The sequence below is a fragment of the Glutamicibacter sp. HZAU genome, from assembly GCF_004100365.1.
Lineage (GTDB): Bacteria > Actinomycetota > Actinomycetes > Actinomycetales > Micrococcaceae > Glutamicibacter > Glutamicibacter nicotianae.
On record NZ_SCKZ01000010.1, the window covers coordinates 1 to 56,720 of the forward strand.

Here is a 56,720-nt window from a genome sequence, read left to right on the forward strand (position 1 = left end):
GCGGGCTGTGTACTTCGGGGCGTTAAATCCCGGGGAGAAGTGTCACCACTTTAAATGTTGAAGTGTTACCGATGTCCTGAGGCAGAACTGTTACCGATGTCCTGAGAGAAAACATTCTAAAATACGTGAATCGGTCACTGATGCACTTACCCTAGAAACACCGCACCCCGTGCCGGAGCAAACCGGCACGGGGTGTGGAGAAGTCCAACGGCGCTAATCGCCGGTATCGTCGACTTCCGGGGCCTTCGGTTCAGGAAGCGGCACGTAGGGCATCGAGATGGACATCGTTGCGCCTCCGCCGGGGGTATCGGCCAACGCCACCGAACCACCGTGCTGCTGGACGATGGCCGCGACGATTGCCAAGCCCAGTCCGGAACCGCCGGTCTCGCGATGGCGCGAGCTGTCGGAGCGGTAGAAGCGTTCGAAGATCCGCTTGGAGTCTTCGGCAGGGATGCCCGGGCCGTGGTCGCGGACCTCGACGACGGCGTCCATCGTTCCGGCCACCAGTGAACGCACGCCCACGGCAATTTCCAGCGGGGAGCCTTCCGGGGTGTAGCGCAGGGCATTGGTGAGCAGGTTGGCAATGATCTGCCGGATCCTGGCATCATCGCCGACGGTGCTGGCCGGGCTTGGCCGGTCGGAGGTCAGCCCGACGAGCTTGACGGTACGGCCAGGTGCGCGGACCTTGGTGTCTTCCACCGCGTCCTGGCCCAGGACCAGCAGGTCCACCGGCTGCCGTTCCATGGGGCGTTGCTCGTCCAGGCGGGCGAGCATCAGCAGGTCCTCAACGAGGCGCGCCATGCGCTTGGATTCGCCTTCGATGCGGCTCATCGCCGAATCCATGGCTTCCGGATCCGCCAGCCCGCCGTAGCGGTAGAACTCAGAGTAGCCCTGGATGGTCACCAACGGGGTGCGCAGCTCATGCGAGGCGTCCTGGATGAAGCGGCGCATCTTCTGCTCGGAAGCTTCGCGGTCGTTGAACGCCTTTTCGATCTGGGCCAGCATCGCGTTCAGCGAGCGGGAAAGCCTGCCCACTTCGGTCTCTGCCGGGTAGTCCTTCACGCGTTGGGACAGGTCGCCGTCGGCAATCATCGACGCGGTGCGCTCCACATTGATCAGCGGCTTGAGCGAACGCCCGGTGAGCCCATAGGCGATCATCGACATCAGCAGCGCGGCGAGGGTGCCGGTGGAGAGCACCAGCACCGCGGTCTGGTTCACGGTGCGGTTCACATTGTCCAGCGGCAGGGACAGGAACAGGTTCAGTTCGCTGCTCTTCAGCGGGATCATGACCGTGCGCCAGCCCGCGGAGGTGGGGAAAGCACCGGGAACCGTGGCAGGGGAATTCGGGTGGGCCGCCAGCTGCTGGATCTGCTCCATGTTCAGCAACGGCAAATCCGTGCCGTTGGAGGGGCCCACCCGCGAACGCGGCATCACGTAGACGATCTCGCCATCCTGGTCGCGGATGTCGGCGTAGGCGCTGCTCAGGCCCAGCAGCGTGGCATCGACGTCCAGCGCGTCATGGCTGCCGTTGTCCTCATTCAGGGAGTAGAGGTAGGCCTTGTTGAGCCCGTAAGCCATCGTCGACTTGGACACGTTCAGCTGCTTGTCGATCTGGCTGGTCATCGCGATCCTCAGCGTGTGCGCTGAGCCGATGGCGGTAGCGAAGATCGCGACGATCATCAGTCCAAGCATGACCGCGACCAGCTTGGTCCGCAGCGAGGTGCGGCGCCACTGGGCTCGAAATGACTTCATATGCTGACTTTACAAGGCCTTCAACTATTGGCGCGGACCGTTACGCGTGCCGCTAGCGGCGGTCGGGAGTGCGCATCAGGTAGCCGACACCGCGCTTGGTCTGGATCAGTGCTGGCCATTCCGGGCGGTCCACCTTGCGGCGCAGGTAGGAGATGTAGGACTCGACGATCGAGGCATCGCCGTTGAAGTCGTATTCCCACACGTGGTCCAGGATCTGCGACTTGGACAGCACGCGGTTCGGATTCATCATCAGGTAGCGCAGCAGCTTGAATTCGGTGGGGGAGAGATCGATGATCTCGCCGGCGCGGCGGACCTCATGCGCGTCATCATCAAGTTCAAGGTCGGCAACGACAATCGTCGCGTTCTCGTCCTCGCCGCTGGCGGTGCGGCGCAGCACGGCACGGATGCGGGCCACGACCTCATCCAGGCTGAATGGCTTGGTGACGTAGTCGTCGCCGCCGACGGTCAGGCCGGTGACCTTGTCATTGGTGTCGTCGCGGGCGGTCAGGAACAGCACCGGGAAGTGGCGGCCGGCGGCGCGCAGCTTGCGGGTGATGGTGAATCCGTCCATGTCCGGAAGCATGACATCCAGGACAGCCAGGTCTGGTTCCTCGGCCTCGACGGCCGCGAGGGCTTCGCGCCCGTTGGCGGCAGCGACAACTTCGAAGCCTGCAAAGCGCAGGGAAGTGGAGAGCAGTTCGCGGATATTCGGCTCGTCGTCAACAACGAGAAGTTTTGCCTCAGCAGTTTTTGGACTCATGAATCCCAGTGTGCCGAATTAGTCTGGGAGTCTCCTGAGTGGATCCTGGGGTTGATGCCTAGCTTTTCCGGCGCTTGGCGATGTTTCCGAAGACGACGATCGCGGCCAGGATGAATGCAACGGGCAAGCCTACGCGCGCAAAGAGCATGAGCACGGGCGGGATGGCGATCTCCTGGAAATAGAAGACGAGAGTTCCAATCAGCGCCAGGGTGGAAAGGATGGCGATGACGATCGCCAAGCGGGAAAGTGCAGTCATGGTTTTGGATGAATCGCTCACGCTACCAAGTTTAGCCGTGGAGCTTGGGCTGGCGGTGCCGAATGCCGAGAATGGCGGGCAAAGATGAATTCCCCGTGCCAGTGATGACATAATCTTAGATAAAGGACTTGAATCGATCCAGCAGATTGAGCACCCGGCAAAGAAGCACAGAAGGATTCCGGCAGTGGCTCCGTTGGATCGCACATATGAATATGCATGGCGCTGAGCAGGCCTCGGCCATGCAGCTTAGTTAAAGAACGAACGAGGTAAGTGATCATGCCTAGCGGCAAGGTTAAGTGGTACGAGAAGGCCAAGGGCTTCGGTTTCATCACCGCAGAAGATGGCAAGGAAATCTACGTGAATGCCGCGGCATTGCCCGAAGGCGTGCATGACCTGCGCCCCGGAACCCGACTGGAATTCGGCGTTGCCGAAGGCCGTCGCGGTCCGCAGGCACTGAGCCTGCGATTGCTGGAAGCGGCCCCATCGGTGGCTCGTGCCAAGCGCAAGAAGCCTGAAGACGAAGCCGTGCTGATCGAGGATCTAATTAAGCTGCTCGACAACGTTTCCAATAGCTTGCGCAATGGGCGTTATCCTGAACAGGCATATGGCAAGAAGGTTGCTACCGTGCTTCGCGCGGTAGCCGACGATCTGGACGCATAAATAATGGCCCGTAAACCCAAGTTGGACACCATCCTCGCCGAAGCAGTGGATACTGCTCGCGGCGCGCTCGCAGAAATTGCCGGTGCGTCGGAAGTCGGCGAACACCTATGCGTCACGGCGGAAGGTGAGCGACTTGTCACCCATCGTTTTGTCTCCCAGAAAGCGGGATATCAAGGATGGACCTGGTTTGCCACGCTTGCGCGGGTGCCACGGGCTAAATCCAAGGATCTGACGGTGTGCGAAGTGGGCATCATCGCGGGGGAGCAGTCATTGCTTGCCCCGGCATGGGTGCCATGGGCAGACCGCTTGGCCAAGGAAGAGATTGAAGCGGCCAAGGCCGCGGAAGCCGCAGAAGCCGCAGGAGACGGGTCTGGATCCGGCAACGAAGCTGAAGCAGCCGAATCCGCGAAGCCGGCGGAGAATCCGGAAGCATCGGAGCCAGCAGCTGAAGCGAAGGACCAGGACGCCGAAACCGAAGCGGTGAATGCCGAAAACGATGATGAGGCTTCGCAGCCGCACAAGTCGCCAGCTCGTCGCCAGGTGCGTCGCCGCCGCACCGCGCAGCGCACGGCAGCCCGCCGCAGGGCAGCGCAGCGCAACCGCACGCGCAAGGAAAGCTAAGCAGCAGCGAAAAAGACCTTCGCGCAACGATGATGAATCGTTGCGCGAAGGTCTTTGGCCTTAATCGGCTGCTTAGAGCTGTTCGATCACGTAGTCGATGCACTTGAGCAGTGCCTCGACATCGCTTGGCTCAATTGCAACGAACGTGGCGATACGCAGCTGGTTGCGACCGAGCTTGCGGTATGGCTCCACGTCGACAACGCCATTGGCGCGTAGCGCCTTGGCAATTGCCGAGGCATCGACCGAGTCGTCGAAGTCGATGGTGGAGATGACATTCGAGCGGTGCGCCGGGTTGGCAACATAGGGCGAAGCGACGTCGGAAGCCTCGGCCCAATCACGGATCTTGCCCGCCGATTCCGCGGTGCGCTGCGCTGCCCACTTCAGGCCGCCGTTGGCATTGATCCACTTGATCTGTGCATCCAGTCCAACCAGGGTGGTCAGCGAGGGGGTGTTGTAGGTCTGGTTCTTCAAGGAGTTATCCAGCGCGGTCGCCAGGTTCAAGAAGTCCGGGATCCAGCGGTCGGTTGCCGCGATTTCCTCGATGCGGGCAATGGCAGCAGGGGAGACGAAGGCGAGCCACAGGCCGCCGTCCGAGGCGAAGTTCTTCTGCGGAGCGAAGTAGTACACGTCGGTTTCGGCCAGATCGACATCCAGGCCGCCTGCGGCGCTGGTTGCGTCAATGACTACCAGCGCATCATCATTGGCGCCAGGAACGCGCTTGATTGGGGCTGCGGCGCCGGTGGAGGTCTCGTTGTGCGGCCATGCGTAGAGGTCTACGTCGGCTTCGGCGACTGGCTCGGGAACGGTGCCCGGCTCGCCGACAATGATCGAGGAAGGCTCCAGGAATGGCGCCTTGTCGGTGGCCTTGGCGAACTTCGAGCCGAATTCGCCAAAGGACAGGTGCTGCGCCTTGGAGCGGACCAGGCTGAATGCTGCGGCGTCCCAGAATGCGGTGGAGCCACCTACGCCGAGGAGAACTTCGTACCCTTCGGGAGCGTTGAACATTTCCTTCAAGCCATCCTGAACCGAAGCGACGAGGTTCTTAACCGGAGCTTGGCGGTGGGACGTGCCGAGCAATTCGGGGCCGGCATCGACGATGGCCTGGATCTGTTCTGCGCGAACCTTGGACGGTCCTGCGCCGAATCGACCATCGGCGGGCAGAAGATTTTCTGGAATGTTGATGTCCGTGCTCATCGCGCTCCTCTTGTAGCGATAGATTGAAGTGCCATGTTGGCCACTATTACCCGTGGTTCGGAATATTGATAGATAGCCTTGGCGTTTCAATAGATATCTTCGCAAATAGCGGGGGGTCGTGAGAAAAGCGCGTCGGTCGGTTACGCCGAAGGCTTGGCGGGTTACAGAGCTTTCTGTCGCTCCAACCAAGTAGAGTGGGGTATTGACGCCACGTATTTTTCGAGCGAACTTATTTGTTGTGACTTCCAGGAGCGGCTGCTGTGTCTGATCTTATCGATACAACCGAGATGTATCTGCGTACCATTCTTGAGCTTCAAGAAGAGGAGATCGTGGCACTGCGTGCCCGAATCGCAGAGCGTCTTGGCCACTCGGGCCCGACTGTGTCGCAGACGGTTGCGCGCATGGAGCGCGACGGCCTGGTTATCGTATCGACCGATCGCCACCTTGCGTTGACCGAGAAAGGTCACGAATTGGCCACGGGCGTGATGCGCAAGCATCGCTTGGCGGAGCGCCTGCTCTCGGACATCATCGGCTTGGACTGGGAATACGTGCACGATGAAGCGTGCCGCTGGGAGCACGTCATGAGTGAGCGTGTTGAGCGCCGGCTCTTCGACCTACTCGGCAAGCCAACCGTGTCGCCATATGGCAACCCGATTCCGGGTCTGGAAGTCCTCGGTGGCCCTAATGTGGGCGAAATCTCACATGAGGTCGAGAATTTGGACGACGCGCTGTTGTCCGGAAACGTCGGCCCGGTGGCGATTGAGCGTCTGGCCGAACCGATCCAAACCGACCCAATCCTGCTCGGACAACTGAACGAAGGTGGAATCCGCCCGGGTGCGATTGTCACCTTGGAGCGCGCCGACGACTACGTTGTAGTGCGTGTGAATGGCATCGAAGGCGCGCTGGAGCTGCCGGTTGAGGTCAGTGCCCACGTATTTGTAAAGTCCCTGAAAAGATAACGAAATTGTAACTTTCGGCTTTGACAGGTAGCGTTAATCATCGGAGCTAGCGAACTAGCTAGCTCTATCCATTCTGGTGCGACCGCCTAGTGTTGCCCTGCGCCAGAAACGGTCGCCAAATCTTGAGGGCAACAACGGGGGACCCACTTTCCGGCGTGCAAGCGTCTTGGGGTGAAGTTCTGCGTGAAGCAGGCCGGCTGATTCTCTGTAGCCGAACCCGACAGCTAACTTCGTAGGCGCAACAGTGAGAGGACTGTTTTGGTAGAAACCAAGACTGCGGGACGTCGCCGCGCTGCCGACGTTGAAGTAGATGTGATTGCAGAAGTCACCGCTTCGACGATCGAGCGCACCGGCGGGCGCCGGGCAGCACGAGCAGCTGCCACCGTCCCGATGATTGCACCGGTCAAGCCGGTCCATGCAGATTTTGTTGGTCGACGCTTCGACTCCATGCAGCGCTACGGCGTTGCGCCTAACCAGGCCCTGCTTGCAGGCAAGGGCACCGCGAGCAATGTCGTTGCCTTGCCAGGAGCTGTTCAAGCGACTGCGAGCACCTCTGCAGCGGTTGAGGCTGCAGGTAATGTTGCATTCATTTCGAACCTGAAGTCGAAGGCACAGAAGTCCAACCACCGCGGCTTCGCCCACAAGGTGGCGGCTGTCGCCGCAGTTTCGGGCTTGGCGCTGGCTGCCGTAACCCCGCAGCTTTCGGGTGGTGCCGGCGAGAACACGGCTGGCGAGACTGCCGCTCAGCGCACCGCCACTTCCGCAGTTGTGGATGTCAAGGCGCCAACTGCAAATGCGGAACTGTCCGTCGAGCGCGCAGCCTTGACCTCGGACCTGAACCCCGAGGTTGCCAAGGAAGAGAAATTCGCCGAGGTCATGACCGCCTCGGGCGGTAGCATCACGGCTATCAAGGACACTTCGGGTCTGCTTGCTGCGCCAGTTACTACGCAGCGCATCACCTCTTCGTTCGGGCACCGCAAGAACCCAACCGGTCCTGGATTCATGATCCACAGCGGTACCGATTACGGTGTGCCGAGCGGTACCAAGGTTTACGCGGCAGCTGACGGCGTCGTGACCGTATCCGGCTGGGCCGGGCACTCCGGCAACCGGATCACGCTTGACCACGGCAACGGCCTGGAGACCGGTTACAGCCACAACAGCAAGCTGGTTGTGAAGGTCGGTCAGAAGGTTAAGCGCGGTGACGTCGTTGCATTGGCTGGCAGCACCGGCAACTCGACCGGACCTCACGTGCACTTTGAAGTGATCGTTAACGGCCAGTTCAAAGACCCAGCAGGTTGGTTATAACGACGTTCGTCACCATTCCGTGATCAAAACGTGACATTTCAAAAAACTTCCTATAGTCTTGTATGCGTGCCATGGGGATCCCTGGGCATCATTGCGTGAGAACCGAGCACTGCCAACACGCAATGAGTAGTTATACACAACTCGTACGGCAGTGGCGGGGGAACCAATATCGGGTGGTTAGTTTTGGCTGACAACCCTAGGGGTGAAGTGGATAGAGAAGGCAACTTCGAATCCACCGAGGTAACTCCACTTCGAACCCGACAGCTTACCTCGTAGGTATCAAGGAGAGGCAATACTTTGACCAAGAGTCATGCACGCGGACGTCGCCGCGCCGACGTACCACGCACTAATTCGCTACAGGCGATTTCACAGGCCGTAGCATCCAACGCTGGCTCGGTGGGACGCCAGGCAGCCGTTGTCGCAGCAGCATCCGGCTTGATCGTTACTCTCGGTGTGCCAGGTCAGGCAACCGCACCACGTGACGTTTCCGCAGCGCCTGTCGACACCATCAACCCAGAGCGTGTCGCAGTCAAGGCAGTGAAGGTTGCTGCCGACAAGAAGGCCGACGTCGAGATCGAGCGCGCTAGCTTCACTGCTGAAGAGAAGCCAGAGCCAGTTGTCATCGCAGTTTCGAATGACATCACCCCGACTACCCGCAACAGCAACTCGGGCAGCTCGGATTCGATGGCACCAATGACTCGTCAGAGCCGTTCGGGTGGACAGGAATCGGCTCCGCAGCAGCAGGCTCAGCCAAAGGCTGAAACCAAGGTTCAGACTTCCAACCTTTCGGGCATCGCAGCAACCGCTGCCAAGTACGTTGGAGTTCCATACGTATGGGGCGGCAACGGCCCAAGCGGCTGGGATTGCTCCGGCTTCGTCAAGTACGTCTACGCACAGCACGGCATCAACATTGCTCGCGGCACCTCGGCCATCCTCGGATCCGGCCAGTTCGTTCGCACCAGCAACCCTAAGCCAGGCGACCTGGTATTCCAGAACGGTGGCGGCCACGTTGGCATCTACCTCGGTGGCGGCCAGATGATCGGTGCGCAGAACCCAACCGTGGACACCATGATCCACTCGGTTTCGCGCAACCCGCTGTACGGCTACTACACCTTGGCTGGCTAAGCACGAAAACTTTTCATAGGCCATCGGATGCGAAAGACATCCGATGGCCTATGTTCGTTTAATCAGATGAACTATGGGCGTCAAGGTGATGAAAAGAAGACAATTTCTTGGCGAGATACCCACCAATAACCGAAAGCATCGCATAGGCTAGCGCTTAGAGACACTCCGAGCAGAACGCGAGCTCCATCAATGCCAGATGGTAGCCATCGGTTCATGAAGGTAGTACGAGCAATGCGAACATTGGTATTAAACGCAGGATACGAGCCACTGGCAGTAGTGACGTTCCGTCGAGCGCTAGTGCTGGTCATGACCGAGAAAGCGAGCATCGTCCTCCAAGACGATCTCGCACCCGTTCGCAGTTCTCAAGGAGATTTACCGCGGCCAACTGTCATCGTGCTGAAACGCTATGTACGACGCCCCTACCGGGACATGCAACATGTCACCCGTAGGGGCGTTTTGCGTAGGGACTCCTTCACCTGCGCCTATTGCGGCAAAGCAGCCAATACGATTGACCACGTGATCCCGCGCAGCAGGGGAGGGCAAAACACTTGGGAGAACCTCGTGGCCGCCTGCCTGCATTGCAACAGCCGCAAAGCGGACAAGATGCTCTCGCAGTTGGGATGGCAATTGCGCATTACGCCGCATCGTCCACGGGTTGCCGGGCACCTGGTTTCGGGGCTGCAGCATGTTGACGCGGCGTGGGACGAATACCTGCACGCTAGCTAGCTGCTAGCCGCTGGCCCAGCGGCCTTCAGCTAGGCCGTGTGGGACCTACTTCTTGCTTCGCTCAATTGCTAGCGGCAGGACGTGGTCGCGCAGCAGGGGAGCTATATCCTCGCGTTCCAACGCGGCCTGCGGGTCGATCCAGAGCAGCTCTTCCAGTTCTGCCAGCGGGGCGAGCTCGCCATGGAAAGCCGCACTGTACAAAGAGGCATGGATTAAGGTGTCTTCTTCGTTGGCTGCTGGCCCGAGCCATTCGCCGTCGAAGCGCAGTTCGTCACCGGTGAAGCTCAGCCCCAATTCTTCGCGAATTTCTCGAATGATAGTTTGTAACGCGGATTCCCCAGGCTCCGGCTTGCCGCCAGGTTGCATGAACGTGGTTGTCCCACGCTTGCGGACGAGCAGGATTTCTCCATAGTTGTTGATTAAACAGGCCGCTGAGATCGTCAAATTTTTCTTCACCAAAACACAATATCGCGTGTTTATATGAGTTAGAGATGGTAACGTGCTTAATTGGATCTCCAACGGTTTTAGTTCTAGTTGATCAAGGTTAATTTACTCGCAGTATCTAACCGCGGTATTGATGACTACCGAAAACATTGGAAATGAAAGATCGATCCATCAACTTTACAGATCTATGGAGCAATAAATGCGACGGGGTACAAATCTAGGGCGCTTGGGAGACTTCAACCAAGCCGTAATTCTCGAGTCGATTCGACGGGCACCGGAAGGAATCAGCCGCGTTGAACTGGCCGGTTCGACTGGCCTGTCGCCGCAGACCATTTCCAACGTTGTCCGCCGCTTGCTGGATGACGGAATCGTTCGAGAAGACCGCACTATCGTTTCCGGCCCAGGCAAGCCTCGCACCGTACTGGAGCTCGAAGGCAACCGTCTCGTTTCCATTGGCATCCACCTAGATCCTAGCGTGTTGACCTTTGTTGCGATGAACCTGCGCGGCGAAGTCCTGCGCGAACGCAGCATCGAAGTTCCCAACCTCGAAGTTGCTACCGAAACTGTCCAGCTCATGGCAACCACGGTCAAGGAGCTCATTGCTGAGATCCGCGTGCCAAAGAAACACATTGTCGGCGTCGGCATTGCAGTTCCGGGTCCAGTAAACGTCGAAGAAGGTGTGGTGCTGAACCCGCCGCTGCTCGATGGCTGGGCAGATGTTGAACTGGTGAACCCGCTGCGCAAGCTGTTGCGCCTGCAGGTCATCATCGAAAAGGACACCATTGCCTCGGCAGTTGGCGAACTGTGGCAGTCCAAGGAAGAGAAGAACAACGACTTCGTCTTCATCTACTGCGGACACGGCTTCGGCGCTGGTCTCGTGTTCAACGGCGACGTCCACCATGGTGCGAGCAACAACGCAGGCGAAATCGGCCACTACTCGACCGGTCACAAATCTGTGGCCTGCGAGGAATGCGGTGCAGATGATTGCCTCGCCGCAGGCACCTCCTACGAATTCATCGCCGCCCAGGCCAAGGAGCGCGGTCTGGAACTGCCGAGCTTCGAAATCGTTGGTCCGGAACAGCGCGCTGCCGGCATGAACCGCCTCTACGAGCTGGCCCATGAAGGAAACAAGGTCGCCAAGGAACTGGTCACCGAGATCATGATCAAGGTTGGCGAAGTTGCCGGCCAGCTGGCCAACTCGCTGGACGTGCGCGAAGTTGTCTTCGGCGGACCGCAGTGGGAAAAGGTGCGCGAACTGGTCGATGATCAAGTCCAGGATGCCATTGGCCGCCGCTTCGCCTTGCGCGGAGTGCATGAAATCGAGACCCGCACGTCCGAGCTCGGCTCCAACGTCGGTGCCATCGGTGGCGCTTGCGTAGTCATGGATGCCTCGCTGTCGCCGAAGGCGACCGCACTGCTGCTGCGCTAAGCAACAGCCAACTTCAAGCACTGAGGGTACGTTCCGCATGGAACGTACCCTCAGTGCTTGCTGCCGTAGCAACAGCAGAAGCCTTGTTCCCAATCGCAAGACTGGAAACAAGGCTTCAGTGGTGCCCCTGGCCGGAATCGAACCGACGGCCTACCCTTTAGGAGAGGGTCGCTCTATCCTACTGAGCTACAGAGGCATGGGCGTGAAAACACCAACAACACTATCTTACTAGGGCGTGCTGGGCGTAATTCTCACGCCACGGCTCAGGCCGTGCCTTCGCGAATCGCAAGCATTTTTGCCTTGAGCGCACGATTGGCACGAAGAGCACCCAGACCTATGACAAGACCGGCGGTGATGACCAGCAGTGCCCAGCGGATCGTCGTGAGGATCGATGCCAATACGACGGCTCCACTGCTCAAGTCTCCAGTGAACAGGGCATCAATGGCGAAGTTCTCCCAGATATCAATGGCCGCGAAGCCCAAGGGGGCAATCCAGGCCAGCCAACGCATCTGGCGGTTGGGAATCCAGCGGATGAACAGCAGCATGGAGAACACTGCGGTAAACATCGGGAAGAGGAAACCCGCGGTCTTATGCAGGTAATTGAGCTGGCCGACAGCGTCATCATCCATGGCGCCGCGCAATGCTTCTATATCGCTGGTCGTGTAGCCGAAAATCCGCTGATCGGGCATCGACAGCGAATCACTGAGGTCCTTCATCTGCACCATCGTGAGCAGATGGTAGTACGCGAACAAGGCAACGCATACGATCAAGCCCACCGAGATGAGCAGCATCGGGTTTGACTTGTTCTCGTGGGAGGTGCTCTGCACCTTGCCTGGCCCCATGCTAGGACCCTGCGACTGGTTCGGGTGCTCACTGAACTGCGCAGGCTTGCGATACTCTTTGCTTTTCCTGACCTTTTTTGCCATATCTTCTATTATGCCCGGCCAGCGATGCGGGCTTTCCCGCGCTCACTGAAAAGTGTCCGGCGCTCCACGTAGACTGGCTACATCATGGATTTCCTTTTTGATGATTTCGCCCCGGATTCCGCACAGCAGGCCATGCCCACTGCCGAGGAGCTATTGGTCGGCATGAACCCGCAGCAGGAAGAAGCAGTTCGCTATGCCGGCGGACCATTGCTGATCGTGGCTGGCGCTGGTTCCGGAAAGACCCGTGTGCTGACGCACCGCATTGCCTATCTCTTGGCGACCGGACGCGCTCGGCCGCACGAAATCCTGGCGATCACCTTCACCAACAAGGCCGCTGCCGAGATGCGCGAACGAGCCGCTGAGCTGATCGGCGACGAGCAGGCGAAGAAGATGTGGATCTCGACGTTCCACTCTTCATGCGTGCGTATTCTGCGTCGCGAAGCGGCCACCATTGGGCTGAAATCCAACTTCTCGATCTACGACTCCACTGATTCGCTGCGCCTGATCACCTTGGTCGCCAAGTCCTTGGAGATCGACCCGAAGCGCTTCACTCCAAAGGCAATTGCGCACAAGATTTCCTCGCTGAAGAACGAGTTGATTGACGAGGAGGACTACGCGGCAACGATCAATACCAATGATCCGTTCTCGCGTGCCGTGTCCGAGGTCTACCGCGGATACACCCGCCGCCTGCGCGCCGCCAACGCCATGGACTTCGACGACCTGATTGGACAGGTCGTCTACATGTTCCGTGCGTTCCCGAGAGTGGCCGACAGCTACCGCCGCCGGTTCCGCCATGTGCTCATTGACGAATACCAGGACACTAACCACGCACAGTATTCGCTGGTGCGTGAGCTCACCGGCGCCGAAGGCGACACCGTGCCTGGCGAACTGACCGTGGTCGGCGACTCGGACCAGTCGATTTATGCCTTCCGCGGTGCCGACATCCGCAACATCGTCGACTTCGAAAAGGACTATCCAAACGCGGCAACCATCAAGCTGGAACAGAACTACCGTTCCACCCAGACCATTCTGTCGGCCGCCAACGAGGTCATCAAGCGAAACCCCGACCGCAACGACAAGAAGCTGTGGACTGCCAGCGGCGACGGCGAGAAGATCACCGGATATGTCGGCGAATCCGAATCCGACGAAGCACGCTGGATTGCTGAAGAAATTCTGCGTCTGAATGATGACGAGGATGTCCGCCCGGGCGATGTGGCAATCTTCTACCGCACGAACGCCCAGTCGCGTGCCTTGGAAGAGCAGCTGATGCGCGTGGATCTGAAGTACCGCGTCGTTGGCGGCACCCGATTCTACGACCGCAAGGAAATCAAGGACGCGCTGGCCTACCTGCGCGCCCTGGTGAACCCGGACGATGACATCAACGTCCGCCGCATTCTCAATGAGCCCAAGCGCGGCATCGGCGACCGTGCTGAAGGCGCCGTGGCGGCGCTGGCTGAACGGGACCGGATTTCCTTCATGGAAGCCTTACGCCGTTCCGACGAGGCGCCGGGGCTGGGAACCCGCGGAATCAAGATGACCGCAGCCTTTGTCTCCATGATGGATGACCTGAAGACCGTGGCGGAGGGCTCGGGCCCGGCAGAAGCCCTTGAAGCGGTGCTTGAGCAGACCGGATACCTGGAAACTCTCCGGCTCTCCTCGGATCCGCAGGATGAGTCGCGTGTGGAGAACCTCGCCGAACTGGTTGCCGTGGTCCGCGACTACGTGAACGAAGAACCTGAAGGCGGCCTCGAAGGCTTCCTGGAGCGCGTGGCTCTCGTCGCAGATGCCGACCAGATCCCGGAGGCGCCCAGCGATGACGAGGGAGCGGCCATGGCCGCGCAGGAAGGCATGGTCACCTTGATGACCCTGCACACCGCCAAGGGCCTGGAATTCCCGGTGGTCTTCCTGACCGGCATGGAGCACGGCGTCTTCCCGCACCAGCGTTCCATGACCGACGAAAAGGAACTCGCCGAAGAGCGCCGCTTGGCCTATGTCGGGCTGACCCGTGCCCGCGAACGCCTGTACCTGACGCGCGCCGAGCAGCGCAGCCTCTGGGGACAGGCCCAATACAACCCGGCGAGCCAGTTCCTGGAAGAGGTGCCCAACGAGCTCATCGACTGGAAACGCGAGGGCTCTGGCGGTGGAATGGGCTTCGGTTACGGTAACGCAGCGGTGAATTTCGCCACCAGCAGATATGACCGCGGCAGCCATTGGGGTGCAGGTTCGGCGTCGCCGCAACCGGTGCGCGGGCACAACGCCGCTCCGGTGTCCAAGAAACGCGTCGTGCAGAACAAGGACATCACCATCCCTGAAGTCGGGCAAAGCGTCAAGCATTCTTCGTTTGGCTTGGGAACTGTTATTGCTTTGGAAGGTGCAGGAGACAAGACCGTGGCCAAGGTGCAGTTCCCGGACTCTGAGAAGCGGCTTTTGCTGCGCTATGCACCGCTGGAAATCGTGGACTAGCCTGCAGGCGTTGACTGTTTTGCACGTCACATCTTGATGCTTCCCGACTGGGTTTTCAGGTTTCTCTACGTGCTGTAAAAGTGGGAAGTTTGCGAAAGTCGGGATAGTCTGAGAGGTGCGCACGGGCTACGGCGCCTTACGACGTCCCGGTAGTTGCGGTGCGCTCTCTATGGCATGGCATGGATTTCGGTCTGTGGCCGTGCCGCGAGTCAGCATGAACTTCGAACGAAGGACACAAACCCGTGGACCTGTATGAGTACCAGGCGCGCGATCTATTCGAGGCACACGGCGTTCCCGTGCTTGCCGGTATCGTCGCTTACACCCCGGAAGAAGCCAAAGCCGCAGCTGAGAAGATCGGCGGCGTTGTAGTAGTTAAGGCACAGGTCAAGGTTGGCGGCCGTGGCAAGGCTGGCGGCGTCAAGGTCGCTAAGACCGCCGACGAAGCTTTCGAGCACGCTTCCAACATCCTCGGTATGGACATCAAGGGCCACACCGTAAACAAGGTCATGATCGCTCAGGGCGCCGACATTGCCGAGGAATTCTACTTCTCGGTACTGCTGGACCGTGCAAACCGCAACTACCTGGCAATGTGCTCGGTAGAGGGCGGCATGGAGATCGAGCAGCTGGCTGAGGAGCGCCCAGAAGCTCTGGCCCGCGTTGCTGTTGATCCGCTAGTTGGCATCGACGCCGACAAGGCAGCAGAGATCGTCGCCGAGGCAGGCTTCCCAGAAGAACTGCGCGGCAAGGTTGCAGAAACCCTGCAGACCCTGTGGACCGTCTTCAAGGAAGAGGATGCCACCCTCGTTGAGGTCAACCCACTGGTGAAGACCGGTGCCGGCGACATCGTTGCGCTGGACGGCAAGGTCTCCCTGGATGACAACGCATCCGAGGTTCGCCACCCAGCTCACGAAGAGCTCGAGGACAAGGGCGCAGCCGATCCTCTGGAATCCAAGGCAAAGGCCCTGGGCCTGAACTACGTCAAGCTGGACGGCGAAATCGGCATCATCGGCAACGGTGCAGGCCTGGTCATGTCCACCCTGGACGTTGTCGCCTACGCAGGCGAGAACCACGGCGACGTGAAGCCAGCGAACTTCCTGGACATTGGCGGTGGCGCATCGGCCGAGGTCATGGCCAACGGCCTTGACGTCATCCTGAACGACCCACAGGTCAAGTCGGTCTTCGTCAACGTCTTCGGCGGCATCACCGCATGCGACGCTGTCGCAAACGGCATCGTCGGCGCGCTGAACACCCTGGGTGACGCAGCGAACAAGCCACTGGTTGTCCGCCTGGACGGCAACAACGTTGAAGAGGGTCGCGCCATCTTGGCCGAGGCCAACCACCCGTTGGTCACCCTGGCAGCAACCATGGATGAGGGCGCCGACAAGGCTGCCGAGCTCGCCAACTCAGCGAAGTAAGAGGGATAAGCGAACAATGAGCATTTACCTGAACAAGGACTCCAAGGTCATCGTCCAGGGCATCACCGGCGGCGAAGGCACCAAGCACACCGCCCTGATGCTCAAGGCTGGCACCAACATTGTTGGCGGCGTGAACGCCCGCAAGGCCGGCACCACCGTGACCCACGGTGACCAGGACATCAAGGTTTACGGCACCGTGGCGGAAGCCAAGGCCGAGACCGGCGCAGACGTATCGATCGTCTTCGTGCCACCTAAGTTCACCAAGGACGCAGTCGTTGAGGCTATCGAGGCCGAGGTCGGCCTCGTCGTAGTCATCACCGAAGGTGTTCCAGTGCAGGACTCCGCTGAGTTCTGGGCTCTGGCACAGTCGAAGGTTGACGCCGACGGCAACCAGATCACCCGCATCATCGGCCCTAACTGCCCAGGCATCATCACCCCAGGCGAGGCGCTGGTTGGCATCACCCCGAACAACATCACCGGCAAGGGTCCAATCGGTTTGGTTTCCAAGTCCGGTACCCTGACCTACCAGATGATGTACGAACTGCGCGATCTGGGCTTCTCGACCGCAATCGGCATCGGCGGCGACCCAGTCATCGGCACCACCCACATCGACGCCCTGGCTGCTTTCGAAGCTGATCCAGAGACCAAGGCCATCGTCATGATCGGTGAAATCGGTGGCGACGCCGAAGAGCGCGCTGCCGAATTCATCAAGGCCAACGTCACCAAGCCAGTTGTTGGCTACGTGGCTGGCTTCACCGCTCCTGAGGGCAAGACCATGGGCCACGCAGGCGCCATCGTTTCCGGTTCGGCTGGCACCGCCCAGGCGAAGAAGGAAGCCCTGGAAGCTGCAGGCGTCAAGGTTGGCAAGACTCCTTCGGAGACCGCCCGCCTGCTGCGCGAAGTATACGCAGCTCTCTAAGCTGTCGCTGAACTGAAGCTGATACCCGGAAATATTTTCCGGGAATGAACGGCCGCCGTTTCTCCTGAAGCATCAGGAGAAACGGCGGCCGTTTCGCATTTAATAGGAATCTACTAGTCAAACCGCTGCTGGACCAATATGCTGATTGGAATAATTGAGTTCGTTGTCTTCAAGAGAAGGATTGCCGACGATGTGCGGAAGTTACTGGGCGGCGTTTGCGTGCCTATCTCTGGCATTGACTTCTTGTACGAGTCCAGAATCCAGTAAAAGTGAAGGGCCGTTGCCTTTGAACCCAGATTCAGCAAGTTCTTGCGATCGACCGTACATTGCCAGCGAGGGCGAACTGCGTGGTGCACCGCAACTGCTCCGAGTAGACCAGTTCTATGACCAGGACATGCGCCATACTTTGATGGACGCATCTGTTGGCTCCTCTGTCACCTTCAGTCCTCGTCCTGACTGGAACAATGTCAATGAAGTGCTCACGGCGGCCGGCGCCGTCTCCGAAACCACTGTCGTAGAACGGCCCTATGATGCAAGCAAAGGGCTGGAATCGTTGATCAGAAGCTCCCAGCAGTCTGCGGGGCTCGTGGGATACGCGGCAGCGCGCCCGGTGACCTACACATATAGCGTTCAATGCCTCAACGATCAGCAAAACGACTATAGGCTCGTTTTCGATACCTGGTCCGAGGCTGAATTCGGAATCCTTGACTGCGAGCTGAGGCTAGATGCGAACGCGCAATGGGCTGCGCAAGCAACCTACGATTCCTACTGCCAAGCCTCATAGCCCTTTAGCCGGGTGAAACGATAGTGGGGCCAGTTCCACTTGGAACCGGCCCCACTATCGCTCACAACCCCATTGAGAGGCTATCTAGCCTAGGACTGAGCAGCCTTGGCGTCTGCAATCTCCTGCTGATAGTTCTCTTCGAGCGCAGGAACCTGCTCGAAGATGTCTTCCACGTCCAGGTCAGGGTTTTCTTCCTGGGTTGCAACCAGCTCTACTGCTTCTTCCTCGGTGGCCACCGAAGGCAGCGAACCCGGAAGCGGCCTGCGTGCGGATTCCTTCAAGAAGCACACGGCGATGATGCCGGCAACCGACGTTCCCATGACCCAGAAGGCAGGTGCCAGGGAAGAATTGGTCATGGTGACCAGAGCCTGCATGATGAACGGTGCGAAGCCGCCAAAGATGGCTACCGCGAAGTTGTACGAGATGCCCATGCCACCGTAACGCGAGGCGGTGGGGAACAGGGCTGGCAACGACGAAGCCAGGTTGGAAACGTAGAAGACCACGGGGATGGCCAACAGGGCAAGGCCCGTCAGCGTGGACCAGATCTGTCCATGCATCATGAACAAGAAGGCTGGAATAGCCAGGACAACTGCCGAGCCGGAGCCAATGAACAGGACCTTGCGGCGGCCTATGCTGTCGGAGAGCATGCCGGCCAGCGGGATGCACAGGGACATGCCAACCAGAATCGGCAGGGTCAGCAGGTTGCCGTGCACCGGATCGTATTTCAGGGTCTCGGTCAGGTAGGTAGGCATGTAGCTGGTCAGTGCATAACCTGCAGTGTTGGCGGCCGAGACCAGCACGAAACCGGTCAGCAATTCGCGCCAGTAGGCCTTGACCAGGTCGATGACGCCCTTCGGAGCGTCGGCGGAGTTCCGAGCGTCGTCGCTGGCGCGGTTAGCGGCTTCCTGGGCTTCCTTGAAGGCAGGCGTGTCTTCAATCTTGGAACGGAACCACAGTGCGATGACGCCGAGTGGAAGAGCGACCAGGAATGGAATGCGCCAGGCGAAGCCTTCCATGACATCTTCGCTCAGGGTCAGCTGGAGAATGGAGACAAAGGCAGCGCCCATGGCAAAGCCCATGTAGGAGCCGAGGTCCAGCAGCGAGGCGAAGAAGCCGCGGCGCTTATCCGGAGCGTATTCGGTAATGAATGTAGTAGCACCGGCGTACTCGCCGCCGGTGGAGAAGCCTTGGATCAGCTTCAGCACGACGAGGAGAATTGGCGCTGCTACACCCCATACCGAGTAGTCCGGAAGGATACCGATGCCGAACGTGGCCAAAGCCATCATGAGCAGGGTGAAGACCAGGATCTTCTGGCGTCCTACGCGGTCGCCTAGCTGGCCCAGAATCACGCCGCCAAGCGGGCGGGCAACGAAGGTCACGGCGAATACGCCTAGGCTGAACAGGGTTTGGATGGCGGGGTCTACCGTGTCAGGCATGAAAAGCTTGCCGATGATCACTGCGAGGTAGCCGTAGACACCTACGTCGTACCATTCCATCAAGTTGCCAACGACGGTGCCACCGATGGCTTTCTTGAGCATCGAATCATCGACAACGTTGACGTCTTCGACCTTCAGCCGACGTTTTCTGCGGAACCGTGGCTTCCGTGAGTTTCGTGCTTCCATAGTTTCACTCCTCATATCTTTCTTGATCTTGTCCCGGTGCCGGCGACCATCCTCGTCCACAATGTTGAGAAGCGAATTTTCTGCTCCCTGAAGCTGGTTGCGACCGCCGTGTGACTCGTCGAAATCGATAGATTTCTACTCAAAAATCCGGTCAAAAACCGGCTTTGAGCGATGAAACGCTTAAGCGGACAATCGTCAAGTTTACCAAAAATTAGATTAATTCCCTGGTCGAGAGGCTCTCTTGAGCCAATGCGGGCCCGGGCAAATAGCCAGATCGCGGAAGTGCCGACCGCCAATTAGCCACGGAAGCATAGGGCAAACGGGCGATCGGCGAAGGCTCGAATCGAACTGCCCGAAAAACTCAAACTGTGGCGAAGAACTCGGTCCGCCACGGGGTGGAAAACGGAGAATCTGAGCGAAAACTGTGTTCCTGAAGCCGTGGATCCAGGGGGCAAACAGGGGCTTCAGACGGCAAGAATCCCGTGAGCTGCTCATCCGCGCCCGGCACCGTCTCTGCCGGACGCAAAAATGCCCCAAAGCCGCCGGTGGGCAGCTTGGGGCATGAAGTCGAAGCGGGCTAGCCGCGTAGGCCGGCTGCAGCTTCGGTGTCGATCCTGAGGAATGAAGAGCCGATGGCAGCGAAAGCCCCCGGGATCAGGAGCATCCGGTGCTTCGGATTGTAGAAAATCTCTTCGAGAGGGGAAGCCAGGACCCTGCGGATCTTTTCCAGGAGCCGGGCATTCTCCAAGGACAGGCGTTCCTGCTTGGTTTCAATCACCACACGATCTTTGTCGATACTCACCGATGCGCTCATCCAGTCGTCATCGGGGGTACTGAGAGTCTCCGATTTAATCAGGGACACGGATATTACCGCCTTAGTCGTTCGTATCACCCGGACGAGGAGCCGCCCGGGTCCTAGCCCGACGAGCGCACCGTGTGTGGCGCAGCGCACAACGTCGAACATTTTGAATATACAGGGTTTTGCTGACAGCCGCCTGCTAGGACGGCGGACTTAATCAACCTGTTACTCAAGCAGTCCTCGGATGTCTTGGGCGGTCAAGGCCTTGGAGAATCCATCGGCCTCATCCATCACCGTCGAAATCAGCTTGCGCTTGCTTTCCTGCAGCGCCACAACCTTCTCCTCGATGGTGCCCTGGGAAATCATCCGGTACACCATCACCTGCCGGGTCTGGCCAATGCGATGCGTGCGGTCGATCGCCTGGGCTTCAACGGCCGGGTTCCACCACGGATCCAGCAAGAAGCAATAGTCGGCTTCGGTGAGGTTCAGGCCGAAGCCGCCGGCCTTCAAGGAGATCAGGAACAGCGGTGCTTCGCCTTCCTTGAACTGCTCGATGACCTTGGAACGGTTGCGGGTATTGCCATCGAGGTACACGAACTTCACGCCTCGTTCGGCCAGCTTGTCGGCCAGCACCTTCAGGTATGAGGTGAACTGGCTGAAGATCAGCGCACGGTGGCCTTCGCCTACCACGTCATCGAGCTGGTCGAAGAGAGCTTCCAGCTTCGAGCCGGGGATGTCCGACAGTTCCGGATCTACCAGGGACGGCTCAAGGGCCAGCATGCGCAGGTGCGTCAGCGACTGGAAAATGGTGAAGCGGTTGCGATCCAGGTCCTCCACCAGGTGCAGGATCTTCTGGCGTTCGCGATTCAAATGCGTGTCGTAGACATGCTGGTGCTCCTCGGACAGGCGCACCAGAATCTGCTGCTCCTGCTTGGCCGGAAGATCCAGCACCACCGATTCCTTCGTGCGGCGCAGCATGAACGGCTTGATCCGGCGCTGTAGCAAAGCGAGGGTTTCCTTGTCGCCCAAGACCTCGATGGGCCGGGCGAACTGGCGATTGAAGCGCGTGGTGTTCAGGAACAACGCCGGAGCAACCAGCGACAGCAAGGCACCGAGCTCGGACAGGTTGTTTTCCATCGGGGTACCGGTGACTGCCAACTTGAAATTGGTCTGCAGGTTCACGGCGGTCCGGTGCGCCTTGGTGGATTTGTTCTTCACGAACTGCGCCTCGTCGAGGATCAGGCCGGCAAAGCGCTGGGCTTCGTAGATCTCGTCGTTCAGGCGCAGCAGGGTGTAGGTCGTGAGAATGACATCGTAGTCCTGAGCGAGTTCCTGAAGCTGCCGCGGCGACGGCAACGTGCCCTCGACGCTGACGACCCGCAGGGAAGGGGCGAACTTGTTGATTTCCATTTCCCAGTTGGACACCACCGAGCTCGGGGCAACCACCAGGAACGGCAGGCGGGTACGCTGGGCCGCCGGCAATTGGGCGCAGGCCTCGGGATCCGCCCAGAGCTTATGGGCATGGAGCATCAGCGCAATCGTCTGCAGGGTCTTGCCCAAGCCCATATCATCGGCGAGGATGCCGCCGAAGCCGCCCTCGTACAGGCGGGAGAGCCAGTGGAACCCCTCCACCTGGTAGGGGCGCAATTGGGCATCCAGCGTGTTCGGCACCTGGGCATGGTGGGCCTCGGCGACCTTGAGCAGCGAACGCATGCGTGCGATGAACAGGTCAGCTCCGTCGATGCCTTCAGCCATCTCGTCCAGTTCTTCGAACATCGAGATCTGGAAGACCGTCAGCTTCAGGTCTCCCTCCTTCGGCTTGTCGTTCATCGCCTGGGCTTCGTCAACCAGCGCCTTGAGCTTGGCGAACATCGGGTGGTTCAGCGAGAACCAGGTGTTGTCCGGCAGGCGGAGCTTCATCTGGCCATTGCTCATGGCCTCGACAATCTGCGAGAAGGGAACCTCATGGTCGCCTACGGTGATCAGCAAGCCGAGATCAAGCCAGTCGGTCCTTTCATGATTCACGGCATTGATCTTCAGCTGGGGGAGTTCACGCAGCTGGCGGAAGGTCGGCCGGGTGCCCTGCTCAACGAGCTGGACCTCCGGAAGGCGCTCCAGCGCGGGCAGGATCTCGGTGACGAAATCAATGGTGTCATCGCGTGCGTAGAACTTCGGCGACAGGTTGGGGTTGCCGGCTTCCTCATGCTCCAGGAACACCTCATGCACGGCGGCCTGGAGCAGTTTCTCGGCCTCCACGTCGTACACTTCCTGGTCGCTGGGGATCCCCGGGTAGCGGATCTGGAAGTCCAGCGCGGCGGTATCGTTCGGTTCCTTGTTCTCGTTGAATTCGCGCTTGTAGACCACGGTGGCCTGCACATAGGGAGGTTTCAGATCCGGCAGGACCAGCTCGTCGCTGACGCTGCGCAGCTCGAAACGGCGAGCCAAACGAGGGTAGGAGGATTCGAAGAAGTCGTTGACCTCCGGTGCGGGCACGGTGACCGGGCGGCGGTCGATATACCAGCGGCGGTGCGCGTCGGGGACAGGCTCGGTGCTTGGAGCCAGCCAGATTTCATCGGGCTGGGCCATCTGCGCATAGAAACCATGCTCGGCGATGACACCGCTGGGCGCCTCCGGATCAAGCACGAGATCCTGCCCGGCGATGTGCAGGACGCCGTCCAGCTGCAGCTGCTGCTCATCCAGGGAGGCCTGCATGCTGAAGCTGGCCGGATCAACGATCCGCACGCGCTGCTCGGAACGGGTGGTGATCAGCGCAATGCCCAGCTCGCCAGCCTGTTCGAGCAGCGGCCAGAGCAGCTCGGAAGCGTACTCGTCCAGGAACAGCCAGTCTTCGTCCACCTTGAACTGCAACTGGCTGTCGCTGCGGGCCATGGAGGCGAAGCGGGTGAACCAGTGGTGCTGTGCACGCAGCAGGTTCCAGCCGTAGGTCTTGAAGCCCAGGGTGGTCCAGCGCAGCTGGCCGCGCACCCAGCGGCCTTCGGCATTGCGGACCATGGGGCGCACGCCCAAGCGGAAGCGCTTGTTGCGGGTTGGGTGCGGGATGGTCCCGGTCGGCATCCACTGCTGCTGCTGGGTGGCGTCCTTCGAATCGAAGAGCAGGAACTGCAGCGCCATCGGCACCACCGGATCGTGCTGCGAACCGAGCAGCCCGTCGGCCGGGCCCGGCTCGGACTCCTCGAACCATGAATCGATTTGCTTTGACCACACGGTGTCCGGCTTCTCTTCATGGACCGGCAGCGGGCGAGGCTGGGAGGCGATCTTATTGGAGGTAATGGCCAAAGCCGCGATATGAGAGCAGATGCCTGGCGCGTCGCAGGTGCACTCGCAGGATTCGATCTTCCACTCGCCACCCTCCAAGTGGACCTGGATCATTGGAGAGAATTCTTCGCCGGAATCGGTGACTGTGCCCTCGATCTGCCCGGTGTTCTCATCGAATTCCACGTCAACCACGGAATTTGCTTCTGCGGCCAGGTTCTTTCCATAGAAGAAAGGAACGTTGCCCAGAAAAGCCAGTAAATGGCGGGCGTCAATGGTTGGTGGAACAGATTCAGTCATCCTCTCATCGTTTCACGTTCCGGGCCGTCGCGAAAGTTGAAGGGCCCTTCTGTGAATAATCACTATCCATGACGTAGCGTTGACGCATGTCCCACGTGTGGCCCTATCTTCCAGCCCGAGCAGTGAACATCACCTCGCTCGTCGAATTCGACCGTCTTGCCGCCGAGGCGCTGGTTTCCCACCATGCCCACGGAAAAGGCTGGCGCGTGCACCGCGTGGATCTGCGCGAGCGGGATACCGTGCTGAAATCGCTGGATCTTTCCGAAGCGCTGTTCATCGATTGCCAGTTTTCCGCCCAAGGCCAGCAGATCGTGCAGGCGACGGGCGGGCTGTGCATGAGCTCGGGGGCGCAGCTGCCGTTCGAGACCGGCGCCCGCGGCTTGTACACGGCAGAAGAGCTGTACTCGGGGATCTGGACGCAGACCTACCAGCAGGTGCCCGATGCCAAAATATACGCGTACTCCCAGCAGCATGCGGCGGCGAATGCCGACAGCGATCACAGTGCGCTGGCCAGGACCCTGCACGATCACCACATTGGCCAGGCGCTGGTCTCGGAGGTGTATGAGGGTACGTTCAAGGACACCCCGATCATCGGGGTGATGGGCGGGCATGCGATGAACCGGGGCACCACGCAGTACGCGCAGGCCTTGGAGCTCGGGCGCATGATTACCCGGGCCGGCTACGCGGTGGCCACCGGGGGAGGGCCAGGAGCCATGGAAGCGGCCAATGCCGGTGCATGGCTGGCCGACTACGGGGCAGACGACATAGCGGCGGCCATGCAGATGCTCGCCGAAGCGCCAGATGCGATCCACCAGCGCACCGGCTGGGCGAGAACCGCCCTGATGGTGAAGGAGCGTTTCCCCAGCCATCGGCAGTCGCTGGGCGTGCCGACCTGGTTTTACGGCCATGAGCCGCCGAACCTGTTTGCCACCCGGATCGCCAAGTTCTTCACCAATTCCATTCGCGAGGCGATCCTGCTGGAGCAGTCCAACGGCGGGCTGGTCGTGCTGCCCGGCGCTGCCGGCACGGTCCAGGAAATCTTCCAGGATGCCTGCGAGAACTACTACGCCACCGGTGCCCGCGTGGTGCCGATGGTGCTGGTCGGCCGCGACTACTGGAGCCGGGATCTGCCCGCGTGGCCGCTGCTCCAGGCACTGGCCAAGGAACGCGTGATGGAGCAGAAGATCGCCCTGGTGGACACCGCCGAGGAAGCGCTGGCGTTCATCCAGTCCATGGAAACCCTGCGCCGTCGGACCCGGCCGGCAAAGGACATCTAGTCCGGGGCATCGAAAATGCCGGGACAGCCGAAGCTGTCCCGGCATTTTCGATGCCAAGCGGAGTATTAGCTGACGCTGACGTCGAAGATCAGGCCCAGGCAGTAGGTGACGGCCGCCGCGCCCCAGCCGATGGCCAGCTGGCGCAAGCCGCGCTTGAATGGGGAGGCTCCGGAGAGCAGGCCCACGATGCCGCCGGTGATCATCAGGGCGATGCCCACCAGCACCACCGACACGATGATCGCGGCCAGCCCGGAGAGGCCGAAGATGTATGGCAGGATCGGCACCACCGCGCCGGAAGCGAAGAGCAGGAATGAGGTGGTGGCCGCCCCGGTGGCCGAGCCCAGCTCCTGGTGCTCCTTCTCGAGCTCCTCGCTGCGGCCTTCCGGGTTCAGCGAGAAATCAGGGTTGCAGTCGCAGGTGAACAGGCCCATGCGTTCGGCGGCCCGGTGCTCGGCGTCTTCGTCGCTCATGCCGCGGGCCTTGTAGATCAGCACCAGCTCGTTGGCGTCCAGATCCAGGTTCGGGGCTGCGGTCAGCGTGACCTGGGTGGGCCGCGAGGCGGTCAGCAGCTCGCGCTGGGAACGCACCGAAACGTATTCGCCGGCCGCCATGGACAGCGCTCCGGCCAGCAAGCCGGCAATGCCGGAGAACAGCACGAAGGCCGAAGAAACGCCGGTGGCGCCGATGCCCATGATCAATGCCAGGTTGGATACCAGCCCGTCGTTGGCGCCGAAGACCGCGGCGCGGAAGTTGCCCGACAGCCGTGCGCGTCCTGCCGTGGCCAGGGCCCGGACGACTTCCTCGTGGACCTGCTCGTCGGCAGCCATCTGAGCCGTGGCGTCCTTGTCATTGCGGTAGGGGGAGCTGCTCTCGGAGCGCTGGGCCATGGCCAGCACGAACACCGACCCGAAGTGCAGGGCGAGGAAGCGCAGCATGGTGCGGCGCAGCGAGGGGCGGACTTCCTTGGCATGCTCGCCGAGCAGCGTGCGCCAGTGGGATTCATGGCGTGCTTCGGCTTCGGCCAGGCCCAGCAGGATTTGCCGTTCCTGCCCGGTCTTCTTTTCCGCCAGGGCCCGGTAGATGGCGCCCTCGGCGACTTCATCGGCGAGATACTTGCGCCATCGCTGGATCTGCGCTTTGGTCGGTTCGGCGGTTGGGTGCTGTGGCATCTCGAAAAGGCTCTCCTGGAACGTGGAGTTTCCCATGGAAACCCGTGGATCGGCTCAGCTTTCCACTTTAGCCAGCGCCCCTGGACTTGGGAATTTGGCAAGGCTAAATGCATGGCGCCTGCCTGCCGGATTCCCTGCTTCCGGCACCACCAGCAGCAATTCGGAGGTGTCCGGGTCGAAGGCCGGACGGCGGGAGCAGCGGGCGATGAGGTGTTCGAGCCTGAGCGGGTCCGCAACGTAGCGGGTGCACCAGCGGCCCTCGGCGGTGAACTGCACGTGGCCGGTCTGGCGGTCGATGATGGGAAGAATCGGGATGGCCATGGATATCAACTCTCTGGCGAGCTCTTGCCCGTGCACCAATTGATGCGCGGACCGCTTCCTCATCCGAACCACCCATGAACTTGGGGTTGGTGCGCGGCCAGTCGGAGCTTGGCGCCGCGTCTCGTGAAGCAACAATTCTGAGCGTACCGCCGCATGCGGCGCCAGATGAAGCCGTACTGCGTAATATGACTTCCGGTCAGCTCTCCGGGGCCAGGGAATCGGCCAGCCGCTGCAGCTTCTGGCGGTGCTCTGCCCACTGCGCCGCGGTGTAGCCGGGCAGCAAATCCAGCGTCGCGGTCCAGCCGGCGCGGCCGTCGAGCTGCTCGCGGATGATATCCAGCTGCCCTGCATGCCGGGAGGTCTCGGCCAAGGCATGGATGAGCAGATGATCCAAGGTGGTATGCCCCGCCGGCCCCCACCACGGGACGTGCACTGCAGAATCCAGGGACAAGGCGGCGATGCCCTCGTCCGCGAAGGCGATGGCCTTGCGGTACAGGCCGATCAGCTGCTTCCCGTCCATCTTGGCGGGCGGAAGGAAATCAGCGTCGGGATCATGCGGGGAGATGAACTCGCGGACATAGGGGTCGTTGGCCTCGCGCTGCAGGCAGGTGCCGAAATACTCGTATTCGTTGATCACCAGATGGTGCAGCACGCCCAGGATGTGGGTGCCGGTAGGGGTGAGCGGGGTGCGGGCCAGCTGCTCGGCCAGGCCCTCGGCCTTGAAGATCGCATTCTCGCGCGCCTCGTTCAGGTACCCGCAGAGCTTGTCCTTGGTGCTGTCCATGGACAGAGTCTAGTGACCGCGGCCGGCGCGCGGTAGGGGACACCGCGTGTTTACCATTGGTAAACTTGCCCCGCAGGCGGTGAAGCCGCCGCGGATGCCGCTGCCGGACACGACGTTGATGGAGCCAAACGATGAAAACCTTGCCAGTTGAACCAACCGGTGCTGCGATCAACATCGGTGCGCGGCTGCGCGGGGTGCGGCAGACCCAGCGCATGACCATTGACCAGGTCGCAGAGCTCTCCGGGCTGACCAAGGGCTTTCTCTCGCGTGTGGAACGCGACCTGACCAGCCCCTCGGTGGCGACGCTGCTGCGCCTGTGCGAGGTGCTGGGCATCGAGGTCGGCACGCTTTTCGAAGTCCCGGAAACGAAACTGGTGCGCCTGGACCAGGCTCCGCGGGTTTCACTGGGCGGCGACGGGATCACCGAGCAGCTGGTGACCCCGCGCAGCGAAAAGCGGCTGCAGATGATCCGCGCCGAGATTGCGCCGAGGGGCACCGGCGAAGCGGAACTGTATTCGATGGATTGCGAGCTGGAAGTGCTGCACGTGATCGCCGGAGAATTCATCCTGATCCTGCCCGACCAGCGGTTGGAGCTTCAGGCGGGCGACACCGTAACCTTCCCGGGGCGCGAGCCGCATAGCTGGGAGAACCCTTCCGATGAGCCGGCCGTGGTGACCTGGACGCTGATCCTCTCCTGAGCCCAACCCCTGCGCCCGCTGCGGCGGCACGCTCGGCGCGATGCGGCTGCGTGTTCGCTGGCGGAGCGGGCGACCGCGTATTCTAGGAACGATGCGTTGTTCCGGGCGCTCGGAACAATTGGCGATGGGAGAGGCGTGAAGACAGGCGAACCAACCGCGACGCAGGACCAGCTGCGCAGCATCAGCTGGTGGGCTTCGGTGCTTTTCGGCGTTCTTGTCGGCACCACCTTGACCTGGATCCGCACCCAGCGCAATTTCTTCTTCCTCGGCGCCGTGATTCTCGCGGTTGTCATCGTGACCATCGGCGTGCGGACAATTCGCCGGCGTGCCCGTTTCCCGCAGATGGCGCAGGCGCGCACCTCCTGGACCTATGCGCTGTGGACCGCCATCCTGCTCATCCTGGCCGGCCCGATCCAGCTGGTATACGTGGCCGATGACCTTTCCGAGTTGACCATCAAGTCATTGGTGATGTCCGCGGGCTTCGCCCTGGGCATCCATGAGGTCGATCGGGCGCTGGTGAATGCCAGCAAGAAGGGCTCCTCGGCGGCCTGAGCTCCCGGTTTGGATGAAATGGCCTGAAATGTAGTCAAAACATCCAATACGTTGTGGCGCGTTTGCGCATAGTGTGATCCTGATCATCTTTCCAGAAGGGATTGCCATGGCAGGAAACACCGCTAAGAACCACACCGCCGAGCCGGGACTCAAGAAGGTCCTGGGCCGCTGGGACGCTTTGGCCATCGGCGTTGGCGCGATGATCGGCTTCGGCTGGGTCGTGCTCACCGGCGACTGGATCACCACCGCCGGTCCGATAGGAGCCGCGCTGGCCATGCTGGTTGGCGGCGTGATCATGGCGGTCGTGGGCCTGACCTACGCCGAATTGGTTGCCGCCATGCCGAAAGCTGGAGGCGAGCACAACTATCTGCTGCGCGCCATGGGCGCCCGCTGGTCCTTTGCCGGTTCGTGGGCGATCGTCGGTGGCTATATCACGATCGTGGCTTTCGAAGCAGTGGCCCTGCCCAAATCCGTGCTCTACCTCTTCCCCGATCTTTCGCACATCAAATTATGGGAAATCGCCGGTTCCGAGGTCTACCTGACCTGGGCTCTGGTCGGTGTTGCCGGGGCGGTGGCGATCACCTGGATCAACATCCGCGGCATCAAGACCGCCGGCGTGGTGCAGACCTTCGTGGTGATCTTCCTCTTCGTCATCGGCGCCATGCTGCTGGCCGGTGCCTTCAGCGGCGGCGAGAGCGCGAATATGGAGCCGTTCTTCGAGAACGGTGTTGCCGGCTTCTTCGGCGTGATGATCGTGGTGCCGTTCATGTTCGTCGGTTTCGACGTGATCCCGCAGTCCGCCGAGGAATGCGACATCGCCCCGCGGAAAATTGGCAAGTACGTGGTGGTTTCGGTGCTCATCGCCACCGCCTGGTACGTGGGGATCATCCTGGCCACCTCCTCGGGAATGGGCGCATCCGCGCTCGCCGGGTCCGAGCTGGCGACGGCTGACGCGATGGGCGCGCTGTTCAATTCCGGGATCATGGCCAAGGTGCTGATCGCCGGCGGCATCGCCGGGATCCTCACGTCGTGGAATTCCCTGCTGATGGGTGCGTCGCGGCTGATGTACGCGATGGCCAGCTCGGGGATGCTGCCGCGCTGGTTCGCCTACCTGCATCCGAAGTACCGCACCCCGAGCCACGCGCTGCTGTTCATTGGCGGGCTGTCGGTGCTGGCTCCATTCTTCGGCTCCGCCATGCTCGGCTGGCTGGTGGATTCCGGCTCCCCGTCGATCGTGATCGCCTACCTGCTGGTGGGCGTGGCCTTCCTGATCCTGCGCCAGCGCGAACCGCAGATGCCGCGCCCGTTGCGCGTGGGCGGCGCGGGCAACGGCGGCAAGGTCATCGGCGTGCTGTCGGTGGTGTTCTGCGCCGGGCTGATCTCGCTGTACCTTCCGGGAATGCCGGCGGCCATCGCCTGGCAGCCGTGGCTGCTCTTCGCCGCATGGTGGGTGCTGGGCACGGGCTTCCTGATGCGGGTGCCGCGCGGGGTCGCTCCGGGCGAATTCGCCGAAGAGGAGCTGCTGCAGAAGCTGAGCATCCGCCAGCAGGCCAAGCTCGGTGCCACCGGGCCGGACGCCGCCGCAGTGCGCCGCACCGGTGCGCCGAACCCAAGCTCAACCCGGCTCAAGGGCTGAGGTCCGCCGCACCCGAAGCGCGCCGCGGGATCTGGTACTGCCGGATCCCGCGGCGTGCTTATTTCTGCGTCCGGCGAAGTGCCAGCCACAGCGAGGCGGCGGCATCCGGATCATCGAGGTCGATGCCGAGCACGTCCTGGGCCACGCTGATGCGGTGGCGCAGGGAATTGCGGTGGATGCCCAGTTCGCGGGAGGCTTCCTCCCAATGCCCGCGATGGCGCAGATAGGAGGTGACCGCCGAAAGCAGATCGGCGCGCGGGTATTCGGCGAGAGCCGTGACCCAGGTTTCCGCGCTGGCATCGAAGCCCGGGGAGCTGGAGGCCATGGTCCCCACCGGGACAGCATCCAGCGCGTGGCGCAGGGCAGGGAGATTGGCGGGGATCTCGGCCAGGTTCAGCGGGTGGGAGAGCACCGCCTGGACCTCAGGTGCCGGGGAATCGAATGGTTCGCGCGCCATCGGTTCCGTGGCGCTGCCGGCCGGCGGCGCCAGCGGCGCGTCCGTGCCGGGATGTTCCGCTGGTTCGGGGAGGACCAAGTAATTTTCGGAGCCATCCTGGTAGTGGAGCTGGCATTCTTCGACCGCGGCGGAGATATCGGGCAACGCCGCTGGACGCTGGAGCGAAGGCAACGCATGCAGTGCGGTCGCGGCATCGGTATTGGCTCCTGCCCGGTACACCAGGATCCGCACGCGGGAAGGCAAACTGTCCAACCCGGCGTCTTCCCCGACCAGGCGCGCCGCCTCGGGTTGGCCATGCAGCAGCAATTTGGCGGTGGCCGCGCTGAGCGCCTGATGCGTGCTGGCGGCCAATTCCCGCTGCCTGGCGCGCAGGGACAGCAGCGTGCACGCGGTCATGATGATCTGCCGGTCGGCCTTGGTCGGCTTGCGGCCTGCGGATACGCCGAGATATCCCTGGATCCTGGTCCCGGAAAGGATCGGGTAGAGCACTACTTCGTGGCCCTGGACCTCGAACGTGGACGCCGCGGGCATGCCGTTGCGCCGGAAACGCATGGATTCATGGCGGAGCTCGACCAGGAATACTTCGGCTGACGCCGGGTAGCAGGTCGCCGGGCGGGCATCGACCGAGAGGTAGGCGGCCCAGCCTTTCACGGCTTCGGCCAGGCCGCGCACTACGGCATTGATGGCATCCGGACGGACCGCGGCCCGCGCCAGCGCAGTCTGGGTGCCCAAGGAGCCCATCAGGTTCGACTCCTGGTCGCGTGAGGCCAGGCGCCAGTATGCCCGTGAAATATTTTGGAATGGGATCTGGTCGGGGACGATGCCCAGCTCTATGCCGGCCTGGTCGCAGGCCTCGATGACATGCTCGGGCACGGCGTTCAGCCACGGACCGAGCCCCAGTCCCAAGGCGAATACCTGCTTGGCCTGCAGCCGGCGCATGTAGGCGCGGGAAGCTTCAGCGCTGGCGGCGAAGGGCATGCCGGTGGTCAGCAGCAGCTCGCCGCCATCCAGGTAGGCGGTGGGATCCTCCAGCTCGGAGACATGCACCCCGCTGACCGGCAGGGCCCGGAAGGTTCCGGCAGTAGCGGGGAGGAATTCGGCACCCAATTCCGTGCCGAGCTGCAAAAGAGTAATCATTGGGTAAATTATCCAAGAAGGATGCCGAGTTTGGATGCAATGACCAATGACGCGTGTCACGCGGATTTCTAGGCTTGAGCCATGACTGAAACCCTTGCCGCCATCGACGCGCCAACCCTGCCCCAGACCCGCCATCTTGCCACCAGCATTCCCGGCCCCCGCTCAGCTGCGCTCCACGAGCAGCGGGTGCAGCAGGTCAGCAGCGGGTTTGGCATCACCCTGCCGGTCTTCGTCAACCGGGCCGATGGCGGGATCATCGAAGACGTCGATGGCAATCGCCTGATCGACTTCGCTTCGGGGATTGCCGTGACGTCACTGGGTGCTGCCAACCGCCGCGTGGCCGAACGCGTGGCCAAGCAGCTTGAAGACTTCACCCATACCTGCTTCATGGTCACCGAATACGAATCCTTCACCCAGGTGTGCGGCTGGTTGAACCAGCACACCCCCGGCGACTTCGAGAAGCGCACGGCGCTGTTCTCCACCGGGGCCGAGGCCGTGGAGAACGCGGTCAAGATTGCCCGCGCCGCCACCGGGCGGGCCAACGTGCTGGTCTTCGACGAGGCCTACCATGGCCGTTCGCTGCTGACCATGGGCATGACCGCCAAGGTCAATCCGTACAAGCTGAACTTCGGCCCGATGCCCGAGCATATTGTGCGCGCAGCTTCGGCGAACCCGTTGCGTCCCGCCGCCGGCGCGGCTACCGTCGAGGCGGTCTTGGCCTCGGTCGAGCAGACCCTGGTGGAGCACGGCCCGCAGTCCTTCGCAGCGATGGTGATCGAGCCGATCCAGGGCGAAGGAGGCTTCGTGGTTCCGATGGCTGGATTCATCCCGGGCCTGCGCAAGCTGGCTGACAAGCACGGCATCGTGCTGGTCATCGACGAGATCCAGGCCGGCATGGGACGCACCGGCAAGCTCTTCGCCTCGGAGCACGAGGGCGTGGCAGGAGACCTGATCCTCACGGCCAAGGCCCTGGCCAACGGAGTGCCGCTGTCTGCGGTGACCGGCCGTACCGAGCTGATGAATGCCCCGCACGCCGGAGGCCTGGGCGGCACCTATGCCGGCAACCCGCTGGCCTGCGAAGCAGCACTGGCAGTCTTCGAGCAGTTCGAGGATGGGGCGCTGCTGGAAAATGCCCAGCTGATTGAGCGGGTAGCCCGCGAAATCCTCGAACCGCTGGTGCAGCAGACCTCGGTGGTGGCCGAGGTGCGCGGCCGCGGCGCCATGCTGGCTATCGAGTTCGCCGACGCGGGCAGCTTGGCGCCGCGCGCCGATGTGGCCGCCGCGGTCTCCAAGGCCTGCCATGGTGCCGGGGTGCTGACCTTGACCTGCGGCACGCACGGCAACGTGCTGCGCCTGCTGCCGCCGCTGGTGATCGGCGAAGAACTGCTGCGCGATGGATTAGCGGTGCTTGCCCAGCAGATCCGCAGCGCTGCCAGCTGATCTCCTCACTTCTCCTCCCTGGAATTCCGGCGCAAGCCGCAGTCCCCTCCCGGACTGCGGCTTGCGCCCTTTCATGCCCGCATTCTGCCTGGCCCTGTCGTTGGATCTTGACGTGACCCAGCAGACAAAATAGCATAATGGAAAACTGAAGTTTCATATTAGACAACTTGGGCTGTGGTCCTCGTGCGTCTGGGGAGGAAGTTGCGATGAAGGAAATCCGCATCGAGGAAAATGGCCGGCTGGGACCGATCAATGCCGCGGAGATTCCCCGCTATGCAGGGGGCGGCACCTACGCCCGGTTGCCGCGCCTGGACCAGGTGGAGCAGGCCGACATCAAGATTGTTGGCGTGCCTTTCGACACCGGGGTGTCCTACCGTCCCGGCGCCCGCTTCGGTGCCAACCACGTGCGCGAATCCTCGCGCCTGATCCGCCCCTACAACCCGGCCACCGACACCTCGCCCTTTGCGCAGAGCCAGGTGGCTGACGCCGGTGACATGGCGGTCAACCCGTTCAACATCAACGAGGCCATCGAGACCATTGAGCACAACGCGCTGGAACTGACCAGCGACGGCTCCACCCTGGTCACCGTGGGCGGCGACCACACCATCGCGCTGCCGCTGCTGCGCGCCGCCTCCCAGCGCGCCGGAGCCCCGGTGGCGATGCTGCACTTCGACGCGCACCTGGACACCTGGGACACCTACTTCGGCGCCGAATACACCCACGGCACTCCGTTCCGACGTGCCGTCGAGGAAGGCATCCTGGACACCGAGGCGATCTGCCACGTGGGCACCCGCGGACCGCTGTACGGCAAGAAGGACCTGGAAGACGACAAGCGCTTCGGCTTCGGCATCGTGACCAGCTCGGATGTCTACTACCAGGGCGTGCGCGAGATCGTGGACAAGCTGCGGGACCGCATCGGCAACCGCCCACTGTACATTTCGGTGGACATCGACGTGCTGGACCCAGCCCACGCCCCGGGCACCGGCACCCCGGAAGCCGGCGGCATCACCAGCCGCGAATTGCTTGAAATCCTGCGCGGTTTGCGTGGGCTGAACATCATCGGCGCGGATATCGTGGAAGTGGCCCCCGCCTACGACCATGCGGAACTGACCGGCGTGGCCGCCAGCCACGTCACCTACGACCTGATCAGCCTGATCAGCGACTTCCGCGCCAGCAAGGGAATGAATGCCTCATGAGCGAGCAACCGCAACGCAACGGCGGCGACCTGGTCATCGAGACCCTCACCGCACTCGGCGCCAAGACCGTGTTCGGGATCCCCGGGCAGCACGCCCTGGGACTGTTCGACGCGCTCTCGCGCTCCAACCTGGAATTCATCTCCTCGCGCGTCGAGAACAACTCCGCCTTCGCCGCCGACGGCTACTCGCGTGCCACCGGGGAAGTGGGCGTGCTGTTCCTCTCCACCGGCCCCGGGGCGCTGACTTCCCTGGCCGGGCTGCAGGAAGCCTACGCCACTGGTGTGCCGATGGTCGTCGTCGCCAGCCAGATCCCGCTGGACGGGCTGGGTGCCCGGCGCAAGGGCATGCTGCACCAGCTCGATGACCAGAAGGCCTCGGCCGCCAACGTCACCAAGTTCCAGCAGACCGTGCACCATGCCTCCGGCATCCCCTCGGCCATCCAGGACGCCTGGGCCCGGGCCATCACCGTGCCCATGGGGCCGGTCTGGGTCGAGGTGCCGCAGGATGTGCTGCTCGCCCCGGTGATGGTGCCGCCGGTGCAGGACGCCCTGGCCGAAGCCTATGAGCATCCGCCGCGCGAAGAGCTGATCGGCGAAGCCATGCGCTGGCTGGCCGAGGCGAAGCGCCCGGCCATCATCGCCGGCGGCGGCGTGCGCCGGGCCGGCGCGCAGGCCGAGCTGCTGGCCGTGGCGGAGAAGCTGCAGGCCCCGGTGCTGTGCAGCCCCGGCGGCAACGGCGCCTTCCCCTGGGAGCACGAGCTCTCCTTGCAGTCGTGGGTCGAGGACCGCTACGTCTCGGAGGTCATGGAAGACGCCGACGTGCTGGTGGTCATCGGTTCATCCCTGGGCGAGGTCACCAGCAACTACTTCACCCTGGAACCGCGCGGCAAGATGATCCAGATCGATGCCGAGCCGCGCGTGCTCGAATCGAACACCCCCGCCCTGGGCATCCGCGCCGATGCCCGCGAGGCCCTGAAATTCCTCGATGGGGAAATGCGCAAGACCGGCTTCACCGCCCAGGCCTCCTGGCATGGGAGCACCCCGCAGCAGGTGGTGGCCGAGACCCTGGCGAAGGTGCAGGCCCGCCTGGATGCCCAGGACCTGGGCAAGGAGCGGAAGTTCATGGCCGATATCCGGGCCGCCGTCCCGGCCGGGATGCAGACCTTCTGGGACATGACCATTGCCGCCTACTGGGGGTGGAGCTGCTGGGACGCCAAGGACGGCGAATTCCATTCCGCGCAGGGCGCCGGCGGCCTCGGCTTCGGATTCCCCGCCGCGATCGGCGGCGCCATCGGCTCGAAGCAGCGCGTGCTGGCGGTCAGCGGAGACGGCTCATCGATGTACTCCATCGCCGAACTGGCCACCGCCAAGCAGCACCAGGCACCGGTCACCTGGCTGATCGTCGATGATGGCGGCTACGGCATCCTGCGCGAATACATGGAGGGGGCCTTCGGCAAGGCCACCGCCACCGAGCTGGCACGGCCCGACTTCGTGGCGCTGGCCCAGTCCTTCGGCATCCCCGCCCGGGCGGTGGAACCGGAAGGCATCGGTGCCGCGCTCGCCGAGGCGCTGGAGGCGGACGGGCCGAACGTCATTGTGGTCCGCACCCTGCTGAAGATGTTCGCGCCCACGCACCTGTAAAGGCATCCGGACACGTCGACGGCCTCGGATCCGCTGCTCTCACGAGCGGCGGGTCCGGGGCCGTGGTGATTAATGGATGGTGAAACGGTGCAGGTCAGTGGGTGAAGTGGAATACCACGCCGAAAAGCACTGTCGAGACGCCCAGGCTAATGCCGATGAGCAGTGGCTCCCAGTCCAGGGACTGGGCTGCCAACATCACTGCGAAGGCAGCGAAAAGCAGAATTGCTCCGATGCCTCCCAGGATCACCCCTCCGCCACCATGGTGCCGCACGGCGGAGTGTGCGGTCCGGTTAAATAGTGGTGCCATGCCGCCATGGTACGTCCGAAACCGGGTAAAGCCGAGGGATGGGGCCAACAACTTCGATATTGTCTGCTTTGTTGGCTCAGCGGCCGGTGCGCAGCTGGTGGATTTGCTCGGCAGCGGAGGCCAGCGAGGGGTAGTCGGCGCCGGGGCCCTGGGCGATGAAACCCGGGCAGTGGTGGTCGGCCAGTCCTGCTTGCCCGTAGGACAGGCCGCGGAACGTGCCCTTGGCCATGCGCACCAGATGCGCGCCGGCGGCCACATCCCACACCTTGGTATCGAAGCCGATCACGGCATCGCACCAGCCTGCCGCCACATGGGCCAGGGACAACGCCGCGCAGACCTTGCGCCGCACCGTGGCGAAGTCCTGGATCCACTGGCCCAGAAGCTTCAGCGACAGATCACCGTCCTTGAGCATGGATTCCGCTCCCGGGTAATCGGTCATCAGGTTGGCGCGGGACTGCTCGGGACGGGCACCGGGCTCAAGGACTTGTCCATTGAGGAATGCGGTATCCGAATTGGCACTGAATTCATCGCCGGAGATCGGATCGAGGATTGCGGCGGCAACCAGTTGGCCATCGATGGCGGCGGCGATCGAGATGCAGAAGAATGCCACGCCGTGGACGAAATTGCTGGTGCCGTCAATCGGATCAACGATCCACTGCACCTTGCCGGGAGCCTGCTGGCCGTGCTCGCCGGAGATCCGCTCTTCGCCGAGCACCCAGGAACCGGGGCAGGCCGTGAGCAGTGCGTCGGTGATGATCCGCTGGCTACGCCGGTCGATGCCGGTGACCAGATCATGCGTGTTGGTTTTGTGTTCGGCGTGCACGGTGCCGCGGAAGGAAGCGCGCAGCAGTTCGGCGGACTGGCGAGCTGCTTCAAGCGCTGCAAGACGCAGTTCTTCGGCGTAGTTGGTGCGGGCTTGGACTCGCTGATCATTCACGAAGTCCAGCTTACCGCCGGCACGGAACGCCAAAAACGTTGACTAAAGCAACTAATTAAACTTACTGTGGTGGAAACACAATAGATAGGCAGCCGATAGACCGTGGACAAGTCTCCAGACAGCCATTCGGATTCAGAGCTCAAGAGCCTGCTCGACGAGCTGGCGCGCAGTTCCAGGATCCTACGCGTGTTCTCGCATATGGACCAGACGGACCTCGAGGTTTCCAACGCCTCCCATCATGTGCTCAAGACGCTGAAATCCCGTGAACCCACGCATGCTGCCGACCTTGCCCAGGTCCTCGGCATCGGCACTGCGGCAATGAGCCGGCACCTGGCGGAACTGGAGCAGTCGGGCCTGGTTGACAGGCGGCCCAGCCAAATCGATGCCCGCCGCCATGTGCTTTGGGTGACCGAGGCGGGGTGCGAGCGGCTTGAATTCCGCGACCGATTGCGCCTGGAGCGCATGCGCCAGGTCCTTCCCGACTGGGACAGCTCCCGCATGGCCAGTGTTGCCCACGCTTTGGGCGAGTTGAACGATACGATGATTCGCGGTATCCAATCCCAGCGCACCGATCAGTTCGGCACCGAGCAAAACACCACCGGAAACAACGCAGAAAATACCGACCTTGGATAAGAGCATGCCGGAAAAAGACCGTCCTACCGACCTCACCGAGGTGGCCGCGGACCAGCCGCAGATGGACCAGCGCGAGGTGCTCAAGTCCATCGCTGGAGTCTTGGCATCCTTCTTCGCCGCGATGCTCGCGGCGACCATCGTGTCCATTGCCCTGCCGACCATCATGGATGTCCTGGGCGGCTCGCAAACCGACTTCAACTGGGTCTTGAGCACCACGCTGCTGGCCAATGCCGCCACCACACCCATCTGGGGCAAGATGGCAGATCTCTTCGACAAGAAGAAGCTGCTGCAAGCGGGCATCCTGGTGTTCGTGCTCGGCTCGCTGCTGGCCGGGCTCGCCTGGTCGATACCTGTGCTGCTGTTCGCCAGGGTCATCCAGGGCATCGGCATGGGCGGGCTGACGGCCATGGGCATGGCGGTCATCGGCACGGTCATTCCGCCACGAGAACGCGGACGCTATTCGGGATATTTCGGCGCGGTCATGGCTGTCTCCACCGCGGCAGGCCCGCTGCTGGGTGGATTCATCGTGGACTCGCCGCTTGGCTGGCGCTGGTGCTTCTTCTTCGGCATTCCGATCAGTTTGCTCTCGATGATCCTGATCCACCGGACCCTGCACCTGAAGCACGTGAAGCGCCCGGTGCATATCGACTGGGTGGGCGCCATCCTGCTGACCACCTCCGTCTCCATCCTGCTGATCTGGGTGTCCTATGTGGGCAAGAATGATTACTTCGGCTGGAATTCGTGGCAGACCTACACCATGGTCTCGACGGTCATCTTGCTGGCCGCAGCGCTGCTGCTCGTGGAATCGCGGGTTCCCGAACCGATCATCCCGCTGAAGATCATTTGCACCCGGACCACGTCGCTGGCGATCCTCGCCTCGATCTCGATCGGCGTGGGAATGTTCGGCACCGGCGCCTTCATCGGCCAGTACTTCCAGATCGCCCGCGAAGCCACGCCCACCATGGCCGGGCTGATGACCTTGCCTATGATCGCCGGCAACTACTTCGGATCGGTCTTCTCGGGACAGATGATCACCCGCTTCGGCCGGTGGAAAATCTACCTGCTGATCGGTTCAATCCTCAATATCGCCGGCCTCGGCCTGCTGGGAACGATGCACCACGATACCGAATACTGGATCTTGGCCTGCGGCATGTTCCTGAACGGCGTGGGCATGGGGTTCATGCTGCAGAACCTGGTGCTCTCGGTGCAGAACACGGTGAAAGTCACCGACATCGGTGCGGCGAGCTCTTCGGTGGCGTTCTTCCGTTCAGTTGGCGGCTCGGCAGGCGTCGCGGTGCTCGGCGCGCTGCTGTCCCGAAATGTGGCTGACCTCATCACCGAATCCTTGGCGGCCAAGGGGCAGCTTTCCGCGGCACCGGCCACCGAGGATTCGCTGAATCTTTCGGGGATGCCCGATGCGTTGCGGCTGGTGGTCGAAGCCGCCTATGGCGAGGCGACAGGAATCGTCTTCACCGTTTCGGCAGCCGTGGCAGTTATCGCCTTCGTATGCACCGTGTTCATCAAGGAAGTGCCGCTGCGCAAGACGATCTAGCGGGCGTGGCGTTGTCGCGGAGGCGAATCAGGATAAGCTTCAAACCATGAGCAGCATGCAACCGATCCAGCAGAAGGTATCACTGACCGAGCAGGTGTCCACGATGATCCGTGCTGCCATCGTTGCCGGCGAGATGGCTCCGGGGGAGCACTACTCAGCGATTGGAATTTCGGAAAAGCTGGGCGTTTCGCGGACTCCGGTGCGCGAGGCCCTGCAGCTGCTGGAAAAAGAGGGCATCGTGACCGTGGCGAAAAACCGCGGGGTGCGCGTCAACCAGATTTCCCTGGACGAGATTGTCGAAGTCTTCCAGCTGCGGCTGGCCATTGAGCCAGCTGCTGCCGCACGCGGCGTGCGGAATGCTACGGAGGATGACATCAAGCAGCTGAAGTTGCTGCACCAGCGCATGCTCGAGATCGGTGAAACCGGTGATGGCCGGGCAACGCTGGAAGCCGACAAGGAATTCCACCTCTGCCTGCTGGGATTGGCCGGCAACGCGAAGCTCGACAATGTGGTGGGGGAGTTGCGCAACCTGGTCCTGGCTCACGGGCAGACCACCGTGCCCTTCGCCCGGTCCAGCCAGGATTTGGCCGGGGATCGCGAGGAAATCATGGCAGCGATTCTGGCCAAGGATCCGCAAGCCGCGGCTGCGGCCGTCCGGGACCACGTCATGCGCACCGCGCAGATGCTGATCAAGTCCGTCTGTTCGCGCACCGAGGGGCTGGACGCGCAACCGTTCCTGGAGCGGTTGGACGCCTTGATTTCCTAGCAGCAAGCCCAAGCGTTCCGCGCCAGCCTGAACGCAATTGGCGCCGAGGCGGCGACGAAACATCATGAAAATCCTTGCCAAGGTGATCTGCACGACATAGAGTTGCATGCAACATGTAACTAATGATTTTTGTGGATTGAAGGTGTGGAAGCGAATGAGCCAACCGCTCGAAGGGATCAAGGTCATCGACCTCTCGCGCATCCTGGCCGGACCGCTGTGCTCCATGACCCTGGCGGACTTCGGAGCCGACGTCCTCAAGGTGGAAAGCGCTGCCGGGGATGAGACCCGCAGCTGGAAGCCGCCGGTCAACGCCCAGGGCATCAGCACCTATTACTGGTCGGTGAACCGCAATAAGCAGGCAGTAGTCGCCGACTTTGCGGACACGGCGCAGCTGCAGGCCCTGCGCGCATTGATCCGCGAGGCAGACGTGCTGGTGGAGAATTTCCGTCCCGGCGTCCTGGCCAAATTCGGCTTGGACTACGACAGCCTTCGCGAACTGAATCCGGCACTGGTCTATTGCTCCATCTCGGGATTCGGCGAAAAGCAGGGCGCGGCACTGCCCGGCTTCGACCTGCTGGTGCAGGCCGTGGGCGGGCTGATGAGCATCACCGGCGAACCCGACGGGCCTCCGAACAAGGTGGGCGTGGCCCTGGTGGATGTCCTGGCCGCGCAGAATGCGGTGGCCGGGATCCTGCTGGCCTTGCGCGAACGCGATTCCAGCGGTTTCGGCCAACGGGTGAGCATCAACCTGCTCGGCTCGCTGCTGGCCGGGCTGGCCAACCAGTCCAGCAGCACGCTGGCTACCGGAAAATCCCCGGCGCGCATGGGCAACGCGCACCCGAGCATCGCGCCCTATGAAACCTTCGCTGCCAGCGATGGCGTCGTGGCGATTGCAGTCGGCAACGACCGCCAGTTCGCCGCCCTGGCCCAGCACCTGGGCCAGCCGGAACTGGTCCACGATCCGCGCTTTGGCAGCAACAGCGCACGCGTGGCCCACCGGACCGAACTGAAGGCCATCATCGAAGCGGCCACCGCATCGGCCACGGCCGCGCACTGGGCGGCAGCGCTGATGGCCGCGGGAGTCCCCGCCGGCAAGGTCAACTCCATCGCCGAGGCCATCGACTTCGCCAAGGAACTCGGCCTGGATCCGGTCGCGCTGATCACCGATCCGGCCACCGGAGAGGTGACCGAGCAGATCGCCAGCCCCATCGGGCTCTCGCGCACCGGAGCCCAATACCGCAGCATCCCGCCGGCCCACGGGGAGCACCAGGAACTTCTTGGCACCTTCGCCAACAGCTAATCGCAAGAACTTTCAAGGAGATACACCATGACCACCATCGAACGCCTGCTGCACCCAGCGGACCTGATCAACTTCGATTCCCTGCTCTCGTCCGAGGAATTGGCGCTGCGCGATACCGTGCGCGGATTCGTCAACGAGAACATCAAGCCGAATATCGCCAAGTGGTACAACGACGCGGTCTTCCCGCTGGAAATCGTTCCGGAGATGGCCAAGCTGGGCCTGCTGGGCATGCACCTTCAAGGCTACGGCTGCGCGGGGCGCTCGGCTGTGGAATACGGCATCGCCGGGGCCGAGCTGGAAGCCGGCGATTCGGGTCTGCGCACCTTCGTTTCGGTCCAGGGCTCGCTGGCCATGAGCGCCATCTACAAGCACGGCTCCGAGGAGCAGAAGCAGGAATGGCTGCCGAAGATGGCCGCCGGCGAAGCGATCGGCTGCTTCGGGCTGACCGAACCCACCGCAGGCTCGGATCCCTCGAGCATGAAGACCTTCGCCCGCCGCGACGGCGATGACTGGGTGATCAACGGCTCCAAGCGCTGGATCGGCCTGGCCAACGTGGCGCAGGTGGCAGTGATCTGGGCGCAGACCGATGAGGGCATCCGCGGATTCGTCGTGCCCACCAGCACCCCTGGCTTCACCGCCACTCCGATCGAGCAGAAGCTGTCCATGCGCGCCTCGATCCAGTGCGACATCGAAATGGTGGATGTGCGCCTGCCAGGTTCAGCCGTATTGCCCGAGGTCAAGGGACTGAAGGGGCCTTTCTCCTGCCTGAACGAGGCCCGCTACGGCATCCTGTGGGGTTCCATGGGCGCCGCCCGCGACGCATTCGAAGCCGCCTTGGCCTACTCGCAGGAACGCCTGCAGTTCGACAAGCCGCTGGCCGGATACCAGATGACCCAGCAGAAGCTGGTGGACATGGCCTTGGAAATCAATAAGGGCTTCCTGCTCGCCCTGCACATCGGCCGGTTGAAGGACGCCGGGAAGCTGGATCTGCACATGATCTCGGTTGGCAAGCTGAACAACTGCCGCGAAGCCATCGCGATCTGCCGCGAGGCCCGCACCATCCTGGGCGGCAACGGCATCACCCTGGACTACTCGCCGCTGCGCCACGCCAACAACCTGGAGTCGGTGCGCACCTACGAGGGCACCGACGAGGTGCACACTCTGATCCTGGGCAACAAGCTCACCGGCGTGCCGGCCTTCCGCTAAGCCGAGAAACTACGGAAAACGGAAAAGAATCCAATGGAACTTTCGACAGCAGTTGCCACCTTGGAGCACTACATCAATGGCGCCTGGGTGCCCGGAGACGGCGGGCGCATCGGCTCAATGGCCGCCGCAGACCAGTCCAGCATCCTCGCCGAGGGCACTGCGGCCAGCACGGACCAGGTGGCGGCCGCCTTTGACGCCGCCCGCACGGCGCAGAAGCCCTGGGCCGCCACCCCGATGGCAGCCCGCGGGGCGATCCTGGCCAAGGCCGCCGGCTACCTGACGGAGCATGCCGAGGACTTCGGCGCGGAACTGGCCGCCGAGGAGGGCAAGACCCGGGCCGAAGGCATTGGCGAAGTCCTGCGCGCCGCGCAGATCCTCACCTACTACTCCAGCGAATCCGAGCGCGCTGCCGGCACCGTCTTCCAATCCCCGCGCGCCGGGGAGCAGATCCTGGTGACGCATAAGCCGCTGGGGGTGATCGGGGTGATCACTCCCTTCAACTTCCCCATCGGGATTCCTGCATGGAAGATCGCCCCGGCGCTGGTCTTCGGCAACACCGTGGTGTTCAAGCCGGCCAGCCTGGTGCCGCTGCTGGCCATCCGCCTGGTGCAGGCCCTGGAGCATGGCGGGCTGCCCGCCGGCGTGCTCAATCTGGTCATCGGACCCGGGGCGCTGGGCGATGCCTTCATCGCCAATGGGCAGCTGGACGGGCTGACCTTCACCGGATCCACCGGGGTGGGCCGCAAGCTCTGCGCCGCGGGGGCAGCGCGCGGGATTCCGGTGCAGGCGGAAATGGGCGGCAAGAACGCATCGGTGGTGCTGGCCGACGCCGACCTGGACCTGGCCAGCGAGCAGGTGCTCTTCGGGGCGTTCCGCTCCACCGGGCAGAAGTGCACTGCCACCAGCCGGCTGATCCTCGATGAGGCCATTGCCGATGAGTTCCTGGCCAAGCTCACCGGGCGGCTGGCGCAGTGGGTGACCGGGGATCCGCTGGATCCGTCGGTGCACATGGGTCCGCTGGTGGATGCCAAGGCGGCCACCTCGGCAGCCCAGGGGATCGAACGCTCGCTGGAACAGGGCGCGACGCTGCACTACCGCGGGCAGGCCCCGGACACCGGCAGCTTCCTGGCCCCGACCATCCTGGAGCTCCCGGAGGGAGAAGCGGGGCGGGCCAACTGCGCATGGCAGGAAGAATTCTTCGCACCGATCCTGGCGGTGCGCCGGGTCGACGGATGGCAGGAAGCCTTCGAAGCCGCTGAAGACTCGGAATTCGGCTTGAGCCTGGCGCTGTTCACCTCGAATCTCGCGCTGGCATTGGAAGCGCAACAAACTCTCGACGTGGGAATTTTGCATGTAAATTCGGAGTCAGCAGGCGCCGACCCGCATGTGCCTTTCGGCGGTGCGAAGGCCTCTGGCTACGGACCGAAAGAGCAGGGAGCGGCAGCTCGCGAGTTCTACACGCACACCACGACGACCTACCTGCGCGGCTGAAGGGTGCCGCGCGGGACTGCAAAGAGAGTAATGATCAATGACGATTGAACGTATTTTGGTGATTGGCGCCGGCACCATGGGCCGGCAGATTGCGATGTGCTGCGCGTTGGGCGGATACAGCACAGTGCTGCAGGACATCTCTGCCGACGCGCTGGACGCCGCCCGTGCCGAACTGGAATCCTGGGCTGCCGGGCGCGTGGCCAAGGGCAAGCTGGATCAGTCCACAGCCGATGCGGCGCTGGGACGCCTGGGCCAGGACACCGATCTGGTCCAGGGCGCGTCCACGGCGGACCTGGTCATCGAGGCCGCGGTAGAGCGCTTGGACATCAAGGAGCAGATCTTCGCGCAGCTCGGCGAGCATGCACCGGCCCACGCCATCCTTGCAACGAACTCCTCGACGCTGCCGTCCTCGAAGGTGGCCGAGGCCAGCGGCCGTCCGGAGCAGGTGTGCAATATGCATTTCTTCAATCCGGCATTGGTGATGAAGTGCGTCGAGGTGGTTCGCAATGCGCAGACCAGCGACGCCACCATCGAGGCCGTCACCGAGGTGGCCAACCGGCTGGGAAAGAACCCGGTGCTGGTGAACAAGGAGATCCCCGGGTTCATCGCCAACCGCATGATGGGCGCGATCAACGCCGAGGCGCTGAACCTGGCGCACGCTGGAATCGCCAGCATCGAGGACATCGACACCACCGCGAAAACCGCGCTGGGCCACCCCATGGGTCCGTTCGAGCTGATGGACATGGTGGGCCTGGACGTCATCGATTTCATTGCCCAAGCGACCTACGCCGAAACCGGCGATGCGGCCGATCAGCCGCACCCGCTGATCACCGAAAAAGTTGCAGCCGGCAAGCTCGGGCGCAAGAGCGGAGAAGGATTCTACCCCTACTCCTGAGCACGGCCCAAGCTGGAAACGCCGCTGCCTGCCCGATCAGCATCGGGTGGCAGCGGCGTTTTCCGTGCGGTTCTCCGGGGGAGCTATTCAGCGACCTCTGGCTGCTCGCCGAGCTGGAAATGCCGTCCGGAGATGGAATCGACATTGACCCGGATCCAGAAATCCTTCTGGGTCGGGATCCATGGAGAGACGCCGCTTTCGCGCGCCTCCTTGATATCCGCTTCATGCTCCAGCACTTCGGCGCTGCCGTGCACGACCACCGACCACGCCTCATCGGAAAGGATGCCGTCGACTTCGAAGGCGATCTTTTCGTTGATCGACATGGCCGCCAGCTTGTTTCCGGGCGCAGTGCGCAGGAACAATTTTCCGTTGTGCACCCCGTAGTTCACCGGGACGATATCGATCAACCCTGCAACCGTGGTCGCCACGCGTCCGTGGGAGGTGTGCGAGAGCAGCTGCCACGATTGGTCCTCATCCAAGACCAGGACCGGACTGTTCATTTCGTGTTCGAATTTCATAGCACCAGTTTTCTATTGTTTGTAGAAAAGTGCAAGAGCCTGAGACACAAGTTCTCGTTTTCCCCTGCGCGGGTATCGGCATGAAAGACTGGAGCCATGAGTCATATTTCGGCTGATGGCGATGCGCGGCATGTAGCGTCGCGAATTGAAGACGGAGTGCATCGGTGGCGCGCGCGGCGCGCCCTGGCCAATGGCCATCAAGCGGTCATCCTGCCCTATGTGGGATATGGCTCCACCGGACCGAGCGGCGGCTGGATCCGCGTCTTCGCCCGTGTGGTGCTGGCCAAGCCGGGCGCCTTCGAGGACGGGCAGCACAAGGCCCAGGTGATTGCCGATGGCATTCGCGGCTTCCGCAACTTCATTTCCCCGATCCTCCCCGGCGGCAAGGTCAGCATCGACGTGGGCGACCATCGCTTCGAGGTGCAGGCCGATCGCGGCGGTGTCATCGATGTGAAGCTGATGGTCGACCTGCCTGCCGGCTGGAACGAGATCCGCCTCCAGGCCCATGATGGCGATGACGCGCAGGCAAAGATTCTCGTGATCGACCAGTCGCAGAAGTTCGGGGTGATCAGCGACGTCGATGACACGGTCGTGGTCACCGCGCTGCCGCGCCCGCTGCTGGCGGCCTGGAACTCCTTCGTGCTCTCGGAGCATGCCCGCGTGGCGACCCCCGGGATGGCGGTAATGCTCCAGACGGTGTTGCACGAGCATCCGGGATCGCCGACCATCTACCTGTCCACCGGCGCCTGGAATGTCGCGCAGACCCTGCAGCGCTTCATGTCGCGCAACCTGTTCCCCAAGGGGCCGTTGCTGCTCACCGACTGGGGACCGACCGACCGTTCCTGGTTCCGCAGCGGAATGCAGCACAAGGTCGACCAGCTGCGCCGGCTGGCCGAGGAATTCCCGCATATTTCGTGGGTGCTCGTTGGCGATGACGGCCAGCATGATCCTGCCATCTATGCGGAGTTCGCGCGCCGCTACCCGGAACTGGTCCGGGCGATCGTGATCCGCCAGCTGACCCCTTCCGAAGCGGTGCTGGCCGGCGGCCGCTCGCATGAGCTGCGCCGGACCACTCCCGGGGTGCGCTGGGTCTACGAGCCGGACGGAGCGCGCATCCTGCGTGAACTGGCCAAGTTGGGGATCGCGGGCGATGACAGCACGAACCTGCTGAAGGACGAATAGCTATGGATGGAACCACCCTGCGGGTGCAGGTGCCGATGCGCTGGGGCGACATGGATGCCTACGGGCATGTCAATAACGTCAACCTGATCCGGCTGATGGAAGAAGCGCGCATCGCCGGCTTCGGCGTGCCCGGCGGCACCGGGGCACCCGGCACCCAGCCGCAAGCCGACATCTTCTCGGCGGTTCCGGCCGGAACCCAGATTCTCGTTGTCGAGCATCGGGTGCGCTACTCCCGTCCACTGGAATACCGCAACGTGCCGGTCAACGTCGATCTGTGGGTTGCCAATATCAAGCCTGCGAGCTTCGACATCTGCTACGAATTCCGCGACCCGGTGGAAGACCACCTGTGCGTCAAAGCGGCCACGACCCTGGCCTATTTCGACCCGGAGACCTCGCGCGTGCAACGCCTGAGCCCCGAGGAGCGGGCTGGGCTCAGCGCATATGAAGGGCCCTCGACCTTCCCGAAGTAAGCACTTGGGCTCCTGTCAATTAGGATTGATCTATCTACCCTTATTAAGACAGGAAGTGATGTTGTGTCCCAGCCCGCTGGTGGTCGCCCGCAAACTGGAGGTCGCACCGCGCGCCCTCAGGTCCTCCTGCAGGTCCTCAAGCGTGAGAGCATCGCACCGCATCTTGTGCGGCTCACCCTTGGTGGCCCAGGCATCTCAGATTTCGTCGACAAGCCGGTCACCGACCGCTACGTGAAATTCCTGTTCGCCAAGCCCGAGCTGGGACTCGAGCTGCCCTACGACATGGAGGCGCTGCGCGAGCAGCTGGCTCCCGAGGACATGCCGGTTCGCCGCACCTACACCGTGCGCCGCAGCGACATGGAGGCGGGCACCATCGAGGTCGACTTCGTGGTCCACGGCGATGAGGGCCTGGCTGGCCCGTGGGCGCGAGATGCGCAGATCGGCTCGTCCATCTGCTTCTCGGGCCCGGGCGGCATGTTCGTCCCCAATGAAGAATTCGATTTCCACTTCTTTGCCGGAGACGAAACCGCCATCCCCGCCATCGCCGCATCCCTGGAATCCATGTCCCCGCAGATGAAGGGCCTGGTGGTCATCGAGGTCGCCGACGAGGCCGATGAAATGCAGCTTCAGGCTCCAGCCGGCATGGAGATCCGCTGGATCCACCGCAATGGGCAGTTCACCCCGGAAAGCACCATTCTCGAGTCGGTGATACGCGAGATCCCGTGGCCCGAGGGCCGCGTGCAGGTCTTCGCCCACGGTGAGCGCGAAGTGATGAAGAAGCTGCGCCACTTCTTCTATGACGAGCATGGAGTGGACCGCCGCGACATGTCGCTATCCGCCTACTGGGCCTACGGCCGCGCCGAAGACGCGTTCCAGGCCGAGAAGCGCACGGACATCGGCAAGATTTTCGCCGATTAGCCTGAGTGCCGTCACCTGATTCGCAGAAGTTAGATCGACCTAAGACACTATTCGAAAAATTACGCAAATAGGTATTGACGTTATTGCCGGTTCTTAGGTTATGCTTATTCCAGAGCTTCTCCCGTGTGTGGTCGGGAGAAGCGTCGAGCTTGACCGATATTTATCGGCTAGCTCACTGCATGCCGGGGCTGCTCACCTCGGAGCAGTGAGGGGCGTAGCCGGCTTGAATTAGGGGAATGGAGAATCGGAGGACTTGCTCAGTCGGCCGATTCGTCGAAAAGGGAGCTTATCAAGATTGCACACCTTGATAAGCTCCCTTTCTCGTCCCTAGGGATTTGCTGCATCAAAAGACCACAGCAGTAGGGTCGCCAGATAGCCAGCGCCCCGAGGCGGGGGTGCGACGACCGAACCGCCATCGCGAAGCTTCCCCAGGGCTCGGCGGACGACCAGATCCGAATCGAGGAAAATCTCCGGATCCCGCAATCCGCGCAGCGCCATGTAATTGCGCGTCCATGGGCCCACCCCGCGCAGCGCCTGGAGCTGATCCAGGAATTCCGGTGCGTCGCCAAGCAGGAATTGCCCGCTGAGCTCAAACCATTCGGCCACCGTTTGCAGTGTCACCGCCCGCGAAAGCGGGCAGCGTATGATCTGCTGCAATTCTGCAGGCGTGCAGGCGGCCGTTGCGGCAGCCGAGGGGAAGGCCCGAAGGCCTGAGCTGTGCGGCTGGCCCAAGGCATCGACATAGCGTCCGCCCAAGGTCCGTGCCGCCGCCAAGGACACCTGCTGCCCGATGACAGTGGTCGCCAGAGCCTCGAAAGGATCCGGGTAGCTGATCAGCCGCAGGTGGGGGAAGGCCATGGCCAGCGGCTGGTAGCCCGGCAGGGCACCAAGCGCCGCATAGGCCGCACTGGTGTCCTGCTGCAGCCCCAGCCAATGGTTGATGATCCCGGTCAGCCGGGCAACGGATTCCGGCGGGGCATCATGGGTGAGCGATACGCCGAAGGCATCCAGCCTCAGGGAAACTTCTACCAGTTGTCCCTGCACCTGCAGGATGCGCTGGACCTGGGCCGCGGCGGGGTCCAGCCGCTCCTGGGCTGGCAACGAATGCAATGCCAGCACCGCCAGCGCGTGGCTGGCATCCAGTGTTCCCGTCGCAGGCAGGCGCAGTTCCATTTGTTTAGGCCCAGATGCCGGAGGTGCCGCGGCGGTGCGAGCCGATCAGGTGGGTGTCCACCATGCCGATGGCTTCCATTAGGGCGTACATGGTGGTCGGGCCGACGAACTTGAAGCCCCGCTTCTTCAGCGCCTTGGCCAGCTCCTTGGACTCCGGGCTTTGCGTGGGGATCTCGGTGAAGGTGCGCGGAGCCGGCGTCTGCTCCGGCTTGAATGACCAGATGAAATCGGACAGGCCGCCCTCTTCGCGAAGCATCAGGGTTGCTTCGGCGTTGGCGATTGTTGCGCGGATCTTGAGCCGATTGCGCACGATCCCTGCATCCTCCATCAGCCGATTGAAGTCATCCTCGGTGAACAGGGCGACTTTCTCGGGATCGAAGTATTCGAAGGCCTGGCGGAATGCCTCGCGCTTGGAAAGGATAATGGCCCAGGACAGGCCCGACTGGAAGCATTCAAGGCTGAGCCGCTCGAAAAGGCCGGCTTCCGTAGTGATCGGCATGCCCCATTCGGCATCGTAGTACGCGCGGAGCATGCCATTCGAAGCGGCCCAGCGAGGGCGCGCCAACCCGTCCTCGCCAACGATGAGATCTTCAGTCATATTTTCATCTTCCCATCCATCCGGATTCTCGCAGTGTCATGCAACCTTTCGTTTCGCGGCCACGTGGCCTATCATCGTTATATGGCGATAATAGAGTCAGGTAGCGATGCAGTGGAAGTCCGCAACGGCAAGCTCCAGTTCGCGGCGCTCTTCCATGCGCTCGCCGACCCGACGAGGCTGCTGATCCTTGACCACCTGCGGACCGGGGAGCACAAGGTCAGGGAACTGACCGAGCATCTGGGCCTGGCCCAAAGCACGGTCAGCGCGCACCTGTCCTGCCTGAAGGACACCGGCCTGGTTCGCGTCAGAAGCCAGGGGCGGGCCAGCATCTACTCGCTGGGACAGCAAGAAGCGCTTGATGCCCTGGCCGCCGCCGCGTCGGCACTGCTGCCGCAGGACGCGGCCCACCACCAGTGGCACGAAGCCCATGGCACGGACCGGAGGGAGGACTGAGCATGGGACACAACCACTCCCACGGCCACTCGCATGACCATTCAGGAGCCAACCGGACCCGTCTGGCGTGGGCCTTCGCCATCACCGCGACGATCCTCGTCGCCGAAGTGGTTGGCGCGATCCTCACCAACTCACTGGCCTTGCTGGTTGACGCGGCGCATATGCTCACCGATGCCCTGGGGCTCCTGCTCGCGCTGACCGCCGCCAACCTGATCATGCGCAAGCCCACGACGAAGCGCACCTGGGGATTCCGCCGCGCCGAAGTGCTCTCGGCGACCTTCCAATCGGCCTTGCTGCTGGCGGTGGGCATCTATGCCGCGGTCGACGCGGTCCGCCGGCTCTTCGCCCCGGCAGAAGTGCAGCCGGCTGGGCTGCTGGCCTTCGGCATCATCGGCCTGGCCGGCAACGTCATCTCCATGTGGATCATTTCCGCGGGTCGCAACAACAACCTCAACATGCGCGCGGCCTTCCTGGAAGTGGTCAACGACGCATTGGGCTCGGTCGCCGTCATCATTGCCGCACTGGTGATCACCTTCACCGGGTGGATGCGGGCGGACTCCGTGGCGGCGCTGGTGATCAGCGCCCTGATTGTTCCACGGGCCATGAAGCTGCTGGGGGAGACCACCCACATCCTGCTCGAATCCACGCCGAAGGGCTTGGATTTGATCGCGGTCAGGGAGCATTTGGAAGCATTGCCCGGAGTCATCGCGGTGCACGATCTGCATGCCAGCCAGATTGCCTCCAACCTTCCGGTGCTCACCGCCCATGTGGTGGTCGAGGACTCGGTGTTCTCCACCGGCGCGGCCGGCGGGTTGCTGCGCGATCTTCAGCAATGCGTGGCCGACCACTTCACCGTGAGCATTGAGCACTCGACCTTCCAGATCGAGCCGGACTCGCACCAGCTCACCGAACGCGAGCACGGCTGCTAGGCGGACAGCACCGGGTGGAGGCGATCCGCGGCTTCGCTCATCCCCTGGTATGACGTGGCCCCGCTGAACTGGATCCTGGCGGTTGATGCCGGTATGGCTAGGTGATTTGTAGTCTTTCTAATATGACTTCCGAGACTATGCCGAAAACCGAGAACGCGGTCGCTGCCCGCGGCCTGACCAAGACCTACGGGCACGACAGCACCAGGGTCGAAGCCCTGCGCGACGTCACCGTTTCCTTCGAACGATCCCGCTTCACCGCCATCATGGGCCCTTCGGGCTCCGGCAAATCCACGCTGATGCACTGCCTAGCTGGCCTGGATACCGCCGACTCCGGCGAAATCGTCATTGGCGGGAAGAACCTGCTGGAACTGAGCGATGACCAGCTGACCGAGATGCGCCGCGAGCAGATCGGCTTCGTCTTCCAGTCCTTCAACCTGGTGCCCACCATCAGCGCCAAGGACAACATCCTGCTGCCGCTGTCGCTGGCCGGCAAGAAGCACGACCGCGACTGGTTCAACACCGTCATCCAGGCCCTGGGCCTGCGCGACCGGCTGAACCACAAGCCGCATGAGCTCTCCGGCGGCCAGCAGCAGCGCGTGGCGGTAGCCCGGGCGCTGCTCACCCGGCCGGAAGTCGTCTTCGGCGATGAGCCCACCGGCAACCTCGATTCGCGCACCGGCGCCGAAGTGCTCTCCTTGATGCGCACCTCCACCCGCGAGATGGGCCAGACCATCATCATGGTCACCCACGACCCGGTGGCCGCTTCCTATGCGGACAATGTGCTGCTGATGAAGGACGGCACGATTGTCGGATCCATCCAGGAGCCCACCGTGGCTGCCGTAACCGAGGCCCTGGCCTCCCTGGCGGAGTAGGCAATGCTGCACGTAGCGCTTTCGAATATCAAGACCTATGCGCGGCGGTATATCGCCGTCATCCTGGCGGTGGCCATCGGCACCGCCTTCCTCGCCGCAACCCTTGCGGTGAATTCCTCCACCCAGGCCACCTTGCGCAACTCCCTGGGCGATGCGTACAAGAATGCGGACCTGGTCGCCTACCCGGACTGGGATTTGCTGGGCGATGCCGATGAACCGACCCGGCTGGACATGAAGGACATCGCAGCGATCCGCGACCTGCCCGGGGTCTCCACTGCCTACGGCGTGGGCTACGTCTACGGGCAGATGCACACCTCGGACAACGGCTACACCGTGGCCCTGCAGCCGGTGGATCCCAACCAGCGGCTCGGCGGCCTGGAACTGCTCGAAGGGCGCCCGCCGCTGAGCGGCAACGAGATGATCGTCGATGAGGCCCACGCCGAGGACATGGGCATCTCCATCGGCGATGTCGTGGCGCTGGGCAATGAGCAGGGCAAGACCGAGAACATGAAGATTGTCGGCATCCAGCGCTCCAGCACCAACCCGCAGGTGGCTGCCACCGCCCTGGGCGGGCTCAGCGAGAAGTCCTGGATCCAGTTCGCCGATGGGCAGGAGGACTTCGGGGAAATCGTGATCAACTCCCAGGGTCCGCTGCCCGCGCTGGAAACCGAGCTGCAGGAGCACTTCGCCAGCCAGCAGATGAAGGACATCGTCGTGCTCACCGCGGACGAGAAGGTCGTCCACGATGTCGCGCAGATGACCGGAGGCACCGACCAGCTCACCGTCGTGCTCGTGGTCTTCGCGCTGATCGCCCTGGTGGTCACCGGGCTCGTCGTGGTCAACACCTTCTCCGTGGTGATCGCCCAGCGCACCCGCGAACTGGCGTTGCTGCGCATCCTGGGCGCCAAGCGCAAGCAGATCCGCAGCTCGGTCCTCGTCGAGGCCCTGCTTATCGGCATCGCCGCCTCGGTGATCGGCGTCCTGCTGGCCATCGCCCTGATGGCGGGGCTGATCGAGGTGCTGCATGCACTGGTGCCGTCGATGTCCTATGCCACCTTGGCGCTGAACCCCGCCGGGATCATCATCCCGATCATCGTCGGCATCCTGATGACGGTGATCTCCGCCAGCCTGCCGGCACGCCGTGCCATGCGGCTGGCGCCGCTGGCAGCGCTGCGCCCCTTCGATGCGGCCAGCGTGAAGAACCGGGCCGGCAAGGTGCGCATCGTCATCGGCGCCCTGCTGGCACTGGCCGGAGCCGCGGGACTGGCCTACGGCGCGCTTGAAGGGGACCTGATCATCGCCTTCCTCGGCGGACTGGTGTCCTTCCCGGGCATCCTGATGCTCGCCTCGCTCTTCGTCCCCTCCAGCGTGGCAGGGATCGGCAAGGCCGTCACAGGCAACTCGACGGCCGGCAAGCTGGCCGCGCTGAACGCCGTGCGCAACCCCGGGCGCACCACGGCCACTGCTACGGCGCTGCTGATCGGCGTCACCCTGGTGTCGATGATCATGGTTGGCGGGCAGACCGCCAAGGCCAGCTTGAACAACTCCATCGCCGGGGAATTCCCGGTGGATGTGATGGTCGCGTTGCCGGGCACCGGCCTGCAGGAAGCCGAGGCCCAGGACTTCGCCGAGCAGATCGGGGAACTGGAAGGCGTCGACGCCACCGCCACGTACGACTTCGGCTCGGCGACCGCGGAATTCAGCACGGAAGAAACCTACGAGGTGCAGCTGATGGCCGTTGACCCGCAGCCATTTGCCGACGTGGCGCTGTCCGAGGGCATCGTTCCAAAAGATGGGCAGATCGTATTCACGCAGTGGCCCACCGAGGACACCTCGCTGAGCATCGGCGGACAGACGCTTCAAATCAAGTCCTCAACTGCCACGGTGGATGGGAACATCGTGAGCAAGCAGACCTTCAGCAAGCTCGGAATCGATGAATCGCAAGCCTTCTCCGGGATCCTGGTGAAGACCGATGAGCAGTTGGCCAGCTCGAAGATCAATGACCTGGTCAGCGAAATTGCGGATATCACCGGTGTGGACTCATCGATGATTTCTGGCGGCGTGGTCATGAAGTCCATGTTCTCGCAAGTCATCGACGTCCTGCTGGCAATCGTCTCGGCGCTGCTGGCGGTAGCGGTGCTGATCGCGCTGATTGGCGTCGCCAATACGCTCAGCCTCTCGGTGCTGGAGCGCACCAGGGAGAATTCCCTGCTGCGGGCCCTGGGCCTGAAGAAGAAGCAGCTGCGCAGCATGCTGGCCACCGAAGCGGTGCTCATCGGCGGTGTCGCGGCCTTGCTCGGCCTGGTGCTGGGCGTTGCCTACGGCCTGCTCGGAGCCCGCTCGGCGCTCTCCTCCATGGGTGCGATGACCTACGAGATCCCATGGTGGCAGCTGGCGGTGGTCCTGCTGATCAGCATTGTGGCAGCCCTGTTGGCCTCGGTGACTCCGGGCCGCCGGGCAGCAAAGCTGTCGCCGGTTGAAGGCCTGGCTACCGAGTAGCCGGCAACCAGCCAAGCTGCGGTGGCCCTGGAAGCGCTAGCATCCAGGGCCACCGCTTTTTTGGGCTCCGGCTCAGGCCGGTAGGCTGTCAGCATGAACGTTGAACTCACCAGATTCCGCGTCCTGCCAGGCAAAACTGCGCAGGTCAATGAATGGCTGGAATTCCTGAACAGCCATATGCCCGCGGTGCTGGACACCCTTGAGGGCGAGAAGATGTATGTGGAAACGATCTTCAGCGAGACCCTGGATGGCGTCGACTACCTGTACTGGTACAGCATCCAAGGCGAGGGCGGCATCGAGGTGCAGGATTCTGCCCATGAAGTCGACAAGGTGCATCTGGAGTATTGGAAGGAATGCATCGATCCTGGCTTCGCACCCCAAGAGCTGACCCCACGGGTGCTCATGATTCCTGAACGCGTGCAGCGCAGCATGCACTAGCGTCCATAGTAAAAAGCACTCGGTCCAGAACCCGCACGGCGAGTTCTGGACCGAGTGCTTTTTGCCGTGATGGCTAGCTGCGCAGGGTAATCGTGGTGGCCATGGCCGGGGAACGGCCGGTAGTCACGAAGCCCGAAATGTTGGATCCCGGATGCTTGATGATGTCCGTGATGGATCCCAGATGGCGGCTCAAATCGATCTTGTCTTCAGGGGCCGCGAGCACCAGATGGAAGCCGAACTCCTGCAACGCGCGTATGCCTGCCGCCGCATATTCGGAGTTGGCCTGGATGAAGGCCTCGTCAATCATCACCGTGCCATATGAGGTGAACCCGGCCGAGGCGAAGCCCAGCTGGTAGGCCAATGCGGCACCCATGATGAAGGAGGTGAAGCGCTGGCCTTCGCCGCCGGAGAGCGTGCCCGGTTCCAGGCCGGTCTCGACCTCTCCATTGGGCTTGTGCTCGTTGCAGCTGATCATCACATGCTGGCGGACATCGAGCACGGTGGAGCGCCAGGCGGTCATGGCTGGGTCGCTGAGCGCGGTGACCAGTGCCTCCAGCGCCTGGTACGAGCTGGCCAGGGTGCTTTCGTCCTTGGTGGTGTAGGCCTCCTGCAACGCGTCCTTCAATTCCTTGCGGAAGGTTCCGGCCTCCACCGGAATCGCATTGGCCACTTCCAGGCGGAGCACCGAGCCATGCTCGAAGGCCACCTCGGAGAGGATCTGGTTCAGCGGCTTGATGCGCTCGGAGATCATCCGGCGCTCTTCATCCAGCAGCTGCAACAGGTCGCTGAAGCGTTCGTAGGAACGGTTCGCGAAGTATTCGCGGAACTGCGCCTCATGGTGAGGCAGGCCATCGGCCACAATCTGGTCGTGCAGCTGCGCGTAGTGCTCTGCGGCTTCAGCGGTGGTGCCGTGGGTTTGCGCGTGGGAGGTGCCGAACTCGCGGGCGAAACGACGGAAGGTTTCGCTCAATGCGCCACCGATTTCGTGGCGCCGCGACTGCAGAGAATTGACTTGGCTGCCCAACTGGAGCTTGACCTCGGCAAAGGCTTCGCTGATGTCCTCGCTGGCAGGGCAGTCGCCGGCGGCAACCTGCTGCAGTACCGGGCCCAGCAGCTGATGCTGGCGCAAGGCCGGGGGAATGCTGTCTTCCCATCCGGAATCCAGCTCTTCGCTGGCGGAGAGGATCTGCTGCGCGCGCTGCACCTGCAGCTCAAGATCTGCAATGCGCGAGCGGACCAGCGCGAGGTCGCCGACCAGCGTTTCGGCTTCGGCCTTCGCCGTTTCAATCTGCTGGCGGACCCGGGAGGAGTCCCCGGACAGCGCCAGTGCGTCGCCGAGCTTCTGCTCGCTGCGGCGCAATGCCTCCAGCGCTTCGGAGGCATCGAGCTGGCCGAAAGTCCGCTCGTCGGCAATCAGCGCCTGCAGCAGCTGGGCCTTGGCCACGACCTTGTTCTTCGCCGCGCTGCGCTCGTCGGCAGCCTGCTGGGCCTTGATGATCTTCTCGTCCAGCCGCGCCGCCTTGGACTGCAGCTCGGCGATCTTC

Annotated in this window: 52 protein-coding genes, 1 tRNA gene and 3 riboswitches (1 of these 56 running past the window's edge); of the genes, 33 read left to right on the forward strand and 20 right to left on the reverse strand. The window is 62.5% G+C overall.

Annotated features, from left to right (window positions below; translation table 11 throughout):
* Window positions 1-213: 213 nt before the first annotated feature.
* The 3 genes from EKH49_RS14475 to EKH49_RS14485 are packed head-to-tail and all read right to left on the reverse strand — an operon-like array spanning window position 214 to window position 2,789.
* Entirely contained in the window at window positions 214-1,752 is a 1,539-nt protein-coding gene (locus EKH49_RS14475) for a sensor histidine kinase (RefSeq protein ID WP_128471400.1), read from the reverse strand.
* 52 nt (window positions 1,753-1,804) lie between these two features.
* Window positions 1,805-2,512: a response regulator transcription factor gene (locus EKH49_RS14480; protein WP_038990042.1), complete on the reverse strand. Its 708-nt coding sequence runs from the start codon at window positions 2,510-2,512 to the stop codon at window positions 1,805-1,807.
* A gap of 58 nt (window positions 2,513-2,570) precedes the next feature.
* A complete protein-coding gene (locus EKH49_RS14485) occupies window positions 2,571-2,789 on the reverse strand; it encodes a hypothetical protein (protein ID WP_128471401.1) in 219 nt (72 codons plus the stop codon).
* A gap of 255 nt (window positions 2,790-3,044) precedes the next feature.
* Between EKH49_RS14485 and EKH49_RS14490 the strand changes: the two genes are divergently transcribed.
* Window positions 3,045-3,428 carry a cold-shock protein gene (locus tag EKH49_RS14490; protein ID WP_038990235.1) on the forward strand — a complete coding sequence of 128 codons (384 nt, stop codon included), beginning with the start codon at window positions 3,045-3,047 and terminating at the stop codon, window positions 3,426-3,428.
* A 3-nt stretch (window positions 3,429-3,431) separates the two neighbouring features.
* Window positions 3,432-4,049: a DUF3027 domain-containing protein gene (locus tag EKH49_RS14495; protein ID WP_128471402.1), complete on the forward strand. Its 618-nt coding sequence runs from the start codon at window positions 3,432-3,434 to the stop codon at window positions 4,047-4,049.
* A 72-nt stretch (window positions 4,050-4,121) separates the two neighbouring features.
* Here EKH49_RS14495 and serC read toward each other — a convergent pair whose 3' ends face one another.
* Window positions 4,122-5,243, reverse strand: a complete 1,122-nt coding sequence (gene serC / locus EKH49_RS14500) for a phosphoserine transaminase (RefSeq protein ID WP_066140221.1) — start codon at window positions 5,241-5,243, stop codon at window positions 4,122-4,124.
* Window positions 5,244-5,503: 260 nt separating this feature from the next.
* Here serC and EKH49_RS14505 point away from each other — a divergent pair, with 260 nt between their 5' ends.
* The 4 genes from EKH49_RS14505 (at window position 5,504) to EKH49_RS14520 (ending at window position 9,358) form a co-directional block, all read left to right on the forward strand.
* Window positions 5,504-6,202, forward strand: coding sequence for a metal-dependent transcriptional regulator (locus EKH49_RS14505; protein WP_128471403.1), 699 nt, complete (start codon window positions 5,504-5,506; stop codon window positions 6,200-6,202).
* Window positions 6,203-6,305: 103 nt separating this feature from the next.
* A riboswitch (cyclic di-AMP (ydaO/yuaA leader) is annotated at window positions 6,306-6,456 on the forward strand.
* 4 nt (window positions 6,457-6,460) lie between these two features.
* Window positions 6,461-7,507 carry a M23 family metallopeptidase gene (locus EKH49_RS16940; protein ID WP_236641182.1) on the forward strand — a complete coding sequence of 349 codons (1,047 nt, stop codon included), beginning with the start codon at window positions 6,461-6,463 and terminating at the stop codon, window positions 7,505-7,507.
* Window positions 7,508-7,630: 123 nt separating this feature from the next.
* Window positions 7,631-7,801: riboswitch (cyclic di-AMP (ydaO/yuaA leader) on the forward strand.
* Window positions 7,802-7,804: 3 nt separating this feature from the next.
* Window positions 7,805-8,632, forward strand: coding sequence for a C40 family peptidase (locus tag EKH49_RS14515; protein ID WP_038990037.1), 828 nt, complete (start codon window positions 7,805-7,807; stop codon window positions 8,630-8,632).
* 231 nt (window positions 8,633-8,863) lie between these two features.
* Complete coding sequence (locus EKH49_RS14520) at window positions 8,864-9,358, forward strand: HNH endonuclease (protein ID WP_038990036.1); 495 nt, start codon at window positions 8,864-8,866, stop codon at window positions 9,356-9,358.
* Window positions 9,359-9,403: 45 nt separating this feature from the next.
* Here EKH49_RS14520 and EKH49_RS14525 read toward each other — a convergent pair whose 3' ends face one another.
* Window positions 9,404-9,814 carry an NUDIX hydrolase gene (locus EKH49_RS14525; protein WP_128471404.1) on the reverse strand — a complete coding sequence of 137 codons (411 nt, stop codon included), beginning with the start codon at window positions 9,812-9,814 and terminating at the stop codon, window positions 9,404-9,406.
* Between the two features lie 187 nt (window positions 9,815-10,001).
* Between EKH49_RS14525 and EKH49_RS14530 the strand changes: the two genes are divergently transcribed.
* Window positions 10,002-11,231 (forward strand): ROK family transcriptional regulator, encoded by a 1,230-nt coding sequence (locus EKH49_RS14530; protein WP_073706489.1) that lies wholly within the window; start codon window positions 10,002-10,004, stop codon window positions 11,229-11,231.
* Window positions 11,232-11,350: 119 nt separating this feature from the next.
* On the opposite strand, the gene EKH49_RS14535 is transcribed toward EKH49_RS14530, so the two are convergent.
* Together EKH49_RS14535 and EKH49_RS14540 are read right to left on the reverse strand one after the other, a co-directional pair.
* Window positions 11,351-11,427 (reverse strand) — tRNA-Arg (locus tag EKH49_RS14535).
* Window positions 11,428-11,494: 67 nt separating this feature from the next.
* On the reverse strand, window positions 11,495-12,073 hold the full coding sequence (locus EKH49_RS14540; protein ID WP_128471405.1) for a hypothetical protein: 579 nt from the start codon (window positions 12,071-12,073) through the stop codon (window positions 11,495-11,497).
* Window positions 12,074-12,241: 168 nt separating this feature from the next.
* On the opposite strand from EKH49_RS14540, the gene pcrA reads away from it, so the two are divergent.
* From pcrA to EKH49_RS14560, 4 genes are all read left to right on the forward strand, one after another.
* Window positions 12,242-14,620 (forward strand): DNA helicase PcrA, encoded by a 2,379-nt coding sequence (gene pcrA, locus EKH49_RS14545; protein WP_038990034.1) that lies wholly within the window; start codon window positions 12,242-12,244, stop codon window positions 14,618-14,620.
* Between the two features lie 242 nt (window positions 14,621-14,862).
* A complete protein-coding gene (gene sucC, locus EKH49_RS14550) occupies window positions 14,863-16,035 on the forward strand; it encodes an ADP-forming succinate--CoA ligase subunit beta (protein WP_038990033.1) in 1,173 nt (390 codons plus the stop codon).
* 16 nt (window positions 16,036-16,051) lie between these two features.
* Entirely contained in the window at window positions 16,052-16,954 is a 903-nt protein-coding gene (gene sucD, locus EKH49_RS14555; protein ID WP_128471406.1) for a succinate--CoA ligase subunit alpha, read from the forward strand.
* Window positions 16,955-17,348: 394 nt separating this feature from the next.
* Complete coding sequence (locus EKH49_RS14560; RefSeq protein WP_128471407.1) at window positions 17,349-17,738, forward strand: hypothetical protein; 390 nt, start codon at window positions 17,349-17,351, stop codon at window positions 17,736-17,738.
* Between the two features lie 89 nt (window positions 17,739-17,827).
* On the opposite strand, the gene EKH49_RS14565 is transcribed toward EKH49_RS14560, so the two are convergent.
* The 3 genes from EKH49_RS14565 to EKH49_RS14575 form a co-directional block, all read right to left on the reverse strand.
* Complete coding sequence (locus EKH49_RS14565; protein WP_128471408.1) at window positions 17,828-19,360, reverse strand: MFS transporter; 1,533 nt, start codon at window positions 19,358-19,360, stop codon at window positions 17,828-17,830.
* Between the two features lie 577 nt (window positions 19,361-19,937).
* Window positions 19,938-20,222, reverse strand: a complete 285-nt coding sequence (locus EKH49_RS14570; protein ID WP_128471409.1) for a hypothetical protein — start codon at window positions 20,220-20,222, stop codon at window positions 19,938-19,940.
* A 162-nt stretch (window positions 20,223-20,384) separates the two neighbouring features.
* The gene (locus EKH49_RS14575; protein WP_128471410.1) at window positions 20,385-23,732 is read right to left on the reverse strand and encodes a DEAD/DEAH box helicase; all 3,348 of its coding nucleotides are present in this window, start codon (window positions 23,730-23,732) and stop codon (window positions 20,385-20,387) included.
* 86 nt (window positions 23,733-23,818) lie between these two features.
* On the opposite strand from EKH49_RS14575, the gene EKH49_RS14580 reads away from it, so the two are divergent.
* Window positions 23,819-25,009, forward strand: a complete 1,191-nt coding sequence (locus EKH49_RS14580) for an LOG family protein (RefSeq protein ID WP_128471411.1) — start codon at window positions 23,819-23,821, stop codon at window positions 25,007-25,009.
* Between the two features lie 65 nt (window positions 25,010-25,074).
* On the opposite strand, the gene EKH49_RS14585 is transcribed toward EKH49_RS14580, so the two are convergent.
* The 3 genes from EKH49_RS14585 to EKH49_RS14595 form a co-directional block, all read right to left on the reverse strand.
* On the reverse strand, window positions 25,075-26,178 hold the full coding sequence (locus EKH49_RS14585) for a VIT1/CCC1 transporter family protein (RefSeq protein ID WP_128471412.1): 1,104 nt from the start codon (window positions 26,176-26,178) through the stop codon (window positions 25,075-25,077).
* Window positions 26,179-26,232: 54 nt separating this feature from the next.
* Window positions 26,233-26,499, reverse strand: coding sequence for a hypothetical protein (locus tag EKH49_RS14590; RefSeq protein ID WP_128471413.1), 267 nt, complete (start codon window positions 26,497-26,499; stop codon window positions 26,233-26,235).
* A 15-nt stretch (window positions 26,500-26,514) separates the two neighbouring features.
* A riboswitch (SAM riboswitch) is annotated at window positions 26,515-26,628 on the reverse strand.
* A gap of 67 nt (window positions 26,629-26,695) precedes the next feature.
* A complete protein-coding gene (locus tag EKH49_RS14595; protein WP_128471414.1) occupies window positions 26,696-27,283 on the reverse strand; it encodes a DinB family protein in 588 nt (195 codons plus the stop codon).
* A gap of 131 nt (window positions 27,284-27,414) precedes the next feature.
* Here EKH49_RS14595 and EKH49_RS14600 point away from each other — a divergent pair, with 131 nt between their 5' ends.
* The 3 genes from EKH49_RS14600 to EKH49_RS14610 all read left to right on the forward strand — a co-directional run bounded on the left by EKH49_RS14600 (window position 27,415) and on the right by EKH49_RS14610 (window position 30,169).
* Window positions 27,415-27,981 (forward strand): cupin domain-containing protein, encoded by a 567-nt coding sequence (locus EKH49_RS14600; RefSeq protein WP_038990023.1) that lies wholly within the window; start codon window positions 27,415-27,417, stop codon window positions 27,979-27,981.
* Window positions 27,982-28,116: 135 nt separating this feature from the next.
* Window positions 28,117-28,533, forward strand: a complete 417-nt coding sequence (locus EKH49_RS14605; RefSeq protein ID WP_128471415.1) for a hypothetical protein — start codon at window positions 28,117-28,119, stop codon at window positions 28,531-28,533.
* Between the two features lie 106 nt (window positions 28,534-28,639).
* Window positions 28,640-30,169, forward strand: a complete 1,530-nt coding sequence (locus EKH49_RS14610; protein WP_128471416.1) for an APC family permease — start codon at window positions 28,640-28,642, stop codon at window positions 30,167-30,169.
* Between the two features lie 58 nt (window positions 30,170-30,227).
* Here EKH49_RS14610 and EKH49_RS14615 read toward each other — a convergent pair whose 3' ends face one another.
* On the reverse strand, window positions 30,228-31,763 hold the full coding sequence (locus EKH49_RS14615) for a PucR family transcriptional regulator (RefSeq protein WP_128471417.1): 1,536 nt from the start codon (window positions 31,761-31,763) through the stop codon (window positions 30,228-30,230).
* An 81-nt stretch (window positions 31,764-31,844) separates the two neighbouring features.
* Here EKH49_RS14615 and EKH49_RS14620 point away from each other — a divergent pair, with 81 nt between their 5' ends.
* The 3 genes from EKH49_RS14620 to EKH49_RS14630 all read left to right on the forward strand — a co-directional run bounded on the left by EKH49_RS14620 (window position 31,845) and on the right by EKH49_RS14630 (window position 36,039).
* Window positions 31,845-33,203 carry an aminotransferase class III-fold pyridoxal phosphate-dependent enzyme gene (locus EKH49_RS14620; protein WP_128471418.1) on the forward strand — a complete coding sequence of 453 codons (1,359 nt, stop codon included), beginning with the start codon at window positions 31,845-31,847 and terminating at the stop codon, window positions 33,201-33,203.
* Between the two features lie 206 nt (window positions 33,204-33,409).
* On the forward strand, window positions 33,410-34,399 hold the full coding sequence (gene speB, locus EKH49_RS14625) for an agmatinase (protein WP_128471419.1): 990 nt from the start codon (window positions 33,410-33,412) through the stop codon (window positions 34,397-34,399).
* Window positions 34,396-36,039, forward strand: a complete 1,644-nt coding sequence (locus tag EKH49_RS14630; RefSeq protein WP_128471420.1) for a thiamine pyrophosphate-binding protein — start codon at window positions 34,396-34,398, stop codon at window positions 36,037-36,039. Before speB ends, EKH49_RS14630 begins: the two co-directional genes overlap by 4 nt.
* 94 nt (window positions 36,040-36,133) lie before the next feature.
* Here the strand turns inward: EKH49_RS14630 and EKH49_RS14635 are convergent, their stop codons facing one another.
* Together EKH49_RS14635 and EKH49_RS14640 are read right to left on the reverse strand one after the other, a co-directional pair.
* Window positions 36,134-36,346 carry a hypothetical protein gene (locus tag EKH49_RS14635; protein WP_128471421.1) on the reverse strand — a complete coding sequence of 71 codons (213 nt, stop codon included), beginning with the start codon at window positions 36,344-36,346 and terminating at the stop codon, window positions 36,134-36,136.
* Between the two features lie 76 nt (window positions 36,347-36,422).
* Window positions 36,423-37,283: an inositol monophosphatase family protein gene (locus EKH49_RS14640; protein WP_128471422.1), complete on the reverse strand. Its 861-nt coding sequence runs from the start codon at window positions 37,281-37,283 to the stop codon at window positions 36,423-36,425.
* Between the two features lie 102 nt (window positions 37,284-37,385).
* Here EKH49_RS14640 and EKH49_RS14645 point away from each other — a divergent pair, with 102 nt between their 5' ends.
* The 7 genes from EKH49_RS14645 to EKH49_RS14675 all read left to right on the forward strand — a co-directional run bounded on the left by EKH49_RS14645 (window position 37,386) and on the right by EKH49_RS14675 (window position 45,126).
* On the forward strand, window positions 37,386-37,916 hold the full coding sequence (locus tag EKH49_RS14645) for a MarR family winged helix-turn-helix transcriptional regulator (RefSeq protein ID WP_128471423.1): 531 nt from the start codon (window positions 37,386-37,388) through the stop codon (window positions 37,914-37,916).
* Window positions 37,909-39,468, forward strand: coding sequence for an MFS transporter (locus tag EKH49_RS14650; RefSeq protein ID WP_128471424.1), 1,560 nt, complete (start codon window positions 37,909-37,911; stop codon window positions 39,466-39,468). Before EKH49_RS14645 ends, EKH49_RS14650 begins: the two co-directional genes overlap by 8 nt.
* 46 nt (window positions 39,469-39,514) lie before the next feature.
* A complete protein-coding gene (locus EKH49_RS14655) occupies window positions 39,515-40,234 on the forward strand; it encodes a GntR family transcriptional regulator (protein ID WP_161567537.1) in 720 nt (239 codons plus the stop codon).
* Between the two features lie 154 nt (window positions 40,235-40,388).
* A complete protein-coding gene (locus tag EKH49_RS14660) occupies window positions 40,389-41,534 on the forward strand; it encodes a CaiB/BaiF CoA transferase family protein (RefSeq protein WP_128471426.1) in 1,146 nt (381 codons plus the stop codon).
* Between the two features lie 27 nt (window positions 41,535-41,561).
* Window positions 41,562-42,740: an acyl-CoA dehydrogenase family protein gene (locus EKH49_RS14665; protein ID WP_128471427.1), complete on the forward strand. Its 1,179-nt coding sequence runs from the start codon at window positions 41,562-41,564 to the stop codon at window positions 42,738-42,740.
* A 33-nt stretch (window positions 42,741-42,773) separates the two neighbouring features.
* Window positions 42,774-44,231, forward strand: coding sequence for an aldehyde dehydrogenase family protein (locus tag EKH49_RS14670; RefSeq protein WP_128471428.1), 1,458 nt, complete (start codon window positions 42,774-42,776; stop codon window positions 44,229-44,231).
* Between the two features lie 37 nt (window positions 44,232-44,268).
* Window positions 44,269-45,126, forward strand: coding sequence for a 3-hydroxyacyl-CoA dehydrogenase family protein (locus EKH49_RS14675; protein ID WP_128471429.1), 858 nt, complete (start codon window positions 44,269-44,271; stop codon window positions 45,124-45,126).
* 83 nt (window positions 45,127-45,209) lie between these two features.
* Here EKH49_RS14675 and EKH49_RS14680 read toward each other — a convergent pair whose 3' ends face one another.
* On the reverse strand, window positions 45,210-45,644 hold the full coding sequence (locus EKH49_RS14680) for a pyridoxamine 5'-phosphate oxidase family protein (protein WP_128471430.1): 435 nt from the start codon (window positions 45,642-45,644) through the stop codon (window positions 45,210-45,212).
* Window positions 45,645-45,740: 96 nt separating this feature from the next.
* Between EKH49_RS14680 and EKH49_RS14685 the strand changes: the two genes are divergently transcribed.
* From EKH49_RS14685 to EKH49_RS14695, 3 genes are all read left to right on the forward strand, one after another.
* Window positions 45,741-46,826: an App1 family protein gene (locus EKH49_RS14685; RefSeq protein WP_128471431.1), complete on the forward strand. Its 1,086-nt coding sequence runs from the start codon at window positions 45,741-45,743 to the stop codon at window positions 46,824-46,826.
* 2 nt (window positions 46,827-46,828) lie between these two features.
* On the forward strand, window positions 46,829-47,296 hold the full coding sequence (locus EKH49_RS14690) for an acyl-CoA thioesterase (RefSeq protein WP_128471432.1): 468 nt from the start codon (window positions 46,829-46,831) through the stop codon (window positions 47,294-47,296).
* A 63-nt stretch (window positions 47,297-47,359) separates the two neighbouring features.
* Window positions 47,360-48,214 carry a siderophore-interacting protein gene (locus EKH49_RS14695; protein WP_128471433.1) on the forward strand — a complete coding sequence of 285 codons (855 nt, stop codon included), beginning with the start codon at window positions 47,360-47,362 and terminating at the stop codon, window positions 48,212-48,214.
* A gap of 327 nt (window positions 48,215-48,541) precedes the next feature.
* Here EKH49_RS14695 and EKH49_RS14700 read toward each other — a convergent pair whose 3' ends face one another.
* Entirely contained in the window at window positions 48,542-49,387 is an 846-nt protein-coding gene (locus EKH49_RS14700) for a DNA-3-methyladenine glycosylase family protein (protein WP_128471434.1), read from the reverse strand.
* A 4-nt stretch (window positions 49,388-49,391) separates the two neighbouring features.
* Entirely contained in the window at window positions 49,392-49,985 is a 594-nt protein-coding gene (locus EKH49_RS14705; protein ID WP_038990008.1) for a DNA-3-methyladenine glycosylase I, read from the reverse strand.
* A gap of 81 nt (window positions 49,986-50,066) precedes the next feature.
* Between EKH49_RS14705 and EKH49_RS14710 the strand changes: the two genes are divergently transcribed.
* From EKH49_RS14710 to EKH49_RS14730, 5 genes are all read left to right on the forward strand, one after another.
* Window positions 50,067-50,438 (forward strand): ArsR/SmtB family transcription factor, encoded by a 372-nt coding sequence (locus EKH49_RS14710; protein WP_128471435.1) that lies wholly within the window; start codon window positions 50,067-50,069, stop codon window positions 50,436-50,438.
* Window positions 50,439-50,440: 2 nt separating this feature from the next.
* Window positions 50,441-51,367 (forward strand): cation diffusion facilitator family transporter, encoded by a 927-nt coding sequence (locus EKH49_RS14715; protein ID WP_128471436.1) that lies wholly within the window; start codon window positions 50,441-50,443, stop codon window positions 51,365-51,367.
* A 122-nt stretch (window positions 51,368-51,489) separates the two neighbouring features.
* Complete coding sequence (locus EKH49_RS14720; protein ID WP_128471437.1) at window positions 51,490-52,239, forward strand: ABC transporter ATP-binding protein; 750 nt, start codon at window positions 51,490-51,492, stop codon at window positions 52,237-52,239.
* Between the two features lie 3 nt (window positions 52,240-52,242).
* A complete protein-coding gene (locus EKH49_RS14725; protein ID WP_128471438.1) occupies window positions 52,243-54,738 on the forward strand; it encodes an ABC transporter permease in 2,496 nt (831 codons plus the stop codon).
* A 93-nt stretch (window positions 54,739-54,831) separates the two neighbouring features.
* A complete protein-coding gene (locus EKH49_RS14730) occupies window positions 54,832-55,176 on the forward strand; it encodes a DUF6176 family protein (RefSeq protein ID WP_128471439.1) in 345 nt (114 codons plus the stop codon).
* A 73-nt stretch (window positions 55,177-55,249) separates the two neighbouring features.
* On the opposite strand, the gene EKH49_RS14735 is transcribed toward EKH49_RS14730, so the two are convergent.
* Window positions 55,250-56,720: the end of an ATP-binding protein gene (locus tag EKH49_RS14735; RefSeq protein WP_128471440.1), read on the reverse strand. Its footprint extends 1,856 nt past the window's final position; 1,471 of the gene's 3,327 nt are visible here — the last part of the coding sequence; the start codon falls outside the window, past its right edge; its stop codon occupies window positions 55,250-55,252.

What these genes read in the sequence shown, in the direction of transcription:
- EKH49_RS14475 (WP_128471400.1), bottom strand. Translation starts at nt 1,752, where the DNA reads ATGAAGTCATTTCGAGCCCAGTGGCGCCGCACCTCGCTGCGGACCAAG.
- EKH49_RS14480 (WP_038990042.1), bottom strand. Translation starts at nt 2,512, where the DNA reads ATGAGTCCAAAAACTGCTGAGGCAAAACTTCTCGTTGTTGACGACGAG.
- EKH49_RS14490 (WP_038990235.1), top strand. Translation starts at nt 3,045, where the DNA reads ATGCCTAGCGGCAAGGTTAAGTGGTACGAGAAGGCCAAGGGCTTCGGT.
- EKH49_RS14495 (WP_128471402.1), top strand. Translation starts at nt 3,432, where the DNA reads ATGGCCCGTAAACCCAAGTTGGACACCATCCTCGCCGAAGCAGTGGAT.
- serC (WP_066140221.1), bottom strand. Translation starts at nt 5,243, where the DNA reads ATGAGCACGGACATCAACATTCCAGAAAATCTTCTGCCCGCCGATGGT.
- EKH49_RS14520 (WP_038990036.1), top strand. Translation starts at nt 8,864, where the DNA reads ATGCGAACATTGGTATTAAACGCAGGATACGAGCCACTGGCAGTAGTG.
- EKH49_RS14530 (WP_073706489.1), top strand. Translation starts at nt 10,002, where the DNA reads ATGCGACGGGGTACAAATCTAGGGCGCTTGGGAGACTTCAACCAAGCC.
- EKH49_RS14540 (WP_128471405.1), bottom strand. Translation starts at nt 12,073, where the DNA reads ATGGGGCCAGGCAAGGTGCAGAGCACCTCCCACGAGAACAAGTCAAAC.
- pcrA (WP_038990034.1), top strand. Translation starts at nt 12,242, where the DNA reads ATGGATTTCCTTTTTGATGATTTCGCCCCGGATTCCGCACAGCAGGCC.
- sucD (WP_128471406.1), top strand. Translation starts at nt 16,052, where the DNA reads ATGAGCATTTACCTGAACAAGGACTCCAAGGTCATCGTCCAGGGCATC.
- EKH49_RS14560 (WP_128471407.1), top strand. Translation starts at nt 17,349, where the DNA reads ATGCGCCATACTTTGATGGACGCATCTGTTGGCTCCTCTGTCACCTTC.
- EKH49_RS14565 (WP_128471408.1), bottom strand. Translation starts at nt 19,360, where the DNA reads ATGGAAGCACGAAACTCACGGAAGCCACGGTTCCGCAGAAAACGTCGG.
- EKH49_RS14575 (WP_128471410.1), bottom strand. Translation starts at nt 23,732, where the DNA reads ATGACTGAATCTGTTCCACCAACCATTGACGCCCGCCATTTACTGGCT.
- EKH49_RS14580 (WP_128471411.1), top strand. Translation starts at nt 23,819, where the DNA reads ATGTCCCACGTGTGGCCCTATCTTCCAGCCCGAGCAGTGAACATCACC.
- EKH49_RS14585 (WP_128471412.1), bottom strand. Translation starts at nt 26,178, where the DNA reads ATGCCACAGCACCCAACCGCCGAACCGACCAAAGCGCAGATCCAGCGA.
- EKH49_RS14590 (WP_128471413.1), bottom strand. Translation starts at nt 26,499, where the DNA reads ATGGCCATCCCGATTCTTCCCATCATCGACCGCCAGACCGGCCACGTG.
- EKH49_RS14595 (WP_128471414.1), bottom strand. Translation starts at nt 27,283, where the DNA reads ATGGACAGCACCAAGGACAAGCTCTGCGGGTACCTGAACGAGGCGCGC.
- EKH49_RS14600 (WP_038990023.1), top strand. Translation starts at nt 27,415, where the DNA reads ATGAAAACCTTGCCAGTTGAACCAACCGGTGCTGCGATCAACATCGGT.
- EKH49_RS14610 (WP_128471416.1), top strand. Translation starts at nt 28,640, where the DNA reads ATGGCAGGAAACACCGCTAAGAACCACACCGCCGAGCCGGGACTCAAG.
- EKH49_RS14615 (WP_128471417.1), bottom strand. Translation starts at nt 31,763, where the DNA reads ATGATTACTCTTTTGCAGCTCGGCACGGAATTGGGTGCCGAATTCCTC.
- EKH49_RS14620 (WP_128471418.1), top strand. Translation starts at nt 31,845, where the DNA reads ATGACTGAAACCCTTGCCGCCATCGACGCGCCAACCCTGCCCCAGACC.
- speB (WP_128471419.1), top strand. Translation starts at nt 33,410, where the DNA reads ATGAAGGAAATCCGCATCGAGGAAAATGGCCGGCTGGGACCGATCAAT.
- EKH49_RS14630 (WP_128471420.1), top strand. Translation starts at nt 34,396, where the DNA reads ATGAGCGAGCAACCGCAACGCAACGGCGGCGACCTGGTCATCGAGACC.
- EKH49_RS14635 (WP_128471421.1), bottom strand. Translation starts at nt 36,346, where the DNA reads ATGGCACCACTATTTAACCGGACCGCACACTCCGCCGTGCGGCACCAT.
- EKH49_RS14655 (WP_161567537.1), top strand. Translation starts at nt 39,515, where the DNA reads ATGAGCAGCATGCAACCGATCCAGCAGAAGGTATCACTGACCGAGCAG.
- EKH49_RS14660 (WP_128471426.1), top strand. Translation starts at nt 40,389, where the DNA reads ATGAGCCAACCGCTCGAAGGGATCAAGGTCATCGACCTCTCGCGCATC.
- EKH49_RS14665 (WP_128471427.1), top strand. Translation starts at nt 41,562, where the DNA reads ATGACCACCATCGAACGCCTGCTGCACCCAGCGGACCTGATCAACTTC.
- EKH49_RS14670 (WP_128471428.1), top strand. Translation starts at nt 42,774, where the DNA reads ATGGAACTTTCGACAGCAGTTGCCACCTTGGAGCACTACATCAATGGC.
- EKH49_RS14675 (WP_128471429.1), top strand. Translation starts at nt 44,269, where the DNA reads ATGACGATTGAACGTATTTTGGTGATTGGCGCCGGCACCATGGGCCGG.
- EKH49_RS14680 (WP_128471430.1), bottom strand. Translation starts at nt 45,644, where the DNA reads ATGAAATTCGAACACGAAATGAACAGTCCGGTCCTGGTCTTGGATGAG.
- EKH49_RS14685 (WP_128471431.1), top strand. Translation starts at nt 45,741, where the DNA reads ATGAGTCATATTTCGGCTGATGGCGATGCGCGGCATGTAGCGTCGCGA.
- EKH49_RS14690 (WP_128471432.1), top strand. Translation starts at nt 46,829, where the DNA reads ATGGATGGAACCACCCTGCGGGTGCAGGTGCCGATGCGCTGGGGCGAC.
- EKH49_RS14700 (WP_128471434.1), bottom strand. Translation starts at nt 49,387, where the DNA reads ATGGAACTGCGCCTGCCTGCGACGGGAACACTGGATGCCAGCCACGCG.
- EKH49_RS14705 (WP_038990008.1), bottom strand. Translation starts at nt 49,985, where the DNA reads ATGACTGAAGATCTCATCGTTGGCGAGGACGGGTTGGCGCGCCCTCGC.
- EKH49_RS14710 (WP_128471435.1), top strand. Translation starts at nt 50,067, where the DNA reads ATGGCGATAATAGAGTCAGGTAGCGATGCAGTGGAAGTCCGCAACGGC.
- EKH49_RS14715 (WP_128471436.1), top strand. Translation starts at nt 50,441, where the DNA reads ATGGGACACAACCACTCCCACGGCCACTCGCATGACCATTCAGGAGCC.
- EKH49_RS14720 (WP_128471437.1), top strand. Translation starts at nt 51,490, where the DNA reads ATGACTTCCGAGACTATGCCGAAAACCGAGAACGCGGTCGCTGCCCGC.
- EKH49_RS14725 (WP_128471438.1), top strand. Translation starts at nt 52,243, where the DNA reads ATGCTGCACGTAGCGCTTTCGAATATCAAGACCTATGCGCGGCGGTAT.
- EKH49_RS14730 (WP_128471439.1), top strand. Translation starts at nt 54,832, where the DNA reads ATGAACGTTGAACTCACCAGATTCCGCGTCCTGCCAGGCAAAACTGCG.